The sequence below is a fragment of the Bartonella sp. AD24XZML genome (assembly GCF_042196485.1).
GTDB lineage: Bacteria > Pseudomonadota > Alphaproteobacteria > Rhizobiales > Rhizobiaceae > Bartonella.
This window is the reverse complement of record NZ_JBHIQH010000034.1, coordinates 1-57,671: the sequence shown is the minus strand read 5'-3', so window position 1 is coordinate 57,671 and position 57,671 is coordinate 1. Positions and strand designations below refer to the sequence as shown.

The following is a 57,671-nucleotide window of genomic DNA, read 5'->3' as shown; positions in this document are numbered from 1 at the left end:
AGGTGGACATCTTTTTCCTGCTGAAGCCCTTTCTGTTGAATTAAGGCAGCGTGGATATGATGTTCATTTAATAACAGATGAAAGAGCACGACCTTTTGTTCGGTGCTTTGATGAAGGGCATATTCATATCGTTTTATCGGCAACATTTACACGACGCCATCCTTTTGCTCTGATAAAGACGTTTTGGTCTTTGCTAAGGGGGATGGGGCAATCGTTGGCGTTGTTTTATAAATTACGTCCTGTTCTTGTTGGAGGATTTGGGGGGTATCCGAGCTTTCCTCCTCTTTTTATTGCGGCCTTAACGAGGCGTGTAACATTTATTCATGAACAAAATGCTGTTATGGGGCGTGCCAATCGGGTGTTGGCAATTTTTGTGCGTGCAATCGCTGGTGGTTTGTTGTCGCCAAAAGGCGCTTATGCTCATAAAATACTTTTGACGGGGAATCCTGTCCGTGAGGCTGTGTTGAAGGCGGCTAAAATTCCTTATCATTCTTCAGAGGGAGAAAAGCCATTTAATTTTTTGATTTTTGGAGGTAGCCAAGGGGCTTCTGCTTTTTCACATATTGTTCCAGAAGCTATTGCTTTATTTGATGATAAGAACCGTAAACGTTTACGAATTGTACAGCAAGTCCGCGGTGAAGCAGGAAGGTTGATCAAAATCTATCGTGATATGGGCATACAAGCAGAAGTTGCTCCTTTCTTTGATGATATGGCTGAACGTATGGCACATGCTCATTTTATTTTGTCGCGCGCTGGGGCTTCGTCCGTTTGTGAGATAGCGGTGATTGGTAGACCTGCTTTGCTTGTTCCCTATCCCCATGCTTTAGATCATGATCAGGCTGCCAATGCAGCTCTGCTTGCTCGTGTAGGTGGTGCGCAAATTGTATCAGAAAAAGATTTAAATGCACAAAAGCTTTTTTCTCTTTTAATGCACGCTTGTTGTGCGCCCCATTTATTGGAAAAACAAGCGCTTGCTGCAAAAAAAGTTGGACAACCTCATGCAACCTGTTGCCTTGCTGATATGGCTGAGTCCTTAATTGCAGGGCGATTGTTGTCAGATATAAAAGAGGAGCTTTTTAATGAAAATGCCACTTGATATAGGCGTTATCCATTTTATTGGAATCGGGGGGATCGGTATGAGTGGAATTGCGGAGGTTTTTTATAATCTTGGCTATAAAGTTCAAGGGTCAGATCAAGTTGAAAGTGCAAATGTTGAACGTTTGCGGAAAAAAGGAATTAACGTTCATATAGGTCATTGTGCTGAAAACTTAGGGAATGCAGAGGTTGTTGTTTTTTCTACTGCCGTTAAAAAAACAAATCCTGAGTATATTGCTGCAAAGGAAAGACATTTGCCGCTTGTCAGACGTGCAGAAATGCTGGCGGAGCTGATGCGGTTTCGGCGTGCAATTGCGGTGGGTGGTACACATGGTAAAACAACAACCACATCAATGGTCGCAGCCCTTCTTGATGCTGGTCATTTTGATCCAGTGGTGATTAATGGCGGTATTATTAATGCTTATGGTACGAATTCTCGTACAGGAGATGGCGATTGGATGATTGTTGAAGCTGATGAAAGTGATGGTACATTTTTAAAGCTGCCTGCTGATATTGCTGTTATTACTAATATTGACGCTGAGCATTTGGATCATTATGGAAGTTTTGATGCTGTGCGTGAGGCTTTTCGGCAATTCGTAGAAAATGTTCCTTTTTATGGTTTTGCTGTTTTGTGTCTTGATCATCCAGAGGTTCAGTCATTGGCGGGCCGTATTGATGATCGTTGGGTGATCACTTATGGTGAAAATCCACAAGCGGATGTTCGTTTTCTTAATCTTTCGATGGATGGTCAAAAAACGCATTTTGATGTTCTTGTTCGCTCACGCAAAACAGGAAGAAAGATTGAGTTGAAAAATTTGCTTTTGCCCATGGCAGGGCAGCATAATGTTGCTAATGCAACGGCGGCGATTGCTATTGCGCATGAACTTGGCATTTCAAATGAAGCTATAAAAAGTGGCTTAGCAGAATTTGGCGGAGTAAAACGGCGTTTTACGCGAACAGGAAGTTGGCGAGGTATTGAAATATTTGATGATTATGGACATCATCCTGTTGAAATAAAGGCTGTTTTGCGTGCAGCACGTGAGAGTGCAAAAGGGCGTGTTATTGCGATTGCACAACCTCATCGGTATTCACGTTTGTATCATTTATTTGATGATTTTTCTGCTTGTTTTAATGATGCAGATACAGTGTTGATTACGCCCGTTTATGCGGCTGGTGAAGAGCCTATTGTAGGATTTGGTTCTCAAGAATTGGTAGAGCATATTAAAATGGCGGGTCATCGTGATGTGCGCTTGATACATAGTCTGGAAGATGTTGTGTCTCTTGTCTCAAAATTTGCTCAGGCAGAGGATTATGTTGTTTTTCTTGGTGCTGGCAATATCACACAATGGGCTTGTGCGTTGCCTCATCAATTAGCGGTATTGGATGGTCATGGTAAATTTTCAGCACATTGATGGTGAGGCGCTATTGGCGCAATTGCAACCACTGTTGGGTGGCGTGAGAGGAAAGCTTACACCTAATGTTGAGATGCGTAAGGTAACGTGGTTTCGCACGGGCGGGTTGGCAGAGCTTTTTTATCAGCCTGTTGATGAAGAAGATTTGGCTCTCTTTCTTCAAAATTTGCCTGAATGTGTTCCTGTAACGATTGTCGGTATCGGTTCTAATCTTCTGGTGCGTGATGGGGGGGTTCCTGGTGTTGTGATTCGTCTTTCGCCAAAAAAATTTGGGCAAGTGAAGCAAGTTTCTCCAAAAGGCTTTTTAGTTGGTGCTGGTACGGCGGATAAACATTTAGCTGCTGCCGCTTTAGAAGCTGAGATTGCAGGTTTTCATTTTTATCATGGTATTCCTGGAGGTCTTGGAGGAGCTCTCAAAATGAACGCGGGTGCGAATGGTGTTGAAACCGCAGCGCGTGTTGTTGAGGTCTATGCGCTGGATCGTAAAGGGCAACGTCATATCTTGAGTGTGAAAGATATGCATTATTCCTATCGCCATTGTGATATTCCTAAAGATTTTATTTTTACGGCTGCTTTATTAGAAGGAAGACTCGGCAATAAAGATGATATTCGTGCTGCTATGGATGAAGTTGCCCTCCACAGAGAAACAGTGCAACCTATTCGCGAAAAAACAGGGGGGTCAACTTTCAAAAATCCTGAGAATACATCCGCGTGGCGCGTGATTGATGAAGCAGGGTGTCGTGGTTTACAGATTGGTGGCGCTCAAATGAGTGAAATGCACTGTAATTTTATGATTAATACAGGGCAAGCAACAGGATATGATCTTGAAGCATTGGGAGAAACAGTGCGTGCGCGTGTTTTTGCAAATTCAGCCCACCTTTTACAATGGGAAATAGAGCGTATTGGTCAATTTGAGCGTGGTCGAAGTGTTTCTCCTTTTGATCCATTTCATTGATTTATTGTTCACTAAAAAAGTGAAAATAAAAAATTGAGTCATTTCAAAGAGATAATAAAAAAATCTATTAAGAATCAATAAATTAACAAAGAATCTCTTGCATCAGGCTTTTGAGTCTGATTCATTATGCAAAATGCTAGGTTATTGATTCGCAAGGATAAACTTTGTTTTTCCTGTATGTGGTGCTGATGTATTCTATATAGACTACATATAGTATGCGAAAGAGGGTGATTTATTATGAAAGATAAACATATAGCTGTGTTAATGGGAGGTTTTTCTTCTGAACGGTTTATAAGTTTATCTTCGGGGGCGGCGTGTGCTGATGTTCTAGAGATGCAGGGGTATCGCGTGAGCCGCGTGGATGTTGACGCTCATATTGCTTCTGTTCTTGAACAGTTGCAGCCCGATATTGCCTTCAATGCATTGCATGGTCCATTTGGTGAAGATGGCCGGATCCAGGGGATTCTTGAATATTTAAAAATTCCTTATACCCATTCTGGTGTGATGGCATCCGCTTTGGCAATGGATAAGGGACGTGCAAAAATTATCGTTGAAAATTTTGGGGTTTGTGTTGCTCCTTCTCGTATCATGAGCCGCTTTGCTTTGGGACAAACGCATCCCATGGAGCCTCCTTATGTAATTAAACCTGTGTGTGAAGGATCAAGTTTTGGTGTTGTCATTGTCCAGGAAAATGAAGCAGCACCGCCGCATAGTATTGGGGGAGCTGAGTGGGGGTATGCTGATGAGGTGATGATTGAAAAATATATTCCTGGTCGTGAATTGACTTGTGCTGTTTTGGGGAATGAAGTGCTGGATGTGTGTGAAATTCTTCCCGATAAACACTTTCCATTCTACGATTATGGCTCGAAATATAAAACGGGTGGTTCTCTTCACATTTGTCCTGCACAACTTTCACTAAATATTTACCAAAGTGTGCAAAGAATGTCTTTAGCAGCCCATCAGGCGATAGGGTGTCGAGGTGTTAGCCGTTCTGATTTTCGTTTTGATGAGAAAACGGGAGAATTGGTTTGGCTTGAAATTAATACGCAACCCGGTATGACATCGACGTCTCTTCTTCCTGATATTGCAAAAGCGAGCGGCCGTACTTACGGCGATATTGTTCAATGGATGGTGGAGGACGCATCATGTATGCGTTGAATGTTAATAAAACAAATGTTCCGATGGAGGTGCTTTCAGTGCCGGCTTTGCCACGTCTTTATCGTCGTTTTCTCCGGTTTATGTTTGAGTTTGTTTTTGTCAATATTCATATTCCACGCCATTTCGGCTCTTTTGCTGTTGTATGGTTTTTCTTTGTTACGGCTTTTTATGGACTTTCATCAAGTGGTCAGATGGCTGTGATCGTAAATACGATCATATTGGATAGTAGTTTTGTGGTCACTCATGTCGATATAAGCGGTAATAAGCGTTTGGCAAAGCAGGATATTTTTAAAATTTTAAAACTTGATGTTGCGCCTTCTATATTCACTTTTGATGTTGAAAGAGCACGTTCTCTTTTGGAAAAACAGGCTTGGGTGCAATCGGCTAATGTTCAGAAAATTTATCCCAATAGAATGCGCATTTCCATTGTGGAGCGTGAACCCTATGCCATTTGGCAACATGATGGCATAATGGATATTGTTGATAATACAGGTCGTGTCATTGTGCCTTTTAAAGGGGAAATTGTTCGGGATTTACCTCTTGTGGTTGGGCAGGGTGCACAAAATGCTGCTAAAGTGTTTATTCAAGCGCTGTCAGTTTATCCGGAAGTATATGATCGTATTCGTGCTTTTGTGCGGGTAGGTGATCGACGTTGGGATCTTGTTTTGAATAATGGAATGCGCGTTATGTTGCCTGAAAATGGTGCTCTTGAAAGGCTTTCTTCTCTTTTTTCGTCCGGTACAATGCAAGATCTTTTATCTCGCGATATTCTCAGTGTTGATTTACGTCTTGCTGATCGAATTACTGTTTCTTTATCAGATGAAACGTTGGAGCGTTATCATACTACTGTAGCAGAAGAAGAACGTATTTTAAAAGCGCGAAAGGCAGGAAGCCTATGATGCTGCTCAGATCACATCATTTGAAGGGGCGTAAAACACGTTTTTTAACGGTACTTGATGTCGGTTCAAGTAAGATTGTTTGTCTTATTGCTTGTTTGCGTCCTTTGAAGCATGCGCACTATTTACATGGTCGTACACATTCTACGGAAATTCTAGGCTTTGGAGTGCAGCGTTCACGTGGTATTAAATCTGGTGTTGTCATGGATATGTTTGCAGCAGAACAATCCATAAGATTGGCTGTTGATGCGGCAGAAAAAATGGCGGGTTTGGTGGTGGATTCAGTGATTGTGAATTTTTCCTCAAGTCGATTACAAAGTGCTTTGATTAATGGAAAGGTCCATTTGAATGGTCGTGAAGTCACCAAGCGTGATATGCGTATGGCCTTTTCAGATGTTTCGCGTAAAGCCTTTGATGCTGAACGTCATGTTATGCACTCAGTTCCAGTTTCTTATGTATTGGATGGAGATAAAGGAATTTTTGATCCTATTGGCATGGCAGGGGAAACATTTGGTGTCGACGTGCATGTGGTAACAGCAGAAACAGCCTCTTTGCGTAATTTAGAAACTTGTATTAATCGTGCACATTTGAGTGTTGAAGCAATGGTTGCTACTCCCTTTGCAAGTGGTCTTGCTGTCTTGATGAATGATGAGGCGCATTTAGGGGCTGCATGTATTGATTTTGGTGGTGGAACAACAACATTTTCAGTGTTTTTTGAGGGGAAATTTATTCATGCGGATGCTCTTGCTGTTGGGGGGCATCATGTGACTCTTGATGTTGCGCGCGGATTTTCTATGTCTTTAACAGAGGCGGAACGTTTAAAAGTTGTTTATGGTTCAGCACTTTTAACAAGTGCTGATGAGCGGCAAATGATTAATGTAGCAGAAATTGGGAGTGAACAGCGTGAAACTCAATATCCTCGCGCAGTTCTTGGGCGTATCATTCGTGCGCGTGTTGAAGAAATTTTAGAAATGGTCCGTGATTGTTTAAATCGTTCTGGTTTTGGTCACATCATTGGTAAACGTGTTATTTTGACTGGGGGAGCAAGCCAGTTAACAGGATTGCCAGAAATGGCACGTACTATATTAGGAAGAAACGTTCGTATCGGGCGGCCTTTAGGTATTTCGAGGCTTCCTTCTCTTGCAAAAGGGGCGGCGTTTACATCTGCTGTTGGGTTGTTAATTTATCCGCAATTGGTGGGGTTTGAAGAAAAAACAATGCAGGCGGCAGGAAATCATTTATCGATGGGCACGCATGGATATTTTCAGCGTGTTGGTCAGTGGTTGCGTGAGAGTTTTTAGTTAAGTCTAGTTGGATAAATTTCATCGCTTTGGCTTGCGGTGTCTTATGAGAAGGAAAAGAAAATGACGATTAATCTGCATCGGCCAGATATCGCGGAATTGAAGCCACGCATTACCGTTTTTGGTGTTGGAGGTGGTGGCGGGAATGCCGTGAATAATATGATAAATGCTGGTCTTCAGGGAGTTGACTTTGTTGTTGCAAATACGGATGCACAGGCTTTGGCTATGTCAAAGGCTGAACGTGTTATCCAACTTGGGGCAGCTGTGACAGAAGGTTTGGGTGCTGGTGCTTTACCGGAAGTTGGGCAAGCGGCGGCGGAGGAATGTATTGATGAAATTATTGATCATCTTGCAGACTCTCATATGGTTTTCATTACTGCTGGTATGGGGGGGGGGACTGGAACAGGAGCTGCTCCCGTTGTTGCTCGCGCAGCGCGTGAAAAAGGTATTTTGACTGTTGGTGTTGTGACAAAGCCGTTTCAGTTTGAAGGCGCACGTCGTATGAAAACGGCAGAGGCTGGTATTGAAGAATTACAAAAGTCTGTCGATACATTGATTGTTATTCCCAATCAAAATCTTTTCCGTATTGCAAATGATAAGACAACGTTTGCTGATGCTTTTGCTATGGCTGACCAAGTGCTTTATTCTGGTGTTGCTTCCATTACGGATTTGATGATTAAAGAGGGTTTGATTAACCTTGATTTTGCTGATGTTCGTTCTGTGATGCACGAAATGGGTCGAGCCATGATGGGAACGGGTGAGGCATCTGGTGATGGGCGTGCTTTGGCTGCGGCTGAAGCTGCTATTGCAAACCCATTGTTGGATGATACCTCTATGCGTGGGGCGCGTGGTTTATTGATTTCTATTACGGGTGGTCGTGATATGACTCTCTTTGAGGTTGATGAAGCTGCTAATCGTATTCGTGAAGAAGTAGATGCTGATGCGAATGTGATCTTTGGCGCTATTGATGATGAGTCATTGGAAGGTGTTATTCGTGTTTCTGTGGTTGCCACCGGTATTGATCGTGAAGTTAGTGATGTGGTTCAGTCCTCTCATCCTCAGATTCAAAGGCCTGCTTCTTCAATACGCAAGAGCGATCCTGGAACGTCACACAGTTCTTTTCATGTTCAATCATCGCCTCTGCGTTCTGAGTCAATGGTAGAAGTGATCGAATCACTTGAAATAGAGAAGGGTAAATCAACCGGAGAACAGTTCCGTCCCAAAAGTCAAATTTTTGCACATCCTGTAGAAGCAATGACGACACGAAGTGCGACGAGTGCTGTTGCGTATGGCTCAAATGCTGTTCAGGAACAGAAATTAAATGTGCCTCGTATGCAAGTAAGCCGCGGTTCTCAACAGGCGATGGCGGCTCCCGTGAGTATGGAGGCAACAGCGCATGTTCTTGATGAGATGACAGGGGTTGTGAAGCAAACAGAAAAGCCAGTGCAACCAAAACAAATGCAAGCGCGCGCTCCAATGCGTATGCCTGAGTTAAAGGATTTTCCTCCTGTTGCTCATGGACAAAGCCAAAGAACATTTGTGACTGATCAAGGTCCTCGTAATCTTTGGCAGCGTTTGAAACAGAGCTTGACACATCGTGAAGAAGCTGAGCCAGAAGCGAGGTTGGAGCCTGCTGTTAGATCGTCTCAGCAGAAAGAGTCTCATGTTTACAATAAAAACTCTCAGGCGCTTTCTCAAGATGCTTCTGTTTATGTTCCACGTCGTTCTGGTGAGCTGCATCCTCAGGTACCACAAGATCAGCGTACTTTTATAAGTGAAGAAGATCAGTTGGAAATACCAGCATTTTTACGTCGTCAGGCAAATTAATTGATGAAAAATGAGGTAAAGTAAGAAATTTTATTATTTCTTTAATGCTCAGTCAAAAATTATACAGTAAAATATATTACTGTTTTTTGAATAAAATACTTTGTTTAAAAAAAACCGCTTACAATAAGCGGTTTTTTTTTATTATTTACTATGAATATTTTTTATAGTTTTATAAATTTTGTTAAAAGATGTACAAGCAATTTAATAAAATGATATGATGAGTTTAGTACCAAAATATCAGTCTACTCTTAAAAAAGCAGTAACATTTAAGGGGATTGGCGTTCATAGTGGCTGTTTGTCAGTGGTAAAGGTTTGTCCAGCGGATGTTGGGTGCGGTATTGTTTTTAAGCGTTGTGGATTAGACGGAACAGAGAAAATATTTCAAGCCCATGCATCGCAAACAGGAAAAACTGAATTATCAACAGTACTTGGAGATGGAGATGTAAGGGTTGAAACAATTGAACATTTGATGGCAGCAATTGCTGCTTATAATTTGGATAATCTTATTATTGAAGTGTCACATAATGAGATTCCTATTTTGGATGGTTCAGCGTGGCTATATTGCCAAGCTTTTGAAGATGTTGGTATTGTACAGCAAAATGCCTTGCGTTCTTATTTCATTATAAAAAAGCCGTTGCGGGTTGAAGGAGCTCATGGTGTTGCAGAGCTTTTGCCATTCGATGGACGTCGTTTTGATATAACGATCTCTTTTCCTTCTTCTGCTATTGGTAAGCAACATTTCAGTTTTGATCTTACCACACGAGGGTTTAGGGATGATTTGTCACGTGCGCGCACTTTTGGTTTTATCAAAGACGTGGAAGAATTAAGGCTTTCTGGAAAGGCGAGAGGTGCTTCTTTGGAAAATTCTCTTGTTATCGACCTTAATGATAAAATTTTAAATCCCGATGGTCCTTATTGGGAGAATGAATGTGTTCGGCACAAAATGCTTGATGCGATTGGTGATACTGCTTTGTTTGGGGCACCTTTTATTGGATTATTTCGTTCTTATTGTAGTGGGCATAGAATTAATGCGCAATTGGTGAAGGCTGTTTTGGCAGACGAATCATATTATGAAAAAAGCTTTTTAGAGAAAGAGTAAAAAAATTGACAAGATTTTTTTATTGTTTATTTGATTTTTAAGGGGATGATTGACCTAAACTGCTAAATTGGTTATGTGGATTTTAAAGTGATATGGTATAAAACCTTTGATAAATTGTTTTTGCTACAAGGTGATATTCTGTGGAGGCCGGAAAAACTATGAAAAAATCTCATGTGTGCATTGGAAATATGACATATAGAAAATCTAACATTGTACGCAAGATATTGGGGGTGGTGCTTTTGGGAAGCACCTGTATGTTAGCGGGATGCCTCTTTAAAGAGAAAAATACCCTTGATCCATCTGCTTATGTTTTGAAAATAGAACCACCAGATGTTTTATATAATCAGGCGCTTGCTAGCCTTGAAAGTGGGCGGCTTGGGGACGCATCGAAGAAGTTTTTGAAGATTGAAAAACAGTACGCTTATACAGACTGGGGACGTAAATCTTTGGTCATGGGTGCTTTTACTAATTATCGACTCGGAAAGTATGATGATTCAATTAGTATGGCTCAACGCTATATTACTCTTTATCCGGGGTCGACTGACTCGGCTTATGCATATTATATTATTGGTCTTTCTTCTTTCCGTCGGATTCCTGATGTTACGCGTGATCAACGTGACACGAAACGTGCTATTGCTGCTATGCAGCTCCTTATAGAGCGTTATCCTAATTCTGAATATGTCAAGGATGCTAAGGATAAAATTCGTTTTGGGCGCGAACAACTGGCTGGTAAAGAAATGCAGATTGGCCGTTATTATGAAGAGGGACGGCGCTATCTTGCGGCAAGTAGACGGTTTCGTACCGTGGTTGAAGAGTATTCTGATACAAATCAAATTGAAGAAGCACTTTTCCGCTTGACTGAGGTTAATCTTGCTCTCGGCTTAACGGCGGAAGCACAGACGGCAGCAGCTATTTTAGGACGTAATTATCCCAAAAGTGAGTGGTATAAATTTTCTTATAATCTCTTGCAGAAGAATAAAATATCACCACGTGAGCATAAATCTTCTTGGATCTCAAATGCTTTAGGTGGTGACAAGAAGAGGGTACGTTGATTCTCTATGTTGGTACAGCTTTCGATTCATAATATTGTTTTGATCGAAACGCTCGATATTCATTTTACAGCGGGGTTGACGGTTTTAACTGGAGAAACGGGTGCGGGGAAGTCTATTCTCCTTGATGCTTTATCACTTGCTCTAGGGGGGCGGGGTGATGCTTCGCTTGTGCGTCATGGGGCTGACCGCGGGCAGGTCACAGCTGTTTTTGATGTGTCTGTTTCACATCCTGCACGTCAACTTATTCGTGAGAATGGTCTGGATGATGAGGGTGATATTATTTTACGACGTGTGCAATCAAGTGATGGGCGTAGCCGTGTTTTTATCAATGATCAGGTGTCTAGTGTTGCATTGATGCGGAGTGTTGGCCGTTTGCTGGTTGAAATCCATGGACAACATGATGATCGTGCGCTTGTTGATGTTGCTACACATCGCCAATTATTAGATGCCTTTGGTGGTCTTGAAGATGAAGTGGAAAATTTGCGTCAGTGTTATCATTCATGGCGTGAATTTGAGGAGCGTTTGCAACGGCAGCGTCTTAAAGTAGAGAGTGCTGTACGGGAGGTTGATTATCTTCGTGCGTGTGTAGAAGAGCTTGAAAAGCTTGATTTTAAAGTTGGTGAAGAGGAAGCTCTTTCTCTTCGTCGTGCCGATATGCTTAAATTAGAAAAAATAGCGACAGATATTAAAGAAGCAGATGATCTTTTAACGGGTCAAAAATCACCAATCCCAGTGCTTTCTAATTTGGTGAGGCGTTTGGAGCGGAAAATTCCTGAGGCGCAAGAACTTATTGCACCTGTGGTGAAATCTATTGATGAGGCATTGCATGCACTTGCAACAGCACAAGAAGGTATTGAGACGGCAATACGAGCATTAGATTTTGAACCTGATGAATTGGAACGGATAGAAGAGCGTCTTTTTTCTCTTCGGGGTTTTGCTCGTAAATATCAAGTTTCTGCGGATGAATTGGTTCAGTTATGCGATAAAATGGACGCAGAACTAGCTGATTTTGAAGAGGCTCAGACCATATTGACACGTTTTGAAGATGAGGCAAGACAAGCACAAAAAAATTATGATACGTTAGCGCAAGCGTTGTCAATAAAACGTCAAGAGGTTGCAAAGCACTTGTCTGTAAGTGTGATGGCTGAGTTGCCAGCATTGAAATTAGAGAGGGCTGAATTTATTGTTGAAATGCAAAGTGATATGGAAAAGCGGAGTGCAGAGGGATGTGATCGTATTGAATATTGGGTGCGAACAAATCCTGGAACACGTGCTGGGCCGATGCTTAGTGTGGCTTCTGGCGGTGAATTATCTCGTTTTTTGCTGGCATTAAAAGTTGTTTTATCTGATCGAGGATCAGCACCGACGCTGATTTTTGATGAAATTGATACAGGCGTTGGGGGGGCTGTTGCAGCGGCTATTGGGCAACGGTTGCAACGCTTATCAGAACATGTCCAAGTTTTCGCTATTACGCATGCTCCACAGGTTGCATCGAAAGCGCATGGTCATTTTCTTATTTCAAAAATTGAGAGTCATGATAAAGGACGCTTTGTTACTGCGATTCATAAAATGAAAGAACATGAGCGTGCAGAAGAAATTGCCCGTATGTTGGCTGGAGAACAGATTACTGAAGAAGCGCGTGCAGCGGCTCAAAAGCTGCTCGCATAAAGGTAATTAGTCAGCGATAAAAATACTGGAAAGCTTATATTTATTGAGATTCACTTGATGAGGAGGCGTGGGAGGCCCTTGTGGCAGTGCTTGTAATTTGGAATAGATTTTATGAACAAAGATGCAGATAAAAATCTCACAGCTGTTGAAGCAGAACGTGAATTAGAGTGGTTGGCAAAAGAGATTGCACGTCATGATGTGCTTTATAATCGTGATGATCAGCCTGAACTTTCTGATGCAGAATATGATGCTTTACGTCGTCGTAATGCAGAAATTGAAGCTCTTTTTCCAGAGCTTATACGTATTGATTCTCCTTCACATAAAATTGGGGCACCAATTTCTGAAAAATTTGAAAAATCTGTTCATGCACAGCCTATGCTTTCACTTGATAATGCGTTTAGCTCTGAAGATGTTACTGAATTTGTTGAGCGTATTCGTCGTTTTTTACGGCTTCCAGAAACACAAGTGTTGGAAATAACAGCGGAGCCAAAAATTGATGGTTTATCTTTGTCTTTGCGCTACGAAAAGGGGCAGCTTGTGCGTGCGGCAACGCGTGGGGATGGAACTGTCGGTGAAAATGTGACGGCAAATGCCCGAACAATTGCTGATATTCCACAAGTTTTGCAAGGTGATTTTCCTGATATCATTGAGGTGCGTGGTGAAGTTTATATGGGGCGGGAGGATTTCCAAGCATTGAATATCAGCCAACAAGAGAAGGGCAAGTTAACCTTTGCCAATCCTCGAAATGCGGCGGCTGGTTCTCTCCGTCAGCTTGATTCACGGATAACCGCTAGCAGAAAACTTCAATTTTTTTCTTATGCTTGTGGTGAGGTGAGTGAAATATTGGCAGAAAGTCAAATGGAGATGATGAAAAAGCTAAAAGAGTATGGCTTTGTTATCAATCCATTAACAAAAGTCTTTAAGACAGTAGAAGACATTATTTGCTATTATCACGATATCGAAGAATGCCGTCATTCTTTAAGCTATGATATTGATGGCATTGTTTATAAGGTTAATGATTTGATGCTCCAAAAGCGCTTGGGGTTTGTTTCTCGTTCGCCGCGTTGGGCTATCGCCCATAAATTTCCAGCAGAAAAAGCGATAGCGTTTTTGGAGGATATTGACATTCAAGTTGGGCGCACGGGAGCTTTGACACCTGTTGCACGTCTTACGCCTATTACTGTTGGTGGAGTGGTGGTGACCAATGCTAGTTTGCATAATGAGGATTATATTAAGGGAATTGGTCATAAAGGAGAGCCCATTCGTGAAGGACGTGATATCCGTGTAGGCGATAGCGTGATTGTACAACGTGCTGGTGATGTGATCCCTCAAGTTATTGATGTTATCATTGAAAAACGCCCGAAAGATGCTGCTGTTTTTATTTTTCCTCATTTGTGTCCAGCTTGTGGGAGTCATGCTGTTCGTGAAGTGGGAGAAGCCGTGCGTCGCTGTACAGGAGGGCTTATTTGTCCTGCACAAGCAATTGAACGTATTCGTCATTTTGTTTCACGCAATGCTTTTGATATTGAAGGCTTGGGTAAAAAACAGGTAGAGTTCTTTTTCCATGTTCAAGATGAGGCACTTTGTATTCATACACCAGCCGATATTTTTACTTTACAACGGCGCCAAGAAAAATCTTTGATACGTTTGGAAAATATGGAAGGTTTTGGTACTGTTTCAGTGCGGAAATTGTATGATGCCATTAATGCGCGCCGAGAAATTCCGTTGAGCCGTTTTTTGTTTGCATTGGGGATTCGTCATGTTGGCGAAGTGAATGCACGCCGCCTTGCGCGCGCTTATAAAAATTATACAGCTTTTGAGACTGCGGCTATGGAAGCATTTATGCCATGTGATAAGGAAAATGAAGAAGGAAATGAGGCTTGGATGGAGCTTACCAATATCGAAGGAATTGGACCACAGGTAGGGAGCGCAATTGTTGATTTTTATCAAGAAGAGCATAACCGTGAGATTTTATCTGTTTTGCTTGAAGAAGTAATACCTCTTGATGAGGAGCCTATCATAGCAGATTCTTCACCAATAGCGGAGAAAATCATTGTTTTTACAGGAACTTTGGCGCATATGTCACGCGATGAAGCAAAAGCATTGGCAGAGCGATTAGGGGCTAAAACATCTGGTTCACTTTCTAAAAAAACAGATCTTCTTGTTGCAGGACCTGGAGCGGGCTCCAAATTGGCTAAAGCTGAGAAATTAGGTGTTGAGGTTATCGATGAAGAGGCTTGGCTACAGCTGATTGAGAAACATAATGTTTAGAGGGATTTTTCCAGAAGATCGTATGCTGTTTGTATGATTATCTCTCTTACATTTTGGGGGATGAAATCAAAAAGGGGGATAATAGGGGCTGTTTTTTGCAAAAACAGAGCGCCATATATTTTGATATTTATTAAGTTATTAAAAATGATTAACGTTGAACTTAAATATTAAACTTAAACTATTATGATGAAGAATATACAAGATTATTATTATTAAAAGATATAAATTATTACTGTGAAGAAAGTTAAAATTTTTGAACAAATATGTATAATTTAATCCAAAATACCGTAATAAACCAATTATAATGACGTAATAGAAATATAACGCGGAAGATTACAAAATATAATAAAACATTCTGCTATAAATGAATAAGGGATATAACTGCGAGTTGTTTATTATGTTGAATTTATAAAAGACTACTGGTATCTATGCTTATCAGGCATTATTAGATGGTACACTTGTCCAATTTCATTACAAAATTTCGGATATTCGTTAATGCGTCTAGCAGCATAATTTTTTTTCTGACTTCCTTCATCTCTCTCAAATTTCTCAGCATAGGAAATTTCGTTTATTAGAGCTAGTATTTGGACTGAGAATATTTCAGAATTAAATACCATTCGTGCATATCTAAACATTGGATCTGTCGAGTTCATGACCAGATTTTTTGCCCAAATGAAATCGCTTTCTTTCCAATTATATTGAGAACGTAACTTATGTATGTAGGTAGGTAGGGATAATGCTGGAAATTTTTTATTATACTCTCTCTGTAATAAGTCCACAAGGCATGCACACCAAACAACTTTCGCATGGATAAGATTTATTTTCAGGAATTAGCACTATCATACCAGGGTTTAGAACATGATATACACCATAACTCTTATTATCCAGATATTTTTTCGCAATTTCTAGACGCTCTTCGTATATATTATCAGGATATTGTGTCTTTACGTACTCTTCGTATAATTTATCGTACTTATTTGGAGTAATGACTTGATTTTCAGAAAATACAGCAATAGGAACTCGCTTAAATTTAGTAATTTCCTTCAATACAGAAGGCCCAATATAGTATCCAAAAATAATATTATGGAACAAAATAAAACTATACGCATTAGGATAATCACTTTATTTCTAAAATACTGGATAAGGATATAGCTTATTAAGATCTGTGCTTAAGATTTTGTTAACTAAAAAGCCATAAGATACACGCTTTATTGTGTCTTTTTCAAAGTATTTGTGAAATTTTGTAGAGAGTTTGAATCTCCTTTACTTATGTGACTGTTTTTGTGTTATGTAATTTTTCATATACTCTGTTATTGTTGTTAATTTTTTAGCTGAATGACATGTTCAGGTAAAAACATATACCTCCATATATGTTGTTTTCATACTGTGCAGTTGGAAACTATTTATATTGTGGATAACGTTTTTCAACAATAAGTAATAGTCTAGAAAATAATATTGTACTGTTAACTATGCAAATAAATAAAAAACCTTAACGCTGATGTTATCATCATGCTATTTCTTTTAAATTCTAAATACTTAACTTTTATTTCATAGCAGATTCTATTTTATTGTAGCAATATGTATTATAAGGAATTACAGCTGTTGAAAATAACTCAAGAATTTAAAAATATAAATTATCATTATGAAGCAAACAAAAAGGTAAAATTTATTCGTAATAAGCTGGTTATAATAGGTGTTTTAGAAATACGATGCGGAGGATTACAAAATATAACGAAAGTTTCCATATAAAAGAAATAGGGATATAATAATGTCTAGATGGAGATCGCCAAGATAAGTATTACCACGTATAGGTGTATCTCATCTTGCTTCACCGAGGTTAGCGTTTACCGTACCAGCAAAAAACTTGAAGTATCTTGTAGAAATATTTTTTGTATTTCCTGATGCAGATACATATTTTTCCCTTAAAAAGAGAAGATCCTGTGTTTTGTAGAAAGAGTAAAAGTTATACGTTGCTTCATTTAAAGGGGCATTGTTGCTTCTTTTGCCCATTTTTTATCTTCTTCGTTCAAGTAAGGTGCATTCATCTGATAAACGCGCGCATGGTAATCATTGAGCCATTGCCGTTCTTCTTGTGTCAAAAGCTCTGGAAGGATTAACCGTCGATCAATGGGGCAAAGTGTGAGTGTTTCGAACGAGAGCATTTCTATATCTCCACCATCAATTTTTTGTGCTGGCTTTACAATCATCAAATTTTCAAGACGGATACCAAAAGCGCTTTCGCGGTAATAGCCTGGCTCGTTTGAAAGAATCATACCGGAGATGAGTTCTTGGCACCCTTTGCGAGAAATATTTTGCGGTCCTTCATGGACAGAAAGATAAGATCCAACTCCATGACCCGTGCCATGGGCATAATCAAAACCAGCTTTCCACAATGCAATGCGTGCAAGAGCATCAATGTCTTGTCCTCGTGTGCCTTTTGGAAATCTGATAGTTGAAAGCGCAATCATGCCTTTGAGGACAAGCGTAAAACAGCGTTTTTCTTCTTCTCCAATATTCCCAATTGCTACGGTGCGTGTGACATCAGTCGTGCCATCACGATATTGTCCACCTGAATCAACGAGGTAAAGTTCACCGGCTTTGAGTTGTTTATTTGTTTGCGTTGTTACACGATAATGAATAATGGCACCATTTTCTCCTGTTGCGGAGATTGTATCAAAAGAAAGATCTTCAAGTTTTTCTCCCATTTCTTTTGCTGTATTTATGCGAAATTCTTCTAATTTTTGAGCAGCAGAAATTTCACTTATTGACCCTGGTATTTGTTTATCTAACCAAGAAAAAAAACAGGTTAGGGCAACACCATCGCGTAGATGCGCTTTGCGTGCGCCATTGAGTTCTGTATCATTTTTAACGGCACGTGGTAGAGCAGCAGGATCGGTAAGTGTGATAAAAGAGCTATTTTTTTCTTCAATAACAGTTCGTAATTTTTCGCATGTTAGCTGTGGATCTAAGGCAAACACTGTCCCTTTTTGAACATACTCTTTGATCTTGGGAATAAGCTGTTCTGGTTCATATAATTTTGCATAACGTTCTAGATATTGTTTCTGTTCTACACCAAGTTTTTTGCTGTCAATGAATAAAGCTGGTGTTTCGTTAAGTGGAATGAGAGCAAAACAAAGGGAAAAAGGCGTGTTGGAAACATCATTGCCCCGTATATTGAATGTCCATGCAATGGAAGAGGGGTCTGTAAAAATAAAAGCATTTGCATGAGTTTGCTGTATATCTTTGTAAATCAAAGCGAGTTTTTCATCTGTATCGCACCCAGCATATTTGAGAGGGTGAATTGATAAGGCAGATTGTGGTAATTTTGGTTGATCATGCCAGAGCAGATCAATGGGATTATGTTGAACTTCTACAAGTTTTCCACCTGCTTTCATTTCTAATGCGTTTTTTAATGCATCGGTGGCAGCAATCGTGTGGAGCCATGGATCAAAGCCAATAGAAAGTTTTTGACCATTTTTTTCAAGCCATTCTGAGGGAGGACAAGTTATGAGATCTTCATAATTAAAAATATCAGGATCAGTTTGTTGGCGAACTTGGAGCTTATATCGCCCATCTGTAAATATGATGGCTTTGTTTTTTAAAATCAGTGCAATCCCAGCTGATCCAGTAAAGCCGGTTAACCAGCTAAGGCGTTGAGCATGAGGAGGGACATACTCTCCTTGGTGTTCATCGCACCGCGGAACAAGAAAACCATCGAGTCCAAGGTGATCGAGTTCTTTACGAAGGCAAGAAATGCGTTCTGCTGCATAAGCAGGATTTGTTGTCGCCTCAAAAGATTGATACATAACGACGTCCTTTTCTTTTATTTTATTTCAGGTGTATCGTAACCCATCCTTGCCGGTGGTATGTTTCGATATACTTCAGTCCTTGTTTTATATAAGTCTCCAAAACATGGGCATGTTGTTCTTCAAGAATTCCAGAGAGTATAAGTGATCCCCCTTTTTGAAGTGCCGTTACCACTTCTTGCGCAAGTTCAATAAGCGGATTAGCAAGGATATTGGCAACAATGAGATCAAAAGGGGCTCGTGATGCAATTGCATCATGGGCAAAACCTGTTGCTGTAATAGCTGTAACATATTCATTGACACCATTGAATTCGATATTGTGTTGTGCAACTTGAATAGCAATTGGGTCAATATCGGATGCAAGCACAGTAATTGGTTTAAGCATTGCTATGCCAATGGCTAGTACACCGCTCCCAGTACCAAGATCAAGGGCATTTTGGGGATTTTCGTGTTTCATGACTTTGGCAATCATTTCTAAACAACCGGCTGTTGTTCCATGATGTCCGGTGCCAAAAGCTTGATTAGCTTCAATTTCAATAGGGAGAACATTTGCTGGAATGGCGTTTCGGTTGTGACTTCCATGAAGGAAAAAAGGACCGGCTTGCACAGGTTTTAGTCCTTCTAGGCTTTTTTGTACCCAATCAATGTTGGGTAAAATTTCCATATTAATTTTATCAAAATCTATAGAAAGAATTTTGGCAAAACGTTTTAATGCATTCTCTTGATTGTCTTGATCGATATATAGAGAAAGCTCATATACAGCATTTTGTTCATCTATCTCTGTAAGAGCAAGAGGATAACCTTCTTCGTCAAAGGCTGTTTCTATAAGGGTATAGAACCGTTCTGCTTCATTTTTAGAAGCAGTATAATAGAGGCGAATTTGTTGCGACATGCTGTTCTTTCTTTTGATCGGCTTTTTTTAGTTTAAGATAAGTTTTTTTAACCGTTCAATGGCGATTTCATCTTTTAATTCGCTATCGCTTTCTTTCGTGTCATAACGGATAACGCCAGCTAATTTTCCACCTTTTTTGAGTAAAAAAATTGCTGCTGTATGGTTATATGTATAGTTTCCATCTGTTTCAGGGACTTTTTCAGCAACGATGTTGAAAGAATTGACCATTTTATGAACTTTATCAGGATCTCCACTAATGCCAACAATTTTATTGTTAAAATTACTGAGATAATCATGGAGTACTTTTGGTGTGTCACGTTCAGGATCAACAGTCACAAACCATATACCTAATTTATCAGCTTCAGGCCCAAGGGCTGTAAGCCATCGATCAAGATTCATCAGTGTGGTAGGGCAGCTTTCAGGACACATAGTGAAGCCGAAAAAAATTATTGAAGGCTTGCTTCGAACATCAGCCTCAGTAATATTTTTCCCATTAGAATCAGTGAGAGTAAAGTTATCACCTAAAGGTTTATTTGTCAGCGTATCATAACTAAAAACACCTGCAAGAAATATGATTGTCAGCCCCAAGATGCGTATTACATTTTTCATAGTTTGACTCTCTTAGATAGATCGAGAAATTGTAACATCGGCAGGTTTGTTTTGCAATGTTTGTTTCATGGTTGATTTTATTGGCTTGATTGGTATGTCTTTCCATATCTATTGATGAAACATTGGTGAAAGATGTATGAATATTGAGAAAGATCTTCGATTTCATGAAAGTGAGCCTCGTATCCATACGACAGCGCGGCTGCATGGTTGTAAATTAGGGCGCTATGTGGAAATTAATGAGCGGGTGATTTTACGGGATGTAACCGTTGGAGATTTTTCTTATTTAGAGCGTAATAGTGAGGCTATTTATAGCGATATTGGGCGTTTTTGTTCTATTGCATCTCATGTACGGATGAATGCGCTGGAGCATCCTATGGAGCGCGTTTCAACGCATAAAATAACCTATCGTCCAAACGAATATTTTCGTTATATGGCATTAGATAGTGGTTTTCGTGAAAGGCGTTGTGCAAAACGTGTTATTATTGGGCATGATGTGTGGATTGGACATGGTGCGGTTATTATGCCTGGGGTGACAATTGGTCATGGCGCTATCATTGGCGCGAACGCTGTTGTAACGAAAGATGTTTTGCCTTATATGATTGTCGTTGGGGTGCCTGCTAAACGGTTGCGGATGCGTTTTCCCAATAATGTGATAGAATGCCTTTTAGATATGGCTTGGTGGGATTGGCCGCTTGATAAAATTCACAACGCATTGTCTGATATGCAAAATTTGCCCATTGAAGCCTTTGTTCGTAAATGGAAATGACATTCAGAATAAAATAAAGTGGTTTCTTGAAAAAACTGATCGTGGTTTGCTTGTAATTAAGCTTTGTTTACAAAATTGTTTAGTACACGCTTTTCTCCGGCTTTTTCAAACATTATTGTCAATTTATGATCGTCTATTGCTGTAATATGACCATAACCAAATTTTATGTGAAAAATCCGATCATTGACAGAAAAATCTGATGGTGCATGAGAGATTGATTGAGAGATAACTTTCCCTTCAATATTCTTGTTTTTTTGTGCACGCTTTTGTCTTGCTGTTGCATAGTCACTATAAAAGGAATCGTGATGTTGAAAGGAAGATTTTCCATAACCACCATAGGATGTTTCCATTTCTACAACTTCTATATGTTCTGCTGGTAATTCATCTAGAAAACAGGAGGGAAGAGCAGGTTGCCAAAGTCCATGAATTCTTCGATTCGATACAAACCATATATGCAAATGTTTTTTTGCTCTTGTTAGACCTACGTAAGCAAGGCGCCGTTCTTCTTCTAATCCTGAACGTCCACCTTCATCTAATGAGCGTTGGTGGGGAAAGAGTCCTTCTTCCCAACCTGGAAGGAAAACAGTTTCAAATTCAAGTCCTTTGGCTGAATGAAGTGTCATGATGTTGACTGCATCCATATTTTCATTATTTTCCGTTTCCATAACGAGTGCAACATGTTCCAAAAAACTTTGAAGATTTTCAAATTGTTCCATGGAACGAATCATTTCTTTAAGATTTTCTAATCTTGTAGGAGCCTCTGGTGAACGATCTTCTAACCACATGGTTGTATAACCAGAATCATCAAGGACGATCTCGGCAAGTTCTCTATGAGGAGTGTCTTGAAGCATATTTTGCCAGCGGCGGAAGTTTTCAATAAGGCTTCGTAACGCACTGCGTGCCTTAGGCTTTAATTCATCTGTTTCAATGATGTCAGCGGCAGCAGAAAAGAGAGGAACAGCACGTGCACGTGCACTCTCATAAAGAATGCGCAGGGTTGCATCTCCTATGCCGCGTTTTGGTGTATTAATAACACGCTCAAAAGCTAAATCATCAGTAGGTTGGACAATAACGCGTAAATAAGCCATGGCATCACGTATTTCCATTCGCTCATAAAAACGAGGACCACCAATGACGCGATAATTAAGGCCAAGTGTTACAAAACGATCTTCAAATTCACGCATTTGAAATGATGCGCGTACCAATATAGCCATATGATTTAATGCATGACCGGTTTGTTGTGCGCGTTCGATTTCTTCTCCGATTGCTCGTGCTTCTTCTGCCGAATCCCATGCTGAATGAATTTTTACCTTTTCTTCCTCACTCTTTATTTGAGAAGAAAAAAGGACTTTTCCCAGTCTTTCTTCATTATGAGCAATGAGATGGGAGGCGGTTTTAAGAATATGAGATGTTGAGCGATAATTGCGTTCTAGACGAATAATTTTAGCAGAAGGAAAATCTTTTTCAAAACGTAATATATTTTCGACTTTTGCACCACGCCATCCATAAATGGATTGATCATCATCACCAACACAACAAAGATTAACATGTTGACCTTGAGGATGTTGGGATAAAAGGCGAAGCCAAAGATATTGTGCTGTATTTGTATCTTGATATTCATCGACAAGAATATAACGAAATTGAGAATGATATTCGCGAAGAATATCTGGATTATGTTGGAAGATAGAGATAGAATGAAGTAGAAGGTCACCAAAATCACAAGCATTAAGATCTTTTAATCGATTTTGATAACTGTGATAAAGTTCACGTCCCATGCCGTTGCCAAAGGAATGAGCATCACTTTTTGAGATATGTGTTGGTGAAAGTCCTTGATTTTTCCAAGAATCAATCATCATGGCAAGGTTTCGTGCGGGCCAACGCTTATCGTCTAATCCTTCAGCTTGAATAAGTTGTTTTAAAAGTCGAAGAACATCATCGCTATCGAGAATTGTAAAGTTTCTTTTTAAATCAACAAGCTCTGCGTGACGGCGTAAAATTTTAGCTCCAGTGGAATGAAAGGTTCCAAGCCAAGGCATACCTTCAACAACTTCTCCAATAAGTTCACCAATACGTATTTTCATTTCACGTGCTGCTTTGTTGGTGAAAGTGACAGCAAGTATTTGCTGAGGAGAGGCAAGTCTAGAGCGTAAAATGTGAGAAATACGGGTTGTTAAAACGCGCGTTTTTCCTGTACCAGCACCTGCAAGAACTAAAAGAGGTCCTTCAGTATTCATAACAGCTTGTTGCTGTTCTGGATTGAGTTGTTCTAAATAATCTGTGTTATATGATTTTTGTTCTTTTAGAGTATGGGAGAAAAAACCAGAGCTCTTCTTATCATGGTCTGGAGGGGAATCTTCTTCAAAGAAAGGTATGGTGTGATCAGAAAAATTACTCATTATCTCTCTTTTGTAGTCTTTTTTTTATTGAAGTTCTAGATTAAAAAAACTTCTCTTAAAAAGTCACAACAGTTTCAGTTGAACAGACAGAAAGAGAACGTAAAAAAATAAGCACAAACATTAAAGGCGTTGGGTGAGAACGCTTTGAAGGGCATAAACGCGTAACGAAGCCGAAAGATTTACTTGTTGTGGTCTTTTGCTATCAATATCGGTGATAATAAAGGCTAAAGATTGTCCTTTTTTGCGGGCTATATCTTTTAGAATATCTAAAAATGGTGGTTCTAAAGAGACGCTTGTTGCGTGTCCATCAACGCGAACAGATATCTTTCGTGGAATGACTTTTGACCAATCGATAGAATTATTTTCGTGCATTTTTCCACCTTTATTCGTCGTTTCGTAAACGATTTTGATCAAGAAATTTTTGCATTTTTAAAGATTTTTGCTGCTCAAAATTTTTTTCAGTTTTTGTTCGTCCAAAACGATAACGATTTTGCTCAGCACAAAGAGATTTTTCTGTACGTTTTTTTTGTTTTCGAAATTGGCGAAGATTAATCAATTCAGTCATGAGAAAAATTATTTTTTCCGAAAGGAATCTAAAGAGACAACATCAGCACTTTGACTTTGTTTTGCATCGTTATTTGAAGGTTCTTTATTTGTACTGAGATTTTGTTCTTTTGTAAGCGTATTTTCTTTTTTTTGTTTGTTTGATAAAGTAATGGGCGTAGTTGAGGTATTTTTTGAATTTTCACTTTCTCCAGAGGTCAAATTTGAGGGCAGATCAAATGCTGCTTCAAATGCTGCTACAGGATCGTAAAAGACCTGAATGGAAGTAAAAGGAATCACGAGCTTTTCGGTTATTTCCCTGAAAGAGAGAGTTACTTCGAAAGCTGTTTCTGAAACACTGAGATCTCTAAATTGATGTTGTAAGACGATTGTCATTTGCTCGGGATAGCGATTTTTTAGCCGAGGAGAAATTTTAACGCCTGGGGCATTTGTCAAAAAAGTTATAAAAAAATGATGATTTCCCGGAAGACCTGCTTTGGCAACTTCCGATAAAACTTTACGGATAACTCCACGAAGCGCATCCTGAACGAGAATATCGTAACGGATTTGATCTTTAACCATCGAAGTTTATTCCTTTTATTTCACGTAGCAGAATGGGGCGTATTGATATTGTGTGATAGAATATATTTTAAATTAGCAGATTTTTTCTACGATGCACCTCAATAAATCGAATAAATACGAAACTCTATGGTAAATAATGTCTGATAATGTCTGAAAGATCAATCAACAACATTTAAAAAAGTGAAGGCTTCTGTTGCCAGGTGCCTCCGAACCCCGCTTAAACCTGCGACGGTTTAAGGCTCAAATTGAAACATTCACACCACCTTAAGCGGCGAGACGTGCTTCCGCATAGTTGTCATTTGCAACTACTCATTTAGCCCGATAACGGTGGTACAATGCCGAGTAAAAGAGCGATCTTTACACCCTTGTCGATCCTATTTCGCCCCCACCAAAATATAACTTTGGTTTCTTATATTTTGGTGGAGGCGCCGGGTACCGCCCCCGGGTCCAATAGGTTTATTTCATCGTCCATTTATTACCATAGCTGGTAAACCAGCCCTCTAAATATAGATGAAGAACAGTCTTAGGAAAAGGGGGGGTTGTTAATATTTTTAATCCTCTAATTATTTATGGAGCTATATGGTGCGGCTGTAAAGTATAGTCCGCTCATTTTTGGAGAGGAGATGATGCAAAATGACAAATAATTTAGCAGATATTAAACTATATGATTCAAATCCCGATGAAGCAGCAGTAGAACGACTTAGCCGTCGTTTAGCTTTGGTGATGAAAAAGCAGGATGCAGCGCTTGTTGCTACGTCGGATCCAAAAGAGTTAGAACGTGTTGAAAAATGGGTTCAAGATGTTTTAGAAGCTGATGAGAAGAGTGCTAAAATGGCTGTTTCAAAAGTGGCTGAGATGATGTCTGGAGAGCGTAGAAAAAGTCGTATGACTTTTTATTATCTAGTTGCTAAGCAACTTAATGCACTTCATAAAATTTAAACAATATTAAATTTGTGATAATGATAAAAAAAGCCCAATTTCTTGGGCTTTTATCGTTGATAAAAAGGATTAATGTTTTTCATCCTCTTGGAGGTAGCCTCCTTTATGCATACTTGGGACAAAGAGAAGAGCAATGAATGCCATGATCATCACGACGGTTATATAAAAATAAAAGAGTGATTCATGACCGTACTTTTTTAATCCAAGCGCAACGTATTCAGCAGAACCACCAAATAAGGCGTTACCAATGGCATGAGAGATGCTAACGCCTAATGCGCGTATTGAAGAGGGAAACATTGCTGATTTTACGACACCAGAGATGGATGTATACATGCTCATAATGAAGAGCAAGCCAATAATGACGGAAAAGGCAATCCATATATTATGCGTATTACCGATTATCCAGAGTCCAGGAAATGTAAAGATGACAGAGAGTATACTCCAAATGATAAGTAAAGTTTTTGTTCCAATTTTATCGGCTATGATACCAGCTATGGGTTGGAATAGGATGAAAATAAATAGTACAGCTGTCATAATCGTTGTTGCGGTATGTTTATCAAAGCCGGTGGTTGTGATCAGATATTTTTGCATATAAGTCGTAAAGGTGTAAAATGTGAGTGATCCTCCTGATGCAAAGCATGCAATTACGACAACGGCTTTTGTATGCTTGGTGAGTAGTTCCTTAAGACTGCCAGAGTGTTTGTGAGAGCGGCTTTCTTTCGTGGTTGTTTCGTGGAGAGAACGGCGCAGATAAATCGCAATCACTGCCCCGAATCCACCAATTACAAAAGGAATGCGCCATCCCCATGCTTTTAACTGATCTTCAGAGAGATAAGATGCTAGAATAAATATAATGAAGCTGGCAAGAAGTTGACCTGTAATAAGGGTGGCAGATTGGAAAGAAGCAAAAAGCCCACGATGTTTTTTGAGGGCAACTTCGCTCATATAAGTGGCTGCTGTACCATATTCACCACCTGCTGAAAGTCCTTGCATCATCCGAGCTAAAAGTAAAAGGATTGCTGATGTTATTCCTAAGGTTTCATAGGTGGGAAGTATGGCGATGAAAAAAGAGCCACCACACATCATAAAAATGGATATAAGCATCGAGCGTTTACGTCCATAACGATCGGCGACAAACCCTAAAAACCAAGCTCCAATAGGGCGCATAAGAAAGCCAATAAAAAACACACCCGCGGTTTTTAACAGTGGCGTAATCGTATCACCATTGGAGGGAAAGAATTGTGATGCAAAATAAATTGATGCAAATGAGTAAACGTAAAAATCATACCATTCTACGAGATTTCCTGATGCGCTTGCTATAATAGCAAAAACACGTTTTCTTGCATCCTGTGATGCTGAAGTTGTTTCATTTTTCATGAATTGTTCCCCTTTTGGATTTATAGTTCATGTTTTCTAAACATAATTGTTTATGATTTCCAGAAAAATTCAATTGTATTATAACAATTTCTTAGGGAAACTCTTTAAGATGATCTATTAGAGTTATGTTGTCATTCGTTTTAAGATTTTTACTTGTGTTGTAGAATAAAAAGTTATCATATTGCATTTAAAGGGAGAAAACATTGAAAAGTAGATCAAGATACCTTTAAACTTTATGAGAAGAATGCAATTATTGGAATCATACCGGAAGATCATAGAAGAGATGGTCTTTATGAGCAGAAAGCCCCAAAACTGAAAATATTTCAAAAAGCTTAAGTAATGTAAAAGGGGATTTTGTGTCCTTACTTGTCTTATTGTATCATAACACATCATCATTTAGGAGGGTGATGTAAGCCTCAGATAAGGTTTTCCGTATGAGGTGTTTTTTAGATATCGTGATAAATATTTAGGGTAGGGCTGCCCATAGAATCTTATCAAGTAAATTACATAAAGAGAGCAGTAACTATAGATAATTTAAGAGAAACTGAGTTGTTTGTAAGACGAATGCGGGGTGGGCTTTTCGTTCTTTACTAGGGTGGAGAGGAGATCAAAAAAAGCCCAATTTCTTGGGCTTTTTTTATCCAGAAAATAAGTTTAATGAAGTCTATCGTCTTTATCGAGATATCCTCCTTTATCTATATCGGGCATAAGAAGAATGGAGATGAGTGCAATGACCATCATACCAACGATGTAAAAAAAGAAAACAGATTCGTATCCCATATTTTTTAATCCAAGCGCTACATATTCAGCAGAACCGCCAAAGAGTGCGTTGCCAATGGCAAAAGCAAATCCAACACCAATTGCTCGGATTGAAGCAGGGAACAATTCTGCTTTTATGATACCAGCAATGGACGTATAAAAACTCATAACACAGAGTATTCCAATAATAATTAAGAGTGCTGTCCATGGATTATGGGCATTACCGATCATTTTAAGTACAGGAATGGTGCAGATAATGGATAATGCTCCCCAACTAATGAGTGAAGCTCTTGCTCCAATTTTATCGGCTAGGGAACCAAAAAGGGGTTGGAGTAGCACAAAAATAAAGAGGGCGGCAGTCATTATTGTTGTTGCGGTTTGTTTATCAAAGCCCGTGGTTGTGATCAGATATTTTTGCATATAAGTGGTGTATGTATAAAATGTGAGTGATCCACCAGCTGTAAAGCCAACAACCAAAAAGAAAGCTTTTTTATGATTGCGAAAAAGTTCTCGAAGACTACCAGCATGTTTTTCAGAGCGGCTTTTGTGGGTTGTTGTTTCATGGAGCAAACTACGCAGATAAATTGCAACGATTGCTCCAAAGCCACCAATGACAAAAGGAATACGCCATCCCCACGCTTTTAACTGATCTTCAGTAAGGTAAAGGGCTAAAATAAATATTATAAAACTTGCGAGAAGTTGACCTGAGATCGTTGTTGCATATTGAAAAGAAGCAAAGAGCCCGCGACGATTTTTCGGTGCAACTTCGCTCATATAAGTTGCTGCTGTACCATATTCACCGCCAACGGAAAGTCCTTGAAACATACGGACTAAAAGGAGAAGAAATGCTGCTGTTATTCCCAAGGTTTTATAAGTGGGAAGTATGGCAATGAGAAAAGAGCCACCACACATCATAAAAACAGAAATAAGCATTGAGCGTTTACGTCCATAACGATCCGCAATGTATCCAAAGAGCCATGCCCCAATTGGACGCATAAGAAAGCCAATAAAAAAGATTCCTGCCGTTTTTAACAGTTGTGTAACAATATCTTCATCTTCAGGAAAAAATTGTGATGCAAAATAAACTGATGCAAAGGAGTAAGCATAAAAGTCGTACCATTCTACCAGATTTCCTGATGCGCTGGATATGATAGCAAAAATACGTTTCCTTGTATCATGTGGATCTAAAGTTGTTTGATTATTCATGAAGTACTCCCCTTTTAGATTTATAACTTTTCTTCTTTTTAAAGCTATTTACGATGTGCATTATAAAAACGCCATTGTATCATGATAATTTTTCAGGGAAACATAAAGATTTTTTCTAGAGCTATCAGTGGTGTTTTGGGCTTATGGTGTTGTTATATTGCGTAAATCATGAGCTTTTTACTATCCTTAAGGAAATATTATTTTTTGTTTGATTGTGAATTATTTGTATATGCAGAGTGTTTATGAAGATATGATACTCTTTAGTTTATATGCTTGATGTTGTTTCGTAAAATGATGTTATTGACTATTGCATGCGAGGTTGGTGTATCAGTTAAAATACTTTTTAGGAATGATCTTAAGTGTTAAGGGGGAGTACAATATTAAGAGTTCGTCAATAGTATAATGATAGCGGCTTGCACTTTTATTAATTGTAAAGAGAGTAGTGCCCATGTTTATACTTTACGGGGCTTTTACGTTATGTCATTCACGGGTGCCGTTGTGAAATGGAGTTGGGTGCATTGAGAAATGTTTCTCAAAAAAGTGTGTGAATTCATAATATAATGGTATTTTCTATTTTTCATGAAAGGATTTGTGTTGCATGAGGGGTACCATTAAAAACGTATTAAACAAAATCATGAGTGTAATCTTTATTATTGATAAAATTTCTTGAAAGCTAATCACTTTTCTTCGACTTTGAGTGGGAATAGGAATATTAAAATAAATCAAACGTTTTTTATCTTTAGTGAATTAAATTCAGCAAAAGAAGTATTTATTACATAATAATATGAAGCCATTTATTTTTATAAGCGGCGTGTGCAGGAGGGAATATTGCTTCTTTAGAGTGTTTGAAGGGATAAAAAATTGTGAGCTTTAAACTTCTATCGGAAAGAATATAAAAAAGCCCAGAATACTGGGCTTTTTTTGTTAAAATCCTTGTTTTTTAACATTAAAGGTTAATGAATATCGTCTCCTTGTAAATACCCTTTTTTGCGAGCATCTGGCATTAAGAGAACAGCGATGAATGCAATAATCATCATGCCGGTTATATAAAAATAGAAGACAGATTCATATCCAAGATCTTTTAATCCAAGCGCAACATATTCAGCAGAACCGCCAAACAGTGCGTTGGCAATAGCATAAGAGAGCCCAACTCCTATTGCTCGTACTGAAGCGGGAAACATTTCTGATTTTACAATGCCAGAGATAGATGTATAAAAGCTCATAATGCAGAGCATTCCAGTAATGACTGATAAAGCAATCCATGTACTATCAGTACTACCAATCATATTAAGTCCAGGAATGGTAAAGATAATAGATAAGACACTCCAAATAAGGAGTGAAGTTCTTGTTCCAATTTTATCTGCAAGAGCACCAAAGAGGGGTTGGAGTAACATGAAAACAAAGAGTGCAGCTGTCATGATTGTTGTGGCTGTATGTTTATCAAAGCCAGTGGTTGTGATCAGATATTTCTGCATGTAAGTCGTATAGGTGTAGAATGTGAGCGATCCTCCAGCTGTAAAGCCAATAACCAGAAAGAAAGCTTTTCGGTGGTTGCTCAGAAGTCCCCTAATACTACCAGCTTGTGCACTAGAACGACTTTCTTTGGTCGTTGTCTCATGGAGTGTGCGGCGTAGATAAATCGCAACAATTGCGCCACATCCACCAATGGCAAATGGAATACGCCAGCCCCACGCTTTTAGCTGATCTTCGGTGAGATAAAGCGCTAAAATGAATATAACGAGACTGGCTAGAAGTTGACCACCAATCAGTGTGGTATATTGGAAAGAGCTAAAAAATCCTCGGCGATTTTTGAGGGCGATTTCGCTCATATAAGTTGCTGTTGTACCATATTCACCACCGACAGAAAGCCCCTGAAGCATTCTGAGTAAAAGTAAAAGAATTCCTGCTGCCACTCCAATGGTTTCATAGGTAGGAAGTAGGGCGATTAAGAACGAACCACCACACATCATAAAAACAGAGATAAGCATTGAGCGTTTGCGTCCATAACGATCGGCAATGAAGCCAAAAAGCCATCCGCCGATTGGGCGCATAAGAAAACCAATAGCAAAAACACCCGCCGCTTTTAAAAGTTGCGTAACGTCATTGCCATCTGAGGGAAAGAATTGTGATGCAAAATAAATAGATGTAAAGGAATAAACATAAAAGTCATACCATTCTACTAGATTACCTGATGCACTGGACACGATAGCCCAGATACGTTTTCTTGTATCATGTGGTTTTAAAGCTTCTTGTTTTTCCATAGTCGATCCCTTTATTTCATGTTCATCCATCTTTGTTCATTTATGTCATTTTTTTAGAAGCTGTCTATAGTATTTTATCTTTTGCATCAAAAATTTAGTCAGATCATGATAATTTCTTGTGTAAGATGTTTTTGGAAAAAGATTTGAATTATCTTTGTACGGATTTTACAGTTTTTATTTTCTATAATGAGAAGAATCGGACATAATAGCCCTATGAAATCATATCTTGCTCTTTTATCTCATGTTTTAAATCAGGGTATTGATCGGACAGATCGAACGGGTGTTGGAACGCGATCTATTTTTGGGTATCAGATGCGCTTTGATTTACAAGCAGGATTTCCGTTGTTGACAACAAAGAAACTACACTTACGTTCAATTATTTATGAACTTTTGTGGTTTCTTAAAGGCGATACAAATATCGCTTGGTTGAAAGAGCACGGTGTGTCAATTTGGGACGAGTGGGCTGATGAAAAGGGAAATCTTGGTCCTGTTTATGGTTATCAGTGGCGTTCTTGGCCTGCTCCTGATGGACGCCATATTGATCAAATTAACAATCTTTTAACGATGATTAAGGAAACGCCAGATTCTCGTCGCTTGATTGTGTCAGCTTGGAATCCTGCATTAATAGAGGAAATGGCGTTGCCTCCGTGTCATTGTCTTTTTCAATTTTACATTGCGGAGGGGAAATTATCTTGTCAACTTTATCAGCGTTCGGCGGATATTTTCTTAGGTGTTCCATTCAATATTGCATCCTACGCATTGCTAACGATGATGATTGCGCAAGTAAGCGGTCTTAAAATAGGCGATTTTATTCATACTCTGGGAGATGCTCATCTTTATTCTAATCATTTTGAACAGGCAAAATATCAATTGTCTCGTATACCAAATGCTTTGCCATGTATGCGCATAAATCCAGCGGTAACAGATCTTTTTTCTTTTCAATTTGAGGATTTTGAGTTGCTTAATTATGAAGCACAACCCCATATTAAAGCGCCGGTAGCAATATGACGATTTCCATTTGTTTAATTGCTGCTGTTGCAGAAAATGGTGTTATCGGTCGTGAAGGTGCAATGCCGTGGCATTTATCGACGGATTTGCAACGCTTTAAAGCTTTGACGTTGCGTAAGCCCATTATTATGGGAAGAAAAACTTGGGATTCTATTGGGAGACCTTTACCAGAGCGTACAAATATCGTCATTACGCGTGATTGTACCTTTTGTGCTGAAGGGGCTGTTGTTGCTCACTCTTTATCGCGAGCTTGTTCTCTTGCAACAAATGTTGCTTCTCAAAATGATGTAGAGGAAATTTTTATTATTGGTGGGGGTGAAATTTTTCAACAAGGGTTGCATATGGCTGATAAAATATTCCTTACAGAAGTTTTAGCTTCTATAGAAGGTGATAGTTTTTTTCCTGTTTTTGATAAAGAAAAGTGGACTATTGTGCAAACACAAGATATTCCAAAAGGGGATAAAGATAGTCATCCGACACGTTTTGTTGTTTATGAGCGGAAATAATTTTTTGTAATATGAAGTGGAAGGGTTTATCAGTTGTATTGTAATGAGGTAAGAGACACCCTATAAGATCAAGCAAATGGTTGGTGTTCGAGTAGTGGTAATCAGTTAAAGAGGTGATAATGCCCTGGACAAATCAAAATGGTGGTGGCCCGTGGAGTGGCGATAAAAACAGTGGTGACAAAAAAACACCAGCTAAGAATCTCTTTGGTTCTGGTGGCGGTAATGGTGGCGAAAATGGTCCTAATCTTAATGAAATTTTGCGCAAAGGGCAGGATCAGTTTAAACAATTCGGGAGAAGTAGTCTTTCTGTTTTATTCTTTCTGCTTATTGTGTTTTTTTGGCTATACCAGTCAATTTATATTGTTCAGCAAAATGAACAAGCGGTAGAGTTGCGCTTTGGCATCCCTAAAGAAGGCATTATTGGTGATGGGTTGCATTTTCATTTTTGGCCAATTGAGACCTATATGAAAGTACCTTTAACGGAAAAAACAATCGCGATTGGTGGGAAGCCCGGTCAGGCGCAACAAAGTGATGGTTTAATGCTTTCGAGTGATCAAAATATCGTTAATGTTAATTTTTCCGTTTATTATCGGATTTCATACCCTAGTCAGTTTTTATTCAATGTGAATGATCAAGAGGGAACTGTCCGCCAAGTTGCTGAGAGTGCAATGCGTGAGGTCATTGGTTCGCGGCCGGTTGATGATGTTTTACGTGACAAGAAAGAAGAAGTTGCTAATGACGTTAGAAAGATTATCCAGTTGACTGTGGATAAATATCAACTTGGTGTCGAAATAAGCCGTGTTTCTATCAGTGAAGCTGCTCCTCCGACAAAGGTTGCTGCTGCGTTTAATTCTGTTCAGCAGGCGGAGCAGGAACGTGGAAGAATGATTGAAGAGGGGAATCGTGTGCGTTTTACGAAAATTGGTTTAGCAAATGGTGAAGCTTCACGCACACGGGAAATCGCAAAAGGTGAAAAGGCACAAATGGTTGAAGAGGCAACAGGGCGTGCTGAACGTTTTCAGGCGATAGCTCGAGAGGCTGCGATTTCACCAGAAGCTGCTCGCTACCGTCTCTATATGGAGACGATGGGGCGGATTCTTTCTTCACCAAATAAGCTGGTTCTTGATCAGGAAAATTCTCCAGCGATGCCTTATTTGCCTTTGAACGAATTGTTGCGTAGCAAGTCATCGGAAAAAGTAAAGGCAACATCAGCGCGTCCTGCGTTACTCTTAGATTCTCGTATTTCTGGAGGAGATTAATTATGCAGCAATCTCGCTTTTTGTTTGTTTTTAGTGCTATAGTATTTGTTTTGATGATTTTGTGGATGTCCGTTTTTATCGTCTATCCTCGTCAACAGGTAGCAATTAAGCGTTTTGGACAAATTGTTCAGGTAGAATCTAATCCTGGAATCTATTTCAAGGCGCCCTTTATCGATAAGATGATCATTGTTGATAATCGGTTATTGCGTTACGATGTTCCTACACAATCTGTACAGGTTCGTGGTGGTGCGTATTATGAGGTGGATGCGTTTTTTATTTACCGTATTACAGATCCTAAGTTGTTTTTACAGCGCATTGCTTCTGGGCGTCCACAAATTGCGGCACGTGAAAACCTTGCACCACGGTTTATTGACGCTTTGCGTGCTGTTTATGGTAAGCGAGAATTTAAAGCAGCCTTATCGGATGAACGAGGCGCGATGATGGCTGAAGTACAGAAGCAGTTTTCTGTAGATGCAGGCTCGTTGGGTATTACCATTGTTGATGTGCGTATTCGTAAAACCGATTTGACAGATGCTGTTTCAGAAGATGTTTATCGGCAAATGGCAGCTGAACGTGAAGCTGCTGCGGAAAATATCCGGGCTCGTGGTCAGCAGGAGCGAGATCGTATTGTGGCAGAAGCTAATCGTGAATATGAAGAAATTGTAGCAGCTGCAAAGCGTGATGCTGAAATTACCCGTGGTGAAGGTCAAGCTGAAAGTATTCGTCTTTTATTGAATGCGAGGGAGGCTAATCCGTCTTTTTACGATTTTTGGTTGGCGATGGAACAATACAAGAATTTAGAAAAAACACCGATGGTGATTTCTCCAAATGAGGATTTCTTTTTCTATTTTCGTAATCCGCTGCAGGCAAATAAAGCATTCTTACCGACAATGAATACTGGCCTCAGTAAAACTGATCCAAAATCGGGAGAGAATAGATAAAATAATGGATTGCAGATACGAGATTTTGCATGAAAAGAATGATCTGTGACCATTTTTTTATGGTAAAAGTGCTAGAGAGTATCGAGCCGTGCTGGTTTTACGTAGATAAATTTAGTGGGGCTCTTTGCATCTTTGATTAAAGGCATGTCATGGATAGAAGTGTCGTGAGTAAAAATACGTTTTTAAAGTTTTTTATCACAAGAGTTGTTTTTTGTGTGACTTTGTTTCTATCAGGATCAGAGAGTTTGTCTTGGGGAGCCGAGACAAGCAAGGCATTGCTTTCTATTCCTGATTTAGCTTCTGAGCTTTTGGAAACAGTTGTGAATATTTCTACGGCGCAGACTGTTGAAGGAACAGAACAGGATGCAAACACCTCGGTACCCGTTATCCCAAAAGATTCATTGCTGGAGGAATATTTTAGTGATTTTTTTACACCCAAGGATGGTCAAAAAGATAGTCAATTTCAAAAGGTGCGTTCTTTAGGGTCTGGTTTTGTGATTGATGCGCAAAAAGGGATTATTGTTACAAATTATCATGTTATTGTAGATGCTGATGATATTGAAGTTAATTTTACGGATGGTACAAAACTAAAGGCAATGCTTCTTGGAAAGGATAGCAAAACTGATTTGGCGTTGCTTCAAGTCGATGCAGGAAGTAAAAAATTAAAAGCTGTGCGTTTTGGTGACTCAGAAAAAGCACGTATTGGTGACTGGGTTATGGCTATTGGTAATCCTTATGGTTTTGGTGGAAGTGTGACGGTTGGTATTATTTCTGCACGTAACCGTGATCTTAATGCTGGTCCCTATGATAATTTTATTCAAACAGATGCAGCAATTAATCGGGGCAATTCTGGTGGTCCGTTATTTGATAGAAATGGTGAAGTCATTGGCATTAATACAGCAATTGTTTCACCTTCGGGAGGATCTATCGGTATTGGATTTGCTATTCCATCGGATATGGCTCTTTCTGTTATTAATCAATTGCGTGATTTTGGAGAAATAAGGCGTGGTTGGTTGGCTATTCGTATTCAGCCGGTAACAGAGGATATTGCAAAAAGTTTAAAATTGGACAATGCTGTGGGAGCATTGGTGGCTGGTAAAATAGAACAAATGGAAGAAAATAATGTAGATAATAGCCAGTTACAAACTGGAGATGTTATTCTTTCCTTTGGTAATTCCAAAATTAAGCATGCACGTGATTTGCCGCGTTTAGTTGCAGAAAGTTCAGAAGGAAAAGTGGTGGACGTTACTATTTTACGCAATGGGCAAGAAGAAACAGTAAAAGTTAAGCTTGGACGTTTGATTGAAACAGATCCAAATGAAGATACAGAAGAAGTTACTGATAAAAAAAATCAAGATCTGTCGAAAAACGTGACAATGCAATTTATGGGAATGACGTTATCTGAACTGACAGAGGATTTGCGTCATCGTTATTCAATTTCAGATAAACTTCGAGGATTAGTGGTGACAGCTGTTGCACAAAATAGTGCAGCGGATAAAAAGCGTATTCGCGTTGGTGAAGTGATTGTTGATATCAATCAGAGTTCTATCACAACAATTGATGAGGCTAAAAAACGTATTCATAAATTACGTGAAGCTGGACGCAAAAATGCTCTATTTATTGTAGCGCGTCCAGATGGAGAGTTACGGTTCGTAACGCTCCTAATGGATTGATCCTTAAAAATTATTTTTTTGTTTTTTATCAGCCTTAGTAATGGGATATTTTGCAAGTCAGGCATGTGATGTCCAATGTTTCTCAAGCTCATTTCACGATAGAGAGCATGGGGTGTGCAATATAAAATCCATTGGGCAGCTCTGTTTCTACGTTAAATAAAAGTAAAAGTTAGTACCATCATAGATTTGCTAGTTTCCAATCTTGCAACAGCCTAGACTTTGAAATGCTGCATAAGAGATCTATGTTTTGTGTTTAAGTCAATTATTATTATAAATAATGTTTTATTTAGTGAGACTTTTAGTCCTTTGTGATTGTACTTTATGTGCTATGGAGAACGTTTTTTTTCACTTCAGTTTGAAAAAACTATCTTAGAGAAAAATCATATTAGACTAAATTAGTTATATATATATTTACACTTTTCTTGGTGATGGATGAAGAAATAGTTATAAAAAAGAGAGCCTGAAGAAGACAATTTCTGAATCTCCTATTATAAATCAGATTAGTATACTGTTTTTATAGGAAAAAATAAAGCTGTTTGATTGTATAGGTTAAGTTCAGTATTATTTTCATAAATGATGACAAAGAATATGTTTGTTTTTAATGAACTAACGGACAGAATGATTATGACTGTAGTTTACTATTGAACTATGATAGCAAAAATGCTTGGAAATTCCTTTGGTGTTGTTATTAAGCCCATTTTTTATAAATTTCATAGGGGGCTTTGGTGGTGTCTGCATGTTGCAATAAGTTATTGATTGGGAGAAATTGCTATTCATGACACAGAGAACAGTTACATTAATAGCGGGGCCAACGGCAAGTGGGAAGTCAGAATTTGCCTTGCAAATGGCTCAAGAAAAGAATGCTCTCATTGTTAATACTGATTCAATGCAGGTTTATGATGTTTTAAATATTTTAACGGCACGGCCGGGGGAGGCTGATACCGCGATTGTTCCCCATTATCTTTATGGTCATGTGAGTCCTACTTTGAATTATTCAGTAGGGCAATGGTTGTGTGATGTCGAGAAGCTATTGGCTACTTTTTCTTTAAGATCAGTTATTTTTGTTGGTGGGACAGGACTTTATTTTCGTGCTCTTTTAGAGGGGATTTCGGAAATCCCTCATGTTCCAAATGTTGTGCGGCAGAAGTGGCGTTTGCTGCTTGATAAAGAGGGACCTGAAAGTCTTTATCGCCAATTGTTGCAGATTGATGCTGTTGTTGCTGAAAAAATTTCTTCGCACGATAGACAGCGTATTGTCCGTGCTTTGGAAGTTTATGATGCAACCGGTAAGACGCTCAGTTGGTGGCAGAAACAAAAAACAACACCTATTATTGCGCCGAATTTGACCGAAAAAATTCTTCTCATGCCACCACGTCCTCTGCTTTATGAACGTATTCATAAACGCTTGGATTCTATGATTGAAAGAGGAGCTTTAGAAGAAGTGGTGGCTATGAAAAAACTTAAACTTTCCCCTTCTTTACCAGCAATGAAGGCTATTGGTATACCTGAGTTTATGGCTTATTTGGATGGATATAGAAGCTTTGAGAATGCTCTTGAAGCGGTAAAAATACAAACGAGGAGATATGCAAAAAGACAAATGACATGGTTTCGTAATCAATTTGATGAAGAATGGGTGCTTACTTTTTGATAAAAGAGTTAGAGCTTTGCAAAGAAACTTATCGAAAGATAAAAGATAATTCGTGAAAAAGAAATTTTTTAGAAAATATAATTTTTTATTGACGAATGGTATCAATGGAATTAGAAATCTTTCTACAAGGAATTTTTTATATATTTTATACGTTGGAATAATGGGGGGTAATCATACAGTATGTGTTGTGTAATGGGCTCCTTTGGGGGCTTTTTTTATGGGCTCCGTTAGGGGCTTTTTTATTGTCCTATAAAGTAGGTGAGTGGGAAAAATGAGAAATGATCCAAGAAAGCAAGAGAGTGCAGATGGAAAAATAATGTCGGGCGCTGAAATAGTGGTTCAAGCTCTTATAGATCAAGGCGTTGAACATATTTTTGGTTATCCTGGTGGGGCTGTTTTGCCTATTTTTGATGTTCTTTATCACCAAGATACACTCCAGCATATTTTGGTGCGCCATGAACAAGCCGCAGGGCATGCGGCTGAAGGCTATGCACGCAGCACAGGGAAGGTAGGGGTTATGCTTGTGACTTCTGGTCCAGGGGCAACGAATGCTGTTACACCTTTGCAAGATGCTCTTATGGATTCGATACCTCTTATTTGTTTTTCTGGGCAAGTGTCAACAACGGTGATTGGAACAAATGCTTTTCAAGAGGCTGATACAGTTGGAATTACAAAGCCTTGTACGAAGCGTAATTGGCTGGTTAAAAATGTCAATGATCTTGCGGCTATTATTCATGAAGCTTTTTTTCTTGCTCAATCAGGTCGTCCTGGGCCGGTTTTGATTGATATTCCTAAGGATGTTCAATTTGCTTCAGGATTTTATAGAGCACCTCAAGTTCAGGAGTCTTTACATTCTTTTCCATCGATGAAAGGGAATACTAAGGCTATTGAATCTGCCGTTTCTCTTTTAGTTGAGGCAAAACGCCCTATTATTTATTCTGGTGGTGGTGTTATTTCATCGGGGATGAAAGCTATACAGCTTTTACGTAATTTGGTTCAATTGGGGGATTTTCCGATTACTTCAACATTAATGGGACTTGGTGCTTATCCTGCTTCCGGTAAAAATTGGCTTGGAATGCTTGGAATGCATGGAACCTATGAGGCTAATATGGCCATGCATGATTGTGATGTCATGTTAGCTGTTGGAGCACGATTTGATGATCGTATCACGGGGCGCCTTGATGCATTTGCACCTCATGCGCGTATTATTCATATTGATATTGACCCTTCTTCTATCAATAAAATTGTAAAAGCAAAAGTTCCAATTATTGGTGATGTGGCTTGTGTTTTAGGAGATATGACGCAACTCTTAAAGATACAGCAACCAGCGTTTAACAGTGAAGTCCGTGAGGCGTGGTGGACGCAAATTAACCGTTGGAAAGCTCGTAATTCATTGGCATATGCGGAGAAAAAAGATGTCATTATGCCGCAATATGCTCTTGAACGGCTGTATGCTCTTACCAAAGATGCGAACGCTTATATCACAACGGATGTCGGGCAGCATCAGATGTGGGCAGCGCAGTATTATCATTTTGATGAACCAAAACATTGGATGACTTCTGGTGGTCTTGGAACGATGGGGTATGGTTTACCTGCTGCTATAGGTGTTCAAATAGCGCATCCTGATGCGCTTGTTGTGTGTATTTCTGGTGATGCCTCCATTCAGATGAATATTCAAGAGCTTGCAACAGCTATTCAGCATGACACACCGGTGAAAATTTTCATTTTAAATAATCAGTATATGGGAATGGTCCGCCAGTGGCAGCAATTGCTGCATGGTAATCGTCTTTCTCATTCTTATACGGAATCTATGCCTGACTTTGTGAAATTGGCACAAGCTTATGGAGCCGTGGGAATTCATTGTTCAAAACCCGATGAACTTGATGATAAAATTCAGCAGATGATTGATTGTGATAAGCCTGTTCTTTTTGATTGTCGTGTTTATCATTTAGAAAACTGTTTTCCTATGATCCCATCGGGATGTGCTCATAATGAGATGTTATTACCCGATGAGGCAAGCGAAGAAGCTATTGCAAATGCTATTTCTTCTGAGGGAAAGATTCTTGTATAAAATGAATATATTAATAAAATAGTGAAGGATGGTGATGATGAAGTCTTTGGAGTCTTCATCTCTTTCTCTTCTTTGTGGAGAGTTTCTATTATCCTTAGAGCTCATTTTATGATTTTCATTCTGTGTTTAAAGACATGGGGTGTATTATTATTTGTTCATCTAAAAAATGTTATAAGTCGTGTGCCCAATTATGTTTGAATTTATTTGTACGCGATGTTTGTTTTTTTAATTCATATGTTCACATTAATAGCTATTTCGTTGCATTTTTTAGATAATACATTGAATTATCTGTTATAAATTAATTATGTTGTCTCATATATGAAAGATTCCATCGTGCAAGAAAAAATCCACTGTGCTTGAAGGGTGCAACCATGCAAACCGTCATACTTGTGAAAACAATAGAAAAGTTTGTCACTATGTTTTGGTTTCGCATTATGAAATTACTTCAAATCGCTCTTTCAAGGGCTTGATAGGAGAATCCCCCTAGCGGACTGAAGGAAGGGCAGAAATAATAAAGATCAAATACAGCCATGGAAAATCAATTGGCCACCATAGCTTATAATCAGGTAGTAACCTCACCTGATTATGTGGGAGAAATTTATACATATGAGATGTATCGTCAATATATATATAAACCAGAATAATACTCAACATCATATCATTATCAGGACATTAACATTGAAAATCAAATACTCTTTCTTTTATTTGTTCTATATATCTAGATTCCATAAATCTGCAGACACAAACACTCTTTGAATCCATCGCATTGGATTTTTATAACTATCAAATGATCCAAAAAATTTATCTCTAGAGTGTAGGGACATTCTATTATCAATGTATAATAATCTTCCTGGTTGTACATCAATTCCAAAAGATATAGCCTTAATAGCTTCATAAAAATGATCTAAAGCTTCCTTGGCTTTTTTTGACTGTGGCTCTAACATGTCTGGATAAAAAACAGCACTGATATCTGGGAATTCACCGTCCCCTTGAACGAGGGGTACTTTACTTGTAGAGGTTACCCCATTTTTTCTCCATCTATAGGGAACATTAATTATATATAAATTATCCCTTAAGCTCCTCAAATCCTCCTCATTTAAAAGTTTTAAAGCGAGACGTGCATCAGATATTCTCGTTAACGGGCCATCAACATCATTGCGAACACCAGATAAAAGGATCCCTTTAGGAGATAAATTTAAACCTCTTATAAATTTTAGTGCAGCATTTTCTATATGAAAATCTAACTCAACTTCAGATCCTAATCCTGTATAATCTTTTTTATTATCCTCTAAAGGAACTAGGTTGTTTACTATATGTTCGCCTTCAAATTTAATTGAATAAGGCTCTCCGATTAATAAAGAAAACATCATAATTAAATTTTCGCTAATATAGCCACTTTTACAAGACGCATCTAAATTATAAGGATTAGGTGACGTATTAATTTGTCTATCAATTGGAAGGTTTTCAAAGATTAAATATGCTCTAGGGGTAATAGACATCTTTTGATTCATAAGAATTGTCAATATTCTAGGGGTAGCAGCGAAAATGCTATTTTTTTTAGCTTAACCGAATATTCAATACCACCGTATGGATCATAAATAACATGGTCCAAAGCCTCCCAAAGTTTGTCTCTTTCGCCATTGCTCAACTCAAAAGTATTTTCATTTATTACTATAATTTCCTCCCCAATTATATTTCCCTACTTTTTTATTAAGAAAAGTGAAAAAACAATAATTAAAATCAGCCATGTTAGTACATAAGTGTCTGTAAAATCTTGGATTAATCCAAATAATGGTGGAGCAGTAATAATTGCGATTTGATTTACAGACATTGCTAAACCCAGAGAAAATCCAACGCTTTCTTTCGGCGAAGAGTCTACAATATAAGCAACCCAAGGGCCATACCATCCTAATCCAAAAAAAACTAACCAAGCAGATAAAATAGTTAAATAAATTATGGATCCACTCATGCCTAAAATTAATATTAAAAATCCAAAAACGACTGCAATCATGCAAAACAAGACAGGAAAAAATCGTCCTTTTCTACAATGATCACTCCACGCTGCTAAAATAATTCTTCCTAAGGCACCAGAAGCCTGTGAAACAAAAAACAAATAAGCACTTTTATTTAAGGACAGCTGATAGATTCTATAAAAATAAATCGTTATAAAAATGGTTAAAACATATTGAACGATCACAAGTGAAACGCCTGAAAAAATAATATTCTTCATATGCGGTGCAGTTAACATCGCAAGACGAGACTTTACATTTGCATAGAACGAAACTTTTGCCTTGCTTTTTGGAACGATAGCGACAACTTTTGCTGGTGCGTGATAAAAAATAATAAAGATACATCCCCTAAAAAAGAAACGATGGCACCGACCAAAAACGCACCTTGTATGCCATAGACAAGCGCACTCGCAGGAAGAACCATCCCAGCTAATGCCCCACCTAATGGTAGCCCCGCTTGCCTTATTCCCATTGCAAATCCGCGTTGCGATTGTGGAAACCATGCAGAAACAGATTTAGCGCCACCAGGTTGAGCAGAACTATAAAGTCCCCCTACAATGAGCAAACAAACCAAAAGGGAAATATAGTTTTCTGCAATTGCTCCCAATAAAAGAGCGATAGAAACGCCGAGTGCGCCAACGCCAACAATATAGCGCTCGTTAAACTTGTCTAGTAATTCACCAGCTACAAGTAATCCAATAATAGGTAGGAACTGCGCTGCTGAAGACAGCAAACCTATTTGAGAGTCACTAAGCGAGAAATCCTTCTTAAAAAATTCAGCTAAAGGACCAATCCCTTGAACAAAGAAGCAGGCTGATGCTTGAGCGATAGTGGCAACAAGCAATACAATCCAATCTATAATAATTTTTTTCTATAAATTTATTATTGCTCACTCAGCCCCCCTCCAATTAAATTGTATTCCAATAAAGTAGCCTTTTTTAATAATGCTTGCAACAATAAATTAGGTATTTTATGCTGATTACATAAAAATCTGTCAATACGATTGGTCTTAATGTGAAAGCTAAGGAATATGCTTAATTTAAGGAAATAAGCTATTATGTGTCGTGCAAATTTGATACGCTAGCGATATAAGATAAATTTTACAAACATTGGCTCAGCCAGCATTAAGTGCTCTTTATAAAAGAAGCTATATTTTGGCAAGCTTTTTCAAAATAATTCTCAAAGCTTTCTTCAGTCACATAGCCCAGATGCGGTGTGCAAAGAACTCTATCTGATTGCAATAATTTGCTCTCATATACTGGCTCGCTGTCATAAACATCCAGTGCAAAGTAAGTTGAATTTTCCAAACTGAGTATTTTTTCTATCGCTCCTTTTTCAACCAAAGCTGAACGTGCTGTGTTGACAAAAATAGCATGAGGTTTCATGCTCAATAGATCATCTAATTGAATGATTTCTCTGGTTTTATCACTTAAACGTAAATGGATGGATATAATGTCAGGACGTGTAAAAAATTCATCTTTTGAATGCGTAAAATGATAACCTAAATTTCTTGCTTCTTGCGTTGAATGCTCGCTCCCATAAACCAAAATGGACATGCCAAAAGCTTGAGCATATTGAGCAACCATTTTACCAATACGCCCAAATCCGAATATTCCAAGAGTAGCCCCTTTCATTTGGTTGCCAAATGTTGTTTGCCATCGTCCTTTTTTCATATCAGATACAGATTTATAGAGTTTTCTACGCGCAGACATAATTAAGAGCCACGCAAATTCAGCAGCAGAAGTTGGATCTCCACCACCGTCTAATATTTCAATTTCTAAGTCTCTACAAGCTTCTATATCAATATGTGAACCTATAGGGACTGTTTGGCAGATTAATTTTAAATTTGGCAGTTTCAGGAGAAGATTTCTATCAACTATAGTCCGCTCTCTGATTAAGATAAGAATATCGATCTCTTTGAGCTTATCTTCTAAATCACATTCTTTAGCTAAATTATTTATAACCAGCACTTCATGTGATGTCATTAATTTTGTAATAGACTGTAATGTTAGAGTGGCTTTTTGATAGTCATCTGGAATTAATATTTTCAATTTAAACCTTCCGTTTCATTCATCAATATTTGAGCTCATTATTTCATTTCTAAAACAACCAAAAAGCAATCTCATCGCTGATATTTTGACATAACGCCAAGCCTATTAACAAATTATACCCCTTGATTTATTGTTATTTCTAGCAACGGTAACAAATAATAATTAAATCAAAAAGTTATATTTGTAGTAAGGGATTAGGTGCTTATTGATTCTATTATGTTTTTTTGTCTCTATCCCTAACTTTTTTGGAGCTTTTGTATCGATTCAAGAGCGAGTTTTTTGCGATCTGCGCTCTTGGTATAAAGAGATGCCATACTGTCATTTGTCCAGCCAAAGAGTGCTTTCAATTGCGATACCGTTGCACCCGAATTTGCTGCGCGTGTTGCTGCTAATTTTCTTAAGCCATGCGCTGATTTTTTGATACCTGCTTGGGTACAAGCATTATAAAATGTAATTCCGAAGCTTTTTTTGGGTATTTTTTTCCCGCGTTTACCACAAATGAATGTTTCTTCTCCAATAGGACCAACTTCAAGCGTTTTGGCTAATTCTGGCAAAATTGGGAGAAAGACATCTGTTTTAAATTGGCTCTTTTCTGTTTTGATGTGAATGATATTATCTTTGACGTCTTTCCAGCCAATGCGGACCGCATCACCACGACGCAGACCCGTGTAAAGAAGAACATCAATCCAAACACGTTCATGGGTACCATGTGACCAGCGTTGGTAATATTTTTCAACATCTTCTTCTGTCCAAACGGGAAAGCCCTCTTTATTTTTAAGAGGAGGTCTTGTGATACCTAAAGTAGGGTTGCTTTCCAAAAGTCCTTGTTCAATCGCCCATTTAAAAAGCCCATTTAGGGATTGTAGAAAGTCTCTAGCCATTGCTGGTGTTTCTTTGCGCCGTTCAACACCGGCTATGATATGTTTCTTTTCTATTGCTTGGTATGAAATGTGTCCTATAGTATCGCACACTTTCATAAGAGTGTATTCTCTTTGTCTCTTTGTGGCTTTAGCGAGGTTATGCCAATTGGAGCTATTAAGATACTGTTTAAGGAGCCATGCAAATGAACCTTCGACTAGCTTACTGGTTTTGGATTTAGGGAGTATAAGCCCTTGTAATTCGGCAAGTGCGCTTTTGTAGTTGTCAACAAACTCTTGCGTTCCATAAGTCCCGCGTATTCTAATACGTTTCCCATGACCAATACGCACATACCATATAATTTTACCGTGGCGTGTAATTTCTTTGACGAGATGAGGGGGGCGTGGTTTTGGCATGGTAAATTACATGTTGTAAAGTAAAACTTCATCACTTTCATTTTTTGACAAAGACAATAGCTTGTCAGGATTTACTGCTGAGTTTGGTAATGGGATATCTGCTTTAAGATAGATAAGCAGTTCACCGGTAGGTTTGATTTCTATGAGTTCGCATTTTTGCTTTTTTGCTTCTCGTAAAGCACGAGCAATGGCTGGTTGTGTTATGGTAGCAGGGCGCGGCGCCATGTCATTTCTCCTTACATTGAGACGTAATTCACCCGTTTCGTGAATCACGCATTACTTGAAAGTGTTAGGAAGGGTGGGGGTGCTAGGAGGCATTTGTGAAGAGAAGCACCTCCATATGTAAAAAATCTGTAAGTTTATTTTTTAGATGTGCTTAATTTCATATTTCCAATCAGGCAATTGAGTAAGAGCTAATGCGAGCTGTCCTCTATGACACATGCATACATTGGCTTCAAAACAGGTGATTGCAACGCGCTTTTTGTTTAAAAATATTTGATATAATTGTTTATTGCACAAGAATTATTCTTGAGAGTTGTATTTCGATAATTTTTAAAAAGGCGGTCATAATCTTTTTGTGTTTTCAAATTTCTTCGTTTTTCAGAGGCAATTCCAAGTTCAGGCATATGCATATATTCAATATCAATGTTGCTTACAGCTTGCTCTAATTGTCTTTTTGAAAATCCGTGTTTTCTACTTATTGGATTTTTACGAACATCACATAAAGTTTTGATATTGTTTTCTATGAGACAACTAAGATAATTCTCAAGGGACCTACCTTCATAGCCAAGGGTAAAAAAACAAAATTCCTCATCTTTAGCAGGCTGTATGATAATATGTTCGATGTTACACACGTTTAATTTCCTTATGTGAAAGGGCGGGGGTGATTGTAGATATGCGTTAAACAACACCCCCATAAGGGTTAAGCAGCTTTTGTAGAGAGTTGTTTTATCTCACGTTCTATTTCTTCTAAAAAGGCTTGAACAGCTTGATTGATTTGTTCAATTTGTTTGTCATCACGGTAGATGCGTTTGATTTTCATACGCAAGTGAGATGATGCCCCCGTAAACCGTGGGTCATAGCTTATAAAGTCACACCATTGACGTTCTGTACACGCCATTTGGAATTGCATTTGCGCGTGATATTCTGGTTTGATCTCGTTATCTATACAAAAGCGCATATGGTTTGCGGATCTCGGGCATTTGATTTCGATTAATCCATCACTCCCAATAAGCCCATCAGGGCTTGCCCCCGCCATTTTGATTGTGGGGTGTTGGATAAAGCCGCATTTTCTTATATCGGCATCATAAATGAATGCATATTCTTTGAGTGCATCTTCTTCATGTTCAATGCCCCAACGCATATCTTCAGTTTCATAATGGGGGCTGGTTTCCCCAGTTAAACGTTCTGTTATGAGTTTGATTTTGTAATCTTCATATTTGCTTGTAGGCAATCCTTTGGCTGTTTTACTCAGGACGTTGTAAATGTTTGAAGCGGTAACTTTGCCTAGCCTTGCTTGAAACCATTGTGCTGTTCTTTGTTCCATCTCACACCGCCGTTTCTTGTTGAGTTGGCGCATATTCAATATCTTGGACGTGAATATATTCGGCATCTTGTATAGGGGCGTTTATTTGTTCTTGTGGAGGGAGGTATTCGAGAGCTTTTTCTCTTTGGATATTTTGCTTTTTTTCTAAAAGTCCTAAAACCTCTTGTGCTTTTTCAAAAGACAGATCTGTTAGTTTTTCTACGTTCGCGTAAGAGAGAAGATTATTTTCATTGGTTCCAGTCTCTTTAATTAACTCTTTGATTTGTTCCAGCATGCCATGAGAAACAAGTTGTCCTTGTGTGGTATTATTAATACGAGCCGCTTCATCTTCTTCATAAATACCGGAAAAACCGAAAGCATAGCGAGCACATTGTATAGTTGCTTTATGACGTAACATGCGTGCTGGATATTTTTCCCATGGGTCACTTTTTTCTTGTTTGCATTCGTTTAAATATTCGGTGACTTCGATAGGGTCTTTAATGCCTTTGAGACGAATAGCACATTTAATGGCAATTAAATTTCCATCTTTATCGAGTTGATCTTGAAAAGTCATGCCATCAAATTTAGGATTAGATTTAATGATCTTAATCCAGCCATCAATAGAGACAACAGGGATCATGCCGCCGAATTTTTTAGGGATTATATAGATCTCTTTTGTTAGAGGATTGAGACCATGTTTATTGGCAATAAAAAGAAAAATAGCAAATTCTTCATCAGTGATGTTTTGGGCGTTTTTATTGCCAATACAAATTTTCATGATAGCCTTTTGAAACTCATGATCAGAAAATCCGTATTTTTTTGCCATAGTGGCTAATTGTGAATTTGTCATGTTTGTTTCCTTTTAATGCGTGCTTTGTCGTTTAATTTCTTGAGACAGCAGCCCCATGCCTTTTGTTGTGATTTTTGCGGAAGGAATGACTTTTTCAGTTCCCTTTTCGGTTTGAATAGTGTTGGTTGAGCAATCCATAAGACCTTTTTGGATTTTGTCTTGATAAGGCAATAAGTGAGCGCCGAAAGTGCGTCGATAAACCCATCTTTTTTTCTGTAAGAAGAGAATGAACTGTTTTGGTTGCATTTCGAGAATTTTAGCTGCTTCAGTCAGACCGAAGAGCCCATCAGAGCGTTGCAAGCTTTCCAAAGCCATTGCTTTTGGTTTTAGATATTCAATGAGAGTATCTTGTTGATCTATTTGACTTTGTAGGTAATTCAAAAAGCCAATCATAGCTTTTGGACTGGAATAGTCGATTTGTTGTGGTGTTACTGCCTGCTTTGCACGCCGTTCACATTCGATAAAGTATAAACGAGCCTCTCTACCTTTCTTATTGTTCTCAATCATAGAAAGCTCTTTCGCTACATTTAAGGTGAGAGCATAATCTTTAGAGGGACGACCACCTTGGAGGTTTTCCCCAAAATTGGTGAAAACTATATAATCCTTATTTTCTAATAAGTTATATTTGTTGATGCGGTTTTTAATCCAAGTAGAGAAATCTTTACCTACCTCCAAAAAGGCATGCAATTCACGTGCGTTTACTGTTTGAACGTCTTCTCCGTTAATCGTGTTATTTGTAATAGCGATAGGATTATTCATAAGTTTACTCCGTCCGATATTTAATAAGAGGAAAGAGGAGGGCGCTTTTAGAAACGCCCTCTGTAGTGTGTATAGTGTGGGTAGTTTGGAATGACATCCGAAAGAGTTAACCGGTGCTGCTGTTCATAAGTCCCGTAAGTTTCATCTTCATATCGCTGCTGTTCGATTTCTTCTAAAAAAAAACCGTATGCGTTACTGTCTTTAACAAAGTCGTGAGGTATGTTTCCATTGAAACACTGTTCTTCACATTCTTTCAGATAGAATTCGGCAATATCTTCAGAGATATTTTCGCAACGATTAGTCGTTGGTTCTACGCGCAAAATTTGGAGAGCATTATCGGCTTGGTCGATAAATTTGATAATGTCCTTTTCTTCTAAGAAAGGACCAGATTTAGCGAGATTTTGTTCTTCATTTTCGCAGATGACTAAGAGAATTTCATCAGAATTGATAAACACTGGTTTTTTCACAAATGCCTCCATTATCAAAATATTTAAATACATTTTGAAAAAAACGCCTTGACATAGGTTTTTTTTTTCGGGGTATGGTGATTGTATATTTCATATTTAATGAACGAGGTCAACTAAAAAATTCATAAAATATGAAATTTTGTAAAGGAAAAAGTTAATTTTGGATAATACAATGTTAGAAAAACTTTGGAATTATGGAGATAAAAAAGTGAGGGCATCTATTATTCTTTGTCTAAAGAACAAGAATTTTGAAGAATCGTTAAAACAGCTTTCTGAACTTCAGGTTTTGCTTGATAGTAAAGACGAATAAATTGTTCAGATTCTTTTATTAAAAAAGGCGGGATTTCACCAAAAAAATCAATAATTTTTATTAGTTCATCAGCTCTTATTGATCTAGGTTTTATTGGTTTCTTTTTTTCTGATTTTTCTGAGTTATTTAGCATATTGCTTAAAGTAGATTGCAATATCCCTAAATGTTTAGCGAGCATTTTTTTGCTGCCATGCCCATTTTTAGCTAATTGCTCATTAAGCCACGCCTTTAACTGATCTGATTCCATAAAAATAAGGCTCTTTCATGTGATATGAAAAATCAATAAAAAAAAACTGAATTTTTGTCTTGCTAAAATTCATTAAATATGAAATTTTATTATTATGAAAAAAGAACCTGCGTATACCATAATAAAATATTTAGGGGGGGCTGTTAATGTTTCGCGTATTTTACAGAAATGTAAAGGTGCTGTTTATCGTATCACTTATTCTAAAGAGAAGGGTGGTTCTAATGGATTATTTCCTTCAATTTATCAAGCGCAATTATTAACCTACGCACGTGATCATGGGATAGATTTGCGCCCCGAAGATTTTTTTTATCCCGAGCGCTTGCAGAGATTAATGCAAGAGCAACACGCCCCAATGTCGAAAATTTGCAAGAGCCACGTTGTTGAACAGACGGTCGATAGATTGCAGCATTAAGGAGATCAAAATGAGTTTAGGTACCGTGATATTTATAAGTGTGTGTGTAGTGTTTGTAGTCTTGCTTTTTAGTGGAGTGATGTTTCGTTTTGCTTTGTATTATCGAGATCAAGTTAAAAAGCTTAAAGAGCAGGTTAAAGGTCAAGAATTTCGAATTGAGGTTTTAAAAGAAGAACGCAACGTCACTAAGAAGATCATTGATGAGTGTGGTGAGGATATCAAAAAATATGAAAAGGAAATTAAAGCACTGAAGCAGAAGATAGATGAGTATGAAGAAGCGTTCAAACGGAAAAACGAAGTTATAGATGCAATAAAAACAGAATCCCAATCGCGTGATAAGGAAATTGAGAGACTGACCCAAGAGCTTAAGCAGCGTGGTGAATCTGTAAAAGAAAAGCCTCATAAAAATAAGAAGAAAAATAAGTGAGGAGAGAGAGATGAGTACAGCAGCAACAATTCTTTCTATAACTACCAATCTATATTTGCTTTATGAGGTTTATCACTATTTTAAACAGGCAGGAGAGCTTAGGGATGAGATAATTAAACAAAAAAGAATAATATGGGATCTAGAGGATAAACTTAGGAAGAATGAGGGGATAAGAAATAGGTCCAAAAAGAAGCTTTAATTGTTTTTTGAGGATTACTTGAGGAAGTATGTTCCATAATAAAAAGCGGAGTATCTGATTTATTCAATTTTGAGGAACAAATGAAAAATTCTAATTTAATTTCTTGTCCACCGATTATATTATTAAAGGAATTAAGACCATTTTGTAAGGTTTGTTCTGTTTCGAGTTTTATTAGGTCTATATGTTTCGGAGATGTGGGGTTGATAGTTATTTGGCCATTTCCGCTAATAAATGTACCGTTGCTATAAACTATTTTATCAAATTCGAATTGGCATTTTTTCTCTATCCATATGTGATTTATTTTAATCATTCTTTCTGTAGGATTTTTAATGTATAATATGACACTAAATTTATTAGGATCATGTTTGTCTGGAGTAGGACTATGTACATTGAACTGTAGCGGTGGTCCTAAGTCCAGTTCTTCTTTTGTTTTTAGTAAAAAATTGACATGTTTTTCTGATGATGTGGCTTGCTTTTGCAATGATTTATTTTGCTCTTCTAGATGGTTAAACTGTTTTTCTACATTGCATAAATCTTCTCTTCGAGTCTTTTCTGCTTTTTTGAGATCTACGTATCTTAAAAACAACGATAGTATTAGGGAAAAGATACTAATAATTATAGCTATAACATCTTTATCTATTTGCATACTTCTTACACCCTTCTTTCCTTCATTTTCGGAAAAAAACACTTCTATAAAACACGTTATGTGTGGAGCGGCGCGGTGAATAACACGATTCTTTGTTTTGATCTAGGTACGCGGACTGGGTGGGCGATACGTGGAGGGGACGGTAGTATCATAAGTGGTACCGTGAATTTTCAATCGCGCCGTTTTGAAGGCGGTGGAATGCGTTACTTGCGTTTTAAGCAATGGCTATCAGAAATAAAGCAGACAGCAGGTCAAATTGACGCGGTGTATTTTGAAGAGGTGAGGCGTCATAAAGGTACAGATGCCGCGCATGTTTACGGCGGTTTGTTAGCAACGTTAACGGCGTGGTGTGAACATCATCAGATACCGTATGAGGGGATACCGGTAAGTACGATTAAGAAAGCGACGACGGGGAAGGGGAATGCGTCGAAAGAAGAGATGATAGAGGCAATGTGTATTAAAGGGCACAAGCCATGTGATGATAATGAAGCAGATGCTTTAGCAATTTTACATTTAGTTAAAGAAAGGGAGATCTCAAATGATGTCCAATAATAAAGTGGCGTTTGTAAAATTTAGTACAGATCAGTTTTTAAAAGATCTTATGGGCTTAAAAGCGACAGAGAAGGCTGTTTATACAACACTTGTGTTGCTTATGAATGATAGGAAAGCGCCTCTTATAAATAATGCGTCTTATTTATCGAGTTGGTGTGGGTGTTCAATAAGAACGTTTCAAAAGACATTAGAGACTTTAATAAGCACGGATCATATTACGCGTTTAGAGAATGGTCGTTTATGGCATAAGTCACTAGCTTTTGATTATAGCATTAGCAAATTTTCAGAGAGAGCTTCGAAAGCTGCTTTAGCAAGGTGGAGTAAGAAAAGAGAGGAGGCAATACATGTCAACTAAGTTGCCATGGACGAGGCTTTTTGCAGACAAGTGGGCAATAGTTGTTGATTATTTGCCTGCTGTAGAGGGCAATATCTATATGCGATTACGGTTACGTATGTTGCGTACTGGTGAACCTCTTTTTTATAATATTAAAGTTTTATCTCATTACACTGGTTATTCAGTAAAGAAGTTTGAAGCGGCACTGAATGTTTTGCTTGAAGAAGGATATCTCATTCGTTTAGCAGATGGTCGCTTATGGAATTTAGATGTTGAAGAAGAACTCAATAACTCTAATGAGAATTTAGATAAAGCTTCGGAAAAGGCTTCAAAAGCAGCAAAAGCTAGATGGGATAAAAACAAAGATAAAAGTAATGATGATGCACGTGCAATGCATGAGCAATGCACGTGCAATGCATATGCAATGCTAAATGATGCCATTAACATTAACAATAACATTAACAATAACAAAAAAAATAAAACTATTATTTTATCAAAAAGAGAAATTGATTTTGAAAATTTAGAAACAAACGATTTTGTTGAAAAGGCAATCGAGTGTGATGATGTTCAATCAGAACAAATCAAAACGATAGAAACCAAACAACCAATCATTCACGAGCAAAATACCAACACTTCAAACAAAGCTAACAACCGATGGCAAATTAACGAAGCGATGATTGAGAAATTGCCTTCACGAAAAGTTAAAAAGGTTGGTAAACAACTTTCAGAAATCGTTGATAAGATAATGCCTGCTTATTTTCCAGAGAAAGCAAACTTTTTTGAAGAAACAAAGAAAACAAGGGAAAAACAAGAAGTTAAAAGAATACTAGAAGATTTCACCCCCGATTTTCAATATGCAATTGAACAAGGATTAACGCATGATGAAGCCTTATCAGAATTTGAAAAATTTGTACGCTTTTCAAAAACCAATCTATGTCGAAATGCAAATGAACGCGATTGGCAAAGCGCTTGGGATAATTGGATTACGCATCCAAAATATGGATTGGTAATTAAGAAACACGAAAAATCAGAAGTGAAAAAACTATATGAAAGCGCATGTTATAAACCACCGTCAAACAATTTCGCAAATAACCTTTCAGAAAGCTTCAATCAACTTGCAACAGCGATTTACGCTTAAAGACACGTATGGATCAGAATGCATCAGGAGTAGAGAGGCTATTAGTTTATTTGCTACATAATGAAATCGTATTTAAAAGCATTGAATGATAAACAGCAAAGTAGTGAAGTTTGCTGATGATTTTGAGAATAGATATGCGTTTAAATTGACAGAAAGGCACCGTACAGAGCGATTTAAAGATTTTGTGATAAAAATACATTGAAATTAAAAACGCTTCTATACGGTCCATTTTGAGGCAAATAAACCCATTGGTAAAGTTATGGATTTAGATAGGGGATATTAAACCAAATGTTTTTAAAAAAACGTAAACAGAAGGGGGGGAAAAAGTTCGTTGTAACAGCGGTTGGATATGCACCATGGGGATTAGGGGTGGCAGAATATTTTTACAACTTGTATGAATACGAAGATGGATCAAGAGAATACGAGGAATTCGATGGTGGTCAGTATCATGAGATGCCTAACAAAGTTGATTACAGTACCAAGGCGCAAGTGAAAGCTTGGATATATGGGGGTGATTTGCCAAGAAGTGTATTGAGTTGTGAACCTTTGATAGATGAGGTAAATACGAAAATCAAAAAACGTACAGAGAAAGATCAGTTGATTTGTGAGATTAGAGATAATGGTGAGAGATGTTATTCACAGGCTTATGATATAGACAGTGAACTAGAAAAAGCACTTGATATTCAATTAGGTTATTATCAAAATGAAAAAAAGTGAAAAAAATAAAAAATACGTATTGACTTTAATGAAAAGGTCGTTTATTAAGGTTGGCAAGTGATTAAAAACCACGATAACTAGCGGGTAAACCACGAAAAGGTTTCTCCCATTTCTTTAAAATACTGGCTGTCTTTTATGCTTTGAATAGCGTATGATGATTTGTGTCGGGTGTGCTTATACCATACAATACCCTTCGCGAGGGAAAAGTATAAGCAACGGACTAGTTACCGTGTTTTTAGCGCCCGGCGCCCTTATGGGCTGTCAATTAAAAACTCTAAATAACTAGGTGTTAAAATGCATTCTAAAGAAAAAAACGATATCAAAATAACCACTGATTTCTTATGTGATTTGTGGATGGTAGTGTGTAAAGAAGCAAATAGCGAAAATATTGATATTGATACTGAAGATAACTATCACGTTTCTTTAGTGGAACTTATGGCTGCTCTTGAGAAAGTCTTGTTTTTTAAATTACAAAACGAAATTCCAAATTTTACAAAAATCTTAGCAATTATGACAGAATTCGGTCAATCCGAACTAATTGAATCAATAGTGCCGCTTTTGAAAGCTTATAATCCTATTTTTGATAATGTGCATAGTATTAACGAGGCTGCTTAAATAACGCGTCGGCGCGGCGGGGGCGCCTGCTTTTTAAAGTTTATTAAATTTTTAGGCAAAAAAGATGTCACAATACTTAATCGATGTAAATCAAACAAATTTAACAAACGTAAATCAAATCAAAATAGATGATAGCATTCAAACGATGTCTAGTCGTGAAATTGCAGAGTTATGCGGTAAGCAACATGCGCATATTATGCGTGATATTCGGCAAATGTTAGGAGAATTATATCCTGAAGGGGGTCAATCCAAATTTGGATCCACCTATTTAGATAAACAGGGTAAGCCCCAAAACTGTTACAACCTTCCAAAGCGTGAATGCTTAATCCTCGTTTCAGGATACAGCACTACATTGCGTGCAAAAATAATTGACCGGTGGCAGGAATTAGAAAAGAAAACAGATTTAGCAAGTGCTTTAGAAAACCCTCTCTTTGTTAAGAAACTGCTTTTAGAAAGTGTTACACAAATAGAAAACTTAAGAAACGAAGTGAATACACTCAAACCAAAAGCAATAGCTCTTGATGGTTTAAAACGTTCCGATGGCTTGTTTGGTATCATAGATGCTGCAAAAATATTGGAAGTAAGGCCTAAGGATTTATCAGATTACTTACGAAGATATGGTTGGGTTTACAAAAGAGTACCAAACGGCCCATTATTACCATATCAAGATAAAATCCAAAAAGGATTAATGGATTGCACAGCCATTACTATTCAAAAAAATGATGGTACAGAAAAAACCGTACCATCAACTAAAATCACTTCCAAAGGATTAGCTTGCTTAAGAGAGCAAATCTATGGAAATATGCAATAATTAACAAAAAAGCCGTGTCCTTTAAAGACGCGGCTTTTGTTTTCAAAACCTATAAACAGATAAGAAACTCACAAATCACATATTTTGTGTATAAAAGCAAGTGTGGTTTCTCTCAAATTGCATCTTTAAATGTATCATGCTACCATTAATTCGCAACGTCATAATGGCGTTGTATTTTAACCGTTCTTTAGGTTAAAACAATATTCCTCTTTAAAGATATCGCAAAAGCCGTGCCTTAAATGACACGGTTTTTTTTGTGTATTAACGCTTGTAACTTTATACATAATGTACTATATTTTATATACAACTTGAGAAATTGTGAAAGCCTTGTTATGTATTTACGTAACAGGGCTTTCTTTTATACTAGAGGCTAGTTTTTTCTATTCAATTTAAATGCATTAAAGCCGTGCCAATTTCTTGACACGGCTTCTGTTTTGCAATGCATGACTGTTATCTTGTTATTCGAAAGTTACGAACATCTCTTTATTGCACAAAACGTATCAAAATGCAAGCTGTTAAGTAAAATAAAAATGGGATTCACACTGTAGATTCAGTGATTTATAATTATCATTTATCAAATCAATTTAAATCATAATGAATAAAATGAACGCTGTTAATTTACCTTCTTTTCAAACAGAAGAACAATCTTCTTTTCGTCAACTTCCCCATAATATTGAAGCTGAAAAAGCTTTGCTGGGTGCTATCATTATCAATAATAATGCTCTTGATAGCGTTTCTGATTTTTTAAAAGTAGAGCATTTTTTTGAACCGTTGCATCAAAAGCTTTTTGATATCATTTCACAAATTATTCAAAAGGGAAGAATTGCAGATCCCATTACTATTAAGCCCTTTGTTGAAAATGATGCGAAAATTGGTGACATCACGGTATATAATTACGTGGTGCGTTTAGCTAAAGAAGCTGTAACAATCATTAATACTAAAGATTATGGAAGCGTCATTTATGATCTTTTTATCCGCCGCTCTTTAATTAACCTTGGCACTCAAGTTGTGAATAGAGCTTATGATGCTTCTGTAGAACTTACAACATCACAACAAATTGAAACGATTGAAAATCAGTTATTTGAGCTAGCAGAAAAAGGAAAATATGGGGGTGGTTTTGAAAACTTTGATACAGCCATTGCAAAAGCACTTAACATGGCAAGCGCTGCGAAAAAGCGTTCCTCACAGCTCTCAGGGATAGCTACCCATATTAAAACCCTTGATGAGAAAATGGGAGGGTTACAAGCATCTGATTTAATTATCCTTGCGGGGCGCCCTGGTATGGGTAAAACATCGCTTGCTACCAATATTGCTTTTAATATTGCTAATGCTTGTAAGCGTCATGATAACAGCCAAGAAAATGAAGGGGGTATTGTTGGTTTCTTTTCACTTGAGATGTCAACAGAACAGCTTGCAACTCGCATTATTTCTGAACAAATAAAGATTTCTTCTTCTGATATGCGCCGTGGTAATATCTCAGAAGAGCAATTTGCAAAAATTATTCACGCAATGCGTTCCTTACAAACAATCCCTCTTTATATTGATCAAACGGGTGGGTTGTCTATTGCACAATTGTCCGCTCGTGCAAGGCGTCTTAAACGACAACATGGTCTAGATGTCTTGATTATCGATTATATCCAACTCATGACAAGCGGTTCAAAGCGTTCATTAGAAAATCGCGTTCAAGAAATTACAGCCATTACCACCGGATTAAAAGCACTTGCAAAAGAACTCAATATTCCCATCATTGCTCTGTCACAACTTTCACGTCAAGTTGAAAATCGAACCGATAAACGTCCACAATTATCCGATTTACGTGAATCTGGTTCAATCGAGCAAGATGCCGACATTGTTCTGTTTGTTTATCGTGAAGAATACTATCTCAAAAATGAAGAACCCAAAGAAGGCACCTCTGAGTATAGCAAATGGCAAGAGGCAATGGAGCAAGCCAAGGGTAAAGCCGAGGTTATTATAGCAAAACAACGCCATGGTCCGACAGGAATCGTTCCCCTTGCCTTTCAATCCGATTTCACATGCTTTAGTGATTTGAATATAATGTAACACTTTAAATAATTGTTATTAGCTAACTGAAAATATTGTAAAAACACGTAAAACATGTTATGATCTTTACATCATTTAATGGAACTTACAAATATGCTTAATAAAGTGATTTTAATTGGTCATTTAGGTGCAAATCCAGAAAGTAAAACAATGTCATCTGGCGCCGAGGTGGTCAATTTTCGTATAGCAACGTTTGAGAGCTATACAGATAAGGCAACCAATAAGAAAGTAGACAAAACAGAATGGCATTCCGTAGTGGTGTTTAATCCACATCTTGCAAAAATAGCACTC

At 38.1% G+C, this 57,671-nt stretch carries 53 protein-coding genes and 1 other RNA gene (1 of these 54 running past the window's edge); 30 read left to right on the top strand and 24 right to left on the bottom strand.

Annotated features, from left to right (window positions below; genetic code table 11):
• From ACFIMX_RS03120 to ligA, 11 genes are all read left to right on the top strand, one after another.
• On the top strand, nt 1-1,096 hold the 3' portion of the coding sequence (locus tag ACFIMX_RS03120; RefSeq protein ID WP_375694023.1) for a UDP-N-acetylglucosamine--N-acetylmuramyl-(pentapeptide) pyrophosphoryl-undecaprenol N-acetylglucosamine transferase. The gene continues 41 nt to the left of window position 1, outside the view; only the last 1,096 of its 1,137 coding nucleotides appear in the window; its start codon lies off the left edge, out of view; the stop codon is at nt 1,094-1,096.
• On the top strand, nt 1,080-2,507 hold the full coding sequence (murC, locus tag ACFIMX_RS03115) for a UDP-N-acetylmuramate--L-alanine ligase (RefSeq protein WP_375640440.1): 1,428 nt from the start codon (nt 1,080-1,082) through the stop codon (nt 2,505-2,507). Before ACFIMX_RS03120 ends, murC begins: the two co-directional genes overlap by 17 nt.
• Entirely contained in the window at nt 2,485-3,462 is a 978-nt protein-coding gene (gene murB / locus ACFIMX_RS03110) for a UDP-N-acetylmuramate dehydrogenase (RefSeq protein ID WP_375640468.1), read from the top strand. The genes murC and murB overlap by 23 nt, the downstream gene beginning before the upstream one ends.
• A 237-nt stretch (nt 3,463-3,699) precedes the next feature.
• Nucleotides 3,700-4,620 (top strand): D-alanine--D-alanine ligase, encoded by a 921-nt coding sequence (locus ACFIMX_RS03105; protein ID WP_375618226.1) that lies wholly within the window; start codon nt 3,700-3,702, stop codon nt 4,618-4,620.
• On the top strand, nt 4,608-5,519 hold the full coding sequence (locus ACFIMX_RS03100) for a cell division protein FtsQ/DivIB (RefSeq protein ID WP_375618227.1): 912 nt from the start codon (nt 4,608-4,610) through the stop codon (nt 5,517-5,519). The genes ACFIMX_RS03105 and ACFIMX_RS03100 overlap by 13 nt, the downstream gene beginning before the upstream one ends.
• Nucleotides 5,516-6,817 (top strand): cell division protein FtsA, encoded by a 1,302-nt coding sequence (ftsA, locus tag ACFIMX_RS03095; protein WP_375640441.1) that lies wholly within the window; start codon nt 5,516-5,518, stop codon nt 6,815-6,817. Before ACFIMX_RS03100 ends, ftsA begins: the two co-directional genes overlap by 4 nt.
• Nucleotides 6,818-6,880: 63 nt before the next feature.
• Entirely contained in the window at nt 6,881-8,644 is a 1,764-nt protein-coding gene (ftsZ, locus tag ACFIMX_RS03090) for a cell division protein FtsZ (protein WP_375606973.1), read from the top strand.
• Between the two features lie 214 nt (nt 8,645-8,858).
• The gene (lpxC, locus tag ACFIMX_RS03085) at nt 8,859-9,743 is read left to right on the top strand and encodes a UDP-3-O-acyl-N-acetylglucosamine deacetylase (protein ID WP_375640442.1); all 885 of its coding nucleotides are present in this window, start codon (nt 8,859-8,861) and stop codon (nt 9,741-9,743) included.
• A 158-nt stretch (nt 9,744-9,901) separates the two neighbouring features.
• On the top strand, nt 9,902-10,795 hold the full coding sequence (locus ACFIMX_RS03080; RefSeq protein WP_375612003.1) for an outer membrane protein assembly factor BamD: 894 nt from the start codon (nt 9,902-9,904) through the stop codon (nt 10,793-10,795).
• A gap of 6 nt (nt 10,796-10,801) precedes the next feature.
• Nucleotides 10,802-12,463, top strand: coding sequence for a DNA repair protein RecN (recN, locus tag ACFIMX_RS03075; RefSeq protein ID WP_375618230.1), 1,662 nt, complete (start codon nt 10,802-10,804; stop codon nt 12,461-12,463).
• A 111-nt stretch (nt 12,464-12,574) separates the two neighbouring features.
• Nucleotides 12,575-14,734: an NAD-dependent DNA ligase LigA gene (ligA, locus tag ACFIMX_RS03070; RefSeq protein ID WP_375640445.1), complete on the top strand. Its 2,160-nt coding sequence runs from the start codon at nt 12,575-12,577 to the stop codon at nt 14,732-14,734.
• Between the two features lie 1,979 nt (nt 14,735-16,713).
• On the opposite strand, the gene ACFIMX_RS03065 is transcribed toward ligA, so the two are convergent.
• From ACFIMX_RS03065 to ACFIMX_RS03055, 3 genes are read right to left on the bottom strand one after another with little or no spacing between them, the layout of a single operon-like run.
• Nucleotides 16,714-18,540, bottom strand: a complete 1,827-nt coding sequence (locus tag ACFIMX_RS03065; protein WP_375640446.1) for an aminopeptidase P family protein — start codon at nt 18,538-18,540, stop codon at nt 16,714-16,716.
• A gap of 22 nt (nt 18,541-18,562) precedes the next feature.
• Entirely contained in the window at nt 18,563-19,432 is an 870-nt protein-coding gene (locus ACFIMX_RS03060; protein ID WP_375640448.1) for a 50S ribosomal protein L11 methyltransferase, read from the bottom strand.
• Between the two features lie 27 nt (nt 19,433-19,459).
• Nucleotides 19,460-20,041, bottom strand: coding sequence for an SCO family protein (locus ACFIMX_RS03055; protein WP_375618235.1), 582 nt, complete (start codon nt 20,039-20,041; stop codon nt 19,460-19,462).
• 136 nt (nt 20,042-20,177) lie between these two features.
• Between ACFIMX_RS03055 and ACFIMX_RS03050 the strand changes: the two genes are divergently transcribed.
• Nucleotides 20,178-20,807 (top strand): DapH/DapD/GlmU-related protein, encoded by a 630-nt coding sequence (locus tag ACFIMX_RS03050; RefSeq protein WP_375640449.1) that lies wholly within the window; start codon nt 20,178-20,180, stop codon nt 20,805-20,807.
• A 56-nt stretch (nt 20,808-20,863) separates the two neighbouring features.
• Here the strand turns inward: ACFIMX_RS03050 and ACFIMX_RS03045 are convergent, their stop codons facing one another.
• The 5 genes from ACFIMX_RS03045 to ssrA all read right to left on the bottom strand — a co-directional run bounded on the left by ACFIMX_RS03045 (nt 20,864) and on the right by ssrA (nt 24,864).
• Nucleotides 20,864-23,203 (bottom strand): ATP-dependent helicase, encoded by a 2,340-nt coding sequence (locus ACFIMX_RS03045; protein ID WP_375694022.1) that lies wholly within the window; start codon nt 23,201-23,203, stop codon nt 20,864-20,866.
• A 120-nt stretch (nt 23,204-23,323) separates the two neighbouring features.
• The gene (locus ACFIMX_RS03040) at nt 23,324-23,575 is read right to left on the bottom strand and encodes a ribbon-helix-helix domain-containing protein (protein ID WP_273788067.1); all 252 of its coding nucleotides are present in this window, start codon (nt 23,573-23,575) and stop codon (nt 23,324-23,326) included.
• A 10-nt stretch (nt 23,576-23,585) separates the two neighbouring features.
• The gene (locus tag ACFIMX_RS03035) at nt 23,586-23,768 is read right to left on the bottom strand and encodes a DUF4169 family protein (RefSeq protein ID WP_375612011.1); all 183 of its coding nucleotides are present in this window, start codon (nt 23,766-23,768) and stop codon (nt 23,586-23,588) included.
• An 8-nt stretch (nt 23,769-23,776) separates the two neighbouring features.
• Nucleotides 23,777-24,328, bottom strand: coding sequence for an SspB family protein (locus ACFIMX_RS03030; RefSeq protein WP_375618237.1), 552 nt, complete (start codon nt 24,326-24,328; stop codon nt 23,777-23,779).
• Nucleotides 24,329-24,507: 179 nt separating this feature from the next.
• Nucleotides 24,508-24,864, bottom strand: a transfer-messenger RNA (tmRNA) gene (gene ssrA, locus ACFIMX_RS03025).
• A gap of 97 nt (nt 24,865-24,961) precedes the next feature.
• Between ssrA and ACFIMX_RS03020 the strand changes: the two genes are divergently transcribed.
• On the top strand, nt 24,962-25,267 hold the full coding sequence (locus tag ACFIMX_RS03020) for a DUF2853 family protein (protein WP_375618238.1): 306 nt from the start codon (nt 24,962-24,964) through the stop codon (nt 25,265-25,267).
• A 69-nt stretch (nt 25,268-25,336) separates the two neighbouring features.
• Here ACFIMX_RS03020 and ACFIMX_RS03015 read toward each other — a convergent pair whose 3' ends face one another.
• The 3 genes from ACFIMX_RS03015 to ACFIMX_RS03005 all read right to left on the bottom strand — a co-directional run bounded on the left by ACFIMX_RS03015 (nt 25,337) and on the right by ACFIMX_RS03005 (nt 30,870).
• Entirely contained in the window at nt 25,337-26,644 is a 1,308-nt protein-coding gene (locus ACFIMX_RS03015; protein WP_375618239.1) for an MFS transporter, read from the bottom strand.
• A 654-nt stretch (nt 26,645-27,298) separates the two neighbouring features.
• Nucleotides 27,299-28,609: an MFS family transporter gene (locus ACFIMX_RS03010; protein ID WP_375618240.1), complete on the bottom strand. Its 1,311-nt coding sequence runs from the start codon at nt 28,607-28,609 to the stop codon at nt 27,299-27,301.
• Between the two features lie 953 nt (nt 28,610-29,562).
• Nucleotides 29,563-30,870 carry an MFS family transporter gene (locus ACFIMX_RS03005; RefSeq protein ID WP_375618241.1) on the bottom strand — a complete coding sequence of 436 codons (1,308 nt, stop codon included), beginning with the start codon at nt 30,868-30,870 and terminating at the stop codon, nt 29,563-29,565.
• Nucleotides 30,871-31,083: 213 nt separating this feature from the next.
• Here ACFIMX_RS03005 and ACFIMX_RS03000 point away from each other — a divergent pair, with 213 nt between their 5' ends.
• From ACFIMX_RS03000 to ACFIMX_RS02970, 7 genes are all read left to right on the top strand, one after another.
• Nucleotides 31,084-31,878, top strand: coding sequence for a thymidylate synthase (locus ACFIMX_RS03000; protein WP_375618242.1), 795 nt, complete (start codon nt 31,084-31,086; stop codon nt 31,876-31,878).
• Nucleotides 31,875-32,384 carry a dihydrofolate reductase gene (locus ACFIMX_RS02995; RefSeq protein WP_375618243.1) on the top strand — a complete coding sequence of 170 codons (510 nt, stop codon included), beginning with the start codon at nt 31,875-31,877 and terminating at the stop codon, nt 32,382-32,384. Before ACFIMX_RS03000 ends, ACFIMX_RS02995 begins: the two co-directional genes overlap by 4 nt.
• A 119-nt stretch (nt 32,385-32,503) precedes the next feature.
• A complete protein-coding gene (gene hflK, locus ACFIMX_RS02990; protein ID WP_375640452.1) occupies nt 32,504-33,643 on the top strand; it encodes an FtsH protease activity modulator HflK in 1,140 nt (379 codons plus the stop codon).
• 2 nt (nt 33,644-33,645) lie between these two features.
• Nucleotides 33,646-34,584 carry a protease modulator HflC gene (hflC, locus tag ACFIMX_RS02985; RefSeq protein ID WP_375618245.1) on the top strand — a complete coding sequence of 313 codons (939 nt, stop codon included), beginning with the start codon at nt 33,646-33,648 and terminating at the stop codon, nt 34,582-34,584.
• A 149-nt stretch (nt 34,585-34,733) separates the two neighbouring features.
• A complete protein-coding gene (locus ACFIMX_RS02980; RefSeq protein ID WP_375694021.1) occupies nt 34,734-36,257 on the top strand; it encodes a Do family serine endopeptidase in 1,524 nt (507 codons plus the stop codon).
• 775 nt (nt 36,258-37,032) lie between these two features.
• The gene (gene miaA, locus ACFIMX_RS02975; protein ID WP_375640455.1) at nt 37,033-37,905 is read left to right on the top strand and encodes a tRNA (adenosine(37)-N6)-dimethylallyltransferase MiaA; all 873 of its coding nucleotides are present in this window, start codon (nt 37,033-37,035) and stop codon (nt 37,903-37,905) included.
• A gap of 271 nt (nt 37,906-38,176) precedes the next feature.
• Entirely contained in the window at nt 38,177-39,976 is a 1,800-nt protein-coding gene (locus ACFIMX_RS02970; RefSeq protein WP_375640456.1) for an acetolactate synthase 3 large subunit, read from the top strand.
• 710 nt (nt 39,977-40,686) lie between these two features.
• On the opposite strand, the gene ACFIMX_RS02965 is transcribed toward ACFIMX_RS02970, so the two are convergent.
• From ACFIMX_RS02965 to ACFIMX_RS02910, 12 genes are all read right to left on the bottom strand, one after another.
• A complete protein-coding gene (locus ACFIMX_RS02965) occupies nt 40,687-41,487 on the bottom strand; it encodes a TauD/TfdA family dioxygenase (protein ID WP_375694020.1) in 801 nt (266 codons plus the stop codon).
• 188 nt (nt 41,488-41,675) lie between these two features.
• Entirely contained in the window at nt 41,676-42,284 is a 609-nt protein-coding gene (locus tag ACFIMX_RS02960; protein WP_375694029.1) for an MFS transporter, read from the bottom strand.
• The gene (locus ACFIMX_RS02955; protein ID WP_375694019.1) at nt 42,239-42,829 is read right to left on the bottom strand and encodes an MFS transporter; all 591 of its coding nucleotides are present in this window, start codon (nt 42,827-42,829) and stop codon (nt 42,239-42,241) included. The genes ACFIMX_RS02960 and ACFIMX_RS02955 overlap by 46 nt, the downstream gene beginning before the upstream one ends.
• A gap of 280 nt (nt 42,830-43,109) precedes the next feature.
• Nucleotides 43,110-44,036 carry a D-2-hydroxyacid dehydrogenase family protein gene (locus ACFIMX_RS02950; protein ID WP_375618252.1) on the bottom strand — a complete coding sequence of 309 codons (927 nt, stop codon included), beginning with the start codon at nt 44,034-44,036 and terminating at the stop codon, nt 43,110-43,112.
• Between the two features lie 236 nt (nt 44,037-44,272).
• On the bottom strand, nt 44,273-45,310 hold the full coding sequence (locus tag ACFIMX_RS02945; protein ID WP_375694018.1) for a tyrosine-type recombinase/integrase: 1,038 nt from the start codon (nt 45,308-45,310) through the stop codon (nt 44,273-44,275).
• Between the two features lie 6 nt (nt 45,311-45,316).
• Nucleotides 45,317-45,535 carry a hypothetical protein gene (locus ACFIMX_RS02940; RefSeq protein ID WP_375694017.1) on the bottom strand — a complete coding sequence of 73 codons (219 nt, stop codon included), beginning with the start codon at nt 45,533-45,535 and terminating at the stop codon, nt 45,317-45,319.
• 260 nt (nt 45,536-45,795) lie between these two features.
• Nucleotides 45,796-46,164, bottom strand: coding sequence for a DUF488 family protein (locus ACFIMX_RS02935; RefSeq protein WP_375694016.1), 369 nt, complete (start codon nt 46,162-46,164; stop codon nt 45,796-45,798).
• A 68-nt stretch (nt 46,165-46,232) separates the two neighbouring features.
• Nucleotides 46,233-46,856, bottom strand: coding sequence for a lambda exonuclease family protein (locus ACFIMX_RS02930; protein ID WP_375694015.1), 624 nt, complete (start codon nt 46,854-46,856; stop codon nt 46,233-46,235).
• Nucleotide 46,857: 1 nt separating this feature from the next.
• Entirely contained in the window at nt 46,858-47,685 is an 828-nt protein-coding gene (locus ACFIMX_RS02925) for a recombinase RecT (RefSeq protein WP_375694014.1), read from the bottom strand.
• Between the two features lie 12 nt (nt 47,686-47,697).
• Nucleotides 47,698-48,444 carry an antA/AntB antirepressor family protein gene (locus ACFIMX_RS02920; RefSeq protein ID WP_375618635.1) on the bottom strand — a complete coding sequence of 249 codons (747 nt, stop codon included), beginning with the start codon at nt 48,442-48,444 and terminating at the stop codon, nt 47,698-47,700.
• 47 nt (nt 48,445-48,491) lie between these two features.
• Nucleotides 48,492-48,911 carry a hypothetical protein gene (locus tag ACFIMX_RS02915; RefSeq protein ID WP_375694013.1) on the bottom strand — a complete coding sequence of 140 codons (420 nt, stop codon included), beginning with the start codon at nt 48,909-48,911 and terminating at the stop codon, nt 48,492-48,494.
• Nucleotides 48,912-49,132: 221 nt separating this feature from the next.
• Nucleotides 49,133-49,468, bottom strand: a complete 336-nt coding sequence (locus ACFIMX_RS02910; RefSeq protein ID WP_375616980.1) for an XRE family transcriptional regulator — start codon at nt 49,466-49,468, stop codon at nt 49,133-49,135.
• A gap of 94 nt (nt 49,469-49,562) precedes the next feature.
• On the opposite strand from ACFIMX_RS02910, the gene ACFIMX_RS02905 reads away from it, so the two are divergent.
• Together ACFIMX_RS02905 and ACFIMX_RS02900 are read left to right on the top strand one after the other, a co-directional pair.
• On the top strand, nt 49,563-49,880 hold the full coding sequence (locus tag ACFIMX_RS02905) for a hypothetical protein (protein WP_375694012.1): 318 nt from the start codon (nt 49,563-49,565) through the stop codon (nt 49,878-49,880).
• Nucleotides 49,881-49,890: 10 nt separating this feature from the next.
• Nucleotides 49,891-50,307, top strand: a complete 417-nt coding sequence (locus ACFIMX_RS02900) for a hypothetical protein (RefSeq protein WP_375694011.1) — start codon at nt 49,891-49,893, stop codon at nt 50,305-50,307.
• A gap of 152 nt (nt 50,308-50,459) precedes the next feature.
• On the opposite strand, the gene ACFIMX_RS02895 is transcribed toward ACFIMX_RS02900, so the two are convergent.
• The gene (locus ACFIMX_RS02895) at nt 50,460-51,152 is read right to left on the bottom strand and encodes a hypothetical protein (RefSeq protein ID WP_273791729.1); all 693 of its coding nucleotides are present in this window, start codon (nt 51,150-51,152) and stop codon (nt 50,460-50,462) included.
• Between the two features lie 75 nt (nt 51,153-51,227).
• Here ACFIMX_RS02895 and ACFIMX_RS02890 point away from each other — a divergent pair, with 75 nt between their 5' ends.
• The 8 genes from ACFIMX_RS02890 to ssb form a co-directional block, all read left to right on the top strand.
• Nucleotides 51,228-51,704 carry a crossover junction endodeoxyribonuclease RuvC gene (locus ACFIMX_RS02890; RefSeq protein WP_375694010.1) on the top strand — a complete coding sequence of 159 codons (477 nt, stop codon included), beginning with the start codon at nt 51,228-51,230 and terminating at the stop codon, nt 51,702-51,704.
• Nucleotides 51,694-52,059: a DUF1376 domain-containing protein gene (locus ACFIMX_RS02885; protein ID WP_375694028.1), complete on the top strand. Its 366-nt coding sequence runs from the start codon at nt 51,694-51,696 to the stop codon at nt 52,057-52,059. The genes ACFIMX_RS02890 and ACFIMX_RS02885 overlap by 11 nt, the downstream gene beginning before the upstream one ends.
• Nucleotides 52,049-53,176, top strand: coding sequence for a hypothetical protein (locus ACFIMX_RS02880; protein WP_375694009.1), 1,128 nt, complete (start codon nt 52,049-52,051; stop codon nt 53,174-53,176). The genes ACFIMX_RS02885 and ACFIMX_RS02880 overlap by 11 nt, the downstream gene beginning before the upstream one ends.
• A gap of 288 nt (nt 53,177-53,464) precedes the next feature.
• Nucleotides 53,465-53,893 carry a hypothetical protein gene (locus ACFIMX_RS02875; RefSeq protein ID WP_375694008.1) on the top strand — a complete coding sequence of 143 codons (429 nt, stop codon included), beginning with the start codon at nt 53,465-53,467 and terminating at the stop codon, nt 53,891-53,893.
• A 294-nt stretch (nt 53,894-54,187) separates the two neighbouring features.
• Nucleotides 54,188-54,508, top strand: coding sequence for a hypothetical protein (locus tag ACFIMX_RS02870; RefSeq protein WP_375640176.1), 321 nt, complete (start codon nt 54,188-54,190; stop codon nt 54,506-54,508).
• A 145-nt stretch (nt 54,509-54,653) separates the two neighbouring features.
• Entirely contained in the window at nt 54,654-55,319 is a 666-nt protein-coding gene (locus ACFIMX_RS02865) for a Rha family transcriptional regulator (protein WP_375640196.1), read from the top strand.
• 603 nt (nt 55,320-55,922) lie between these two features.
• Complete coding sequence (locus ACFIMX_RS02860; protein ID WP_375694007.1) at nt 55,923-57,380, top strand: replicative DNA helicase; 1,458 nt, start codon at nt 55,923-55,925, stop codon at nt 57,378-57,380.
• A 93-nt stretch (nt 57,381-57,473) separates the two neighbouring features.
• The coding region (gene ssb / locus ACFIMX_RS02855) for a single-stranded DNA-binding protein (RefSeq protein ID WP_375694006.1) at nt 57,474-57,671 on the top strand (198 nt) is incomplete at its 3' end.

Excerpts from the sequence above, each read along its gene's own strand:
- murC (WP_375640440.1), top strand. The coding sequence starts at position 1,080 with ATGAAAATGCCACTTGATATAGGCGTTATCCATTTTATTGGAATCGGG.
- murB (WP_375640468.1), top strand. The coding sequence starts at position 2,485 with ATGGTAAATTTTCAGCACATTGATGGTGAGGCGCTATTGGCGCAATTG.
- ACFIMX_RS03105 (WP_375618226.1), top strand. The coding sequence starts at position 3,700 with ATGAAAGATAAACATATAGCTGTGTTAATGGGAGGTTTTTCTTCTGAA.
- ACFIMX_RS03100 (WP_375618227.1), top strand. The coding sequence starts at position 4,608 with ATGTATGCGTTGAATGTTAATAAAACAAATGTTCCGATGGAGGTGCTT.
- ftsA (WP_375640441.1), top strand. The coding sequence starts at position 5,516 with ATGATGCTGCTCAGATCACATCATTTGAAGGGGCGTAAAACACGTTTT.
- ftsZ (WP_375606973.1), top strand. The coding sequence starts at position 6,881 with ATGACGATTAATCTGCATCGGCCAGATATCGCGGAATTGAAGCCACGC.
- lpxC (WP_375640442.1), top strand. The coding sequence starts at position 8,859 with ATGATGAGTTTAGTACCAAAATATCAGTCTACTCTTAAAAAAGCAGTA.
- ACFIMX_RS03080 (WP_375612003.1), top strand. The coding sequence starts at position 9,902 with ATGAAAAAATCTCATGTGTGCATTGGAAATATGACATATAGAAAATCT.
- recN (WP_375618230.1), top strand. The coding sequence starts at position 10,802 with ATGTTGGTACAGCTTTCGATTCATAATATTGTTTTGATCGAAACGCTC.
- ligA (WP_375640445.1), top strand. The coding sequence starts at position 12,575 with ATGAACAAAGATGCAGATAAAAATCTCACAGCTGTTGAAGCAGAACGT.
- ACFIMX_RS03065 (WP_375640446.1), bottom strand. The coding sequence starts at position 18,540 with ATGTATCAATCTTTTGAGGCGACAACAAATCCTGCTTATGCAGCAGAA.
- ACFIMX_RS03060 (WP_375640448.1), bottom strand. The coding sequence starts at position 19,432 with ATGTCGCAACAAATTCGCCTCTATTATACTGCTTCTAAAAATGAAGCA.
- ACFIMX_RS03055 (WP_375618235.1), bottom strand. The coding sequence starts at position 20,041 with ATGAAAAATGTAATACGCATCTTGGGGCTGACAATCATATTTCTTGCA.
- ACFIMX_RS03050 (WP_375640449.1), top strand. The coding sequence starts at position 20,178 with ATGAATATTGAGAAAGATCTTCGATTTCATGAAAGTGAGCCTCGTATC.
- ACFIMX_RS03045 (WP_375694022.1), bottom strand. The coding sequence starts at position 23,203 with ATGAGTAATTTTTCTGATCACACCATACCTTTCTTTGAAGAAGATTCC.
- ACFIMX_RS03040 (WP_273788067.1), bottom strand. The coding sequence starts at position 23,575 with ATGCACGAAAATAATTCTATCGATTGGTCAAAAGTCATTCCACGAAAG.
- ACFIMX_RS03035 (WP_375612011.1), bottom strand. The coding sequence starts at position 23,768 with ATGACTGAATTGATTAATCTTCGCCAATTTCGAAAACAAAAAAAACGT.
- ACFIMX_RS03030 (WP_375618237.1), bottom strand. The coding sequence starts at position 24,328 with ATGGTTAAAGATCAAATCCGTTACGATATTCTCGTTCAGGATGCGCTT.
- ACFIMX_RS03020 (WP_375618238.1), top strand. The coding sequence starts at position 24,962 with ATGACAAATAATTTAGCAGATATTAAACTATATGATTCAAATCCCGAT.
- ACFIMX_RS03015 (WP_375618239.1), bottom strand. The coding sequence starts at position 26,644 with ATGAAAAATGAAACAACTTCAGCATCACAGGATGCAAGAAAACGTGTT.
- ACFIMX_RS03010 (WP_375618240.1), bottom strand. The coding sequence starts at position 28,609 with ATGAATAATCAAACAACTTTAGATCCACATGATACAAGGAAACGTATT.
- ACFIMX_RS03005 (WP_375618241.1), bottom strand. The coding sequence starts at position 30,870 with ATGGAAAAACAAGAAGCTTTAAAACCACATGATACAAGAAAACGTATC.
- ACFIMX_RS03000 (WP_375618242.1), top strand. The coding sequence starts at position 31,084 with ATGAAATCATATCTTGCTCTTTTATCTCATGTTTTAAATCAGGGTATT.
- ACFIMX_RS02995 (WP_375618243.1), top strand. The coding sequence starts at position 31,875 with ATGACGATTTCCATTTGTTTAATTGCTGCTGTTGCAGAAAATGGTGTT.
- hflK (WP_375640452.1), top strand. The coding sequence starts at position 32,504 with ATGCCCTGGACAAATCAAAATGGTGGTGGCCCGTGGAGTGGCGATAAA.
- hflC (WP_375618245.1), top strand. The coding sequence starts at position 33,646 with ATGCAGCAATCTCGCTTTTTGTTTGTTTTTAGTGCTATAGTATTTGTT.
- ACFIMX_RS02980 (WP_375694021.1), top strand. The coding sequence starts at position 34,734 with ATGGATAGAAGTGTCGTGAGTAAAAATACGTTTTTAAAGTTTTTTATC.
- miaA (WP_375640455.1), top strand. The coding sequence starts at position 37,033 with ATGACACAGAGAACAGTTACATTAATAGCGGGGCCAACGGCAAGTGGG.
- ACFIMX_RS02970 (WP_375640456.1), top strand. The coding sequence starts at position 38,177 with ATGAGAAATGATCCAAGAAAGCAAGAGAGTGCAGATGGAAAAATAATG.
- ACFIMX_RS02965 (WP_375694020.1), bottom strand. The coding sequence starts at position 41,487 with ATGAATCAAAAGATGTCTATTACCCCTAGAGCATATTTAATCTTTGAA.
- ACFIMX_RS02945 (WP_375694018.1), bottom strand. The coding sequence starts at position 45,310 with ATGCCAAAACCACGCCCCCCTCATCTCGTCAAAGAAATTACACGCCAC.
- ACFIMX_RS02940 (WP_375694017.1), bottom strand. The coding sequence starts at position 45,535 with ATGGCGCCGCGCCCTGCTACCATAACACAACCAGCCATTGCTCGTGCT.
- ACFIMX_RS02930 (WP_375694015.1), bottom strand. The coding sequence starts at position 46,856 with ATGGAACAAAGAACAGCACAATGGTTTCAAGCAAGGCTAGGCAAAGTT.
- ACFIMX_RS02925 (WP_375694014.1), bottom strand. The coding sequence starts at position 47,685 with ATGACAAATTCACAATTAGCCACTATGGCAAAAAAATACGGATTTTCT.
- ACFIMX_RS02920 (WP_375618635.1), bottom strand. The coding sequence starts at position 48,444 with ATGAATAATCCTATCGCTATTACAAATAACACGATTAACGGAGAAGAC.
- ACFIMX_RS02910 (WP_375616980.1), bottom strand. The coding sequence starts at position 49,468 with ATGGAATCAGATCAGTTAAAGGCGTGGCTTAATGAGCAATTAGCTAAA.
- ACFIMX_RS02905 (WP_375694012.1), top strand. The coding sequence starts at position 49,563 with ATGAAAAAAGAACCTGCGTATACCATAATAAAATATTTAGGGGGGGCT.
- ACFIMX_RS02900 (WP_375694011.1), top strand. The coding sequence starts at position 49,891 with ATGAGTTTAGGTACCGTGATATTTATAAGTGTGTGTGTAGTGTTTGTA.
- ACFIMX_RS02895 (WP_273791729.1), bottom strand. The coding sequence starts at position 51,152 with ATGCAAATAGATAAAGATGTTATAGCTATAATTATTAGTATCTTTTCC.
- ACFIMX_RS02885 (WP_375694028.1), top strand. The coding sequence starts at position 51,694 with ATGTCCAATAATAAAGTGGCGTTTGTAAAATTTAGTACAGATCAGTTT.
- ACFIMX_RS02880 (WP_375694009.1), top strand. The coding sequence starts at position 52,049 with ATGTCAACTAAGTTGCCATGGACGAGGCTTTTTGCAGACAAGTGGGCA.
- ACFIMX_RS02875 (WP_375694008.1), top strand. The coding sequence starts at position 53,465 with ATGTTTTTAAAAAAACGTAAACAGAAGGGGGGGAAAAAGTTCGTTGTA.
- ACFIMX_RS02870 (WP_375640176.1), top strand. The coding sequence starts at position 54,188 with ATGCATTCTAAAGAAAAAAACGATATCAAAATAACCACTGATTTCTTA.
- ACFIMX_RS02865 (WP_375640196.1), top strand. The coding sequence starts at position 54,654 with ATGTCTAGTCGTGAAATTGCAGAGTTATGCGGTAAGCAACATGCGCAT.
- ACFIMX_RS02860 (WP_375694007.1), top strand. The coding sequence starts at position 55,923 with ATGAACGCTGTTAATTTACCTTCTTTTCAAACAGAAGAACAATCTTCT.